This window comes from Methylobacterium sp. Leaf91 (assembly GCF_001422815.1).
GTDB lineage: Bacteria > Pseudomonadota > Alphaproteobacteria > Rhizobiales > Beijerinckiaceae > Methylobacterium.
The window spans coordinates 7,501-63,216 of record NZ_LMMP01000052.1 but is presented as its reverse complement, the minus strand read 5'-3'; the positions used below and the strand labels follow the sequence as shown (position 1 = coordinate 63,216).

At 65.3% G+C, this 55,716-nt stretch carries 56 protein-coding genes and 1 other RNA gene (2 of these 57 cut by a window edge); 35 read left to right on the top strand and 22 right to left on the bottom strand.

Features of this window, described 5'->3' with window-relative positions; translation table 11 throughout:
• Positions 1-542, bottom strand: partial view of an alpha/beta hydrolase gene (locus tag ASF32_RS23405; RefSeq protein WP_056434394.1) — the 5' portion only. It extends 238 nt beyond the left edge of the window; only the first 542 of its 780 coding nucleotides appear in the window; its start codon is at positions 540-542; its stop codon lies beyond the left edge, outside the window.
• A 138-nt stretch (positions 543-680) separates the two neighbouring features.
• Between ASF32_RS23405 and ASF32_RS23400 the strand changes: the two genes are divergently transcribed.
• Both ASF32_RS23400 and infC read left to right on the top strand, forming a co-directional pair.
• On the top strand, positions 681-1,946 hold the full coding sequence (locus ASF32_RS23400) for a glycosyltransferase family 4 protein (protein ID WP_244478152.1): 1,266 nt from the start codon (positions 681-683) through the stop codon (positions 1,944-1,946).
• 189 nt (positions 1,947-2,135) lie between these two features.
• The gene (gene infC / locus ASF32_RS23395; protein WP_018042013.1) at positions 2,136-2,657 is read left to right on the top strand and encodes a translation initiation factor IF-3; all 522 of its coding nucleotides are present in this window, start codon (positions 2,136-2,138) and stop codon (positions 2,655-2,657) included.
• A 163-nt stretch (positions 2,658-2,820) separates the two neighbouring features.
• On the opposite strand, the gene ASF32_RS23390 is transcribed toward infC, so the two are convergent.
• Entirely contained in the window at positions 2,821-5,154 is a 2,334-nt protein-coding gene (locus tag ASF32_RS23390; protein ID WP_056434390.1) for a glycogen debranching N-terminal domain-containing protein, read from the bottom strand.
• A gap of 289 nt (positions 5,155-5,443) precedes the next feature.
• Positions 5,444-6,577, bottom strand: coding sequence for a glycosyltransferase family 4 protein (locus tag ASF32_RS23385; RefSeq protein WP_056434388.1), 1,134 nt, complete (start codon positions 6,575-6,577; stop codon positions 5,444-5,446).
• A 460-nt stretch (positions 6,578-7,037) separates the two neighbouring features.
• Here ASF32_RS23385 and ASF32_RS23380 point away from each other — a divergent pair, with 460 nt between their 5' ends.
• The 21 genes from ASF32_RS23380 to ASF32_RS23280 all read left to right on the top strand — a co-directional run bounded on the left by ASF32_RS23380 (position 7,038) and on the right by ASF32_RS23280 (position 29,526).
• The gene (locus tag ASF32_RS23380) at positions 7,038-7,403 is read left to right on the top strand and encodes an NADH-quinone oxidoreductase subunit A (RefSeq protein WP_056434386.1); all 366 of its coding nucleotides are present in this window, start codon (positions 7,038-7,040) and stop codon (positions 7,401-7,403) included.
• A 53-nt stretch (positions 7,404-7,456) separates the two neighbouring features.
• Positions 7,457-8,044, top strand: coding sequence for an NADH-quinone oxidoreductase subunit B (locus ASF32_RS23375; protein WP_019906836.1), 588 nt, complete (start codon positions 7,457-7,459; stop codon positions 8,042-8,044).
• Positions 8,045-8,053: 9 nt separating this feature from the next.
• Positions 8,054-8,698 carry an NADH-quinone oxidoreductase subunit C gene (locus tag ASF32_RS23370; RefSeq protein WP_056434384.1) on the top strand — a complete coding sequence of 215 codons (645 nt, stop codon included), beginning with the start codon at positions 8,054-8,056 and terminating at the stop codon, positions 8,696-8,698.
• Positions 8,699-8,714: 16 nt separating this feature from the next.
• The gene (locus ASF32_RS23365) at positions 8,715-9,905 is read left to right on the top strand and encodes an NADH-quinone oxidoreductase subunit D (protein WP_056434382.1); all 1,191 of its coding nucleotides are present in this window, start codon (positions 8,715-8,717) and stop codon (positions 9,903-9,905) included.
• A 22-nt stretch (positions 9,906-9,927) separates the two neighbouring features.
• A complete protein-coding gene (gene nuoE, locus ASF32_RS23360) occupies positions 9,928-10,989 on the top strand; it encodes an NADH-quinone oxidoreductase subunit NuoE (RefSeq protein WP_056434380.1) in 1,062 nt (353 codons plus the stop codon).
• Position 10,990: 1 nt separating this feature from the next.
• Positions 10,991-12,292, top strand: coding sequence for an NADH-quinone oxidoreductase subunit NuoF (gene nuoF / locus ASF32_RS23355; protein ID WP_056434378.1), 1,302 nt, complete (start codon positions 10,991-10,993; stop codon positions 12,290-12,292).
• Between the two features lie 43 nt (positions 12,293-12,335).
• Positions 12,336-14,417 carry an NADH-quinone oxidoreductase subunit NuoG gene (gene nuoG / locus ASF32_RS23350; RefSeq protein WP_056434376.1) on the top strand — a complete coding sequence of 694 codons (2,082 nt, stop codon included), beginning with the start codon at positions 12,336-12,338 and terminating at the stop codon, positions 14,415-14,417.
• Positions 14,418-14,429: 12 nt separating this feature from the next.
• A complete protein-coding gene (nuoH, locus tag ASF32_RS23345; protein WP_056434374.1) occupies positions 14,430-15,446 on the top strand; it encodes an NADH-quinone oxidoreductase subunit NuoH in 1,017 nt (338 codons plus the stop codon).
• 24 nt (positions 15,447-15,470) lie between these two features.
• Entirely contained in the window at positions 15,471-15,959 is a 489-nt protein-coding gene (gene nuoI / locus ASF32_RS23340; protein WP_056434372.1) for an NADH-quinone oxidoreductase subunit NuoI, read from the top strand.
• A 122-nt stretch (positions 15,960-16,081) separates the two neighbouring features.
• Complete coding sequence (locus ASF32_RS23335) at positions 16,082-16,702, top strand: NADH-quinone oxidoreductase subunit J (protein ID WP_056434370.1); 621 nt, start codon at positions 16,082-16,084, stop codon at positions 16,700-16,702.
• A gap of 28 nt (positions 16,703-16,730) precedes the next feature.
• Positions 16,731-17,036, top strand: coding sequence for an NADH-quinone oxidoreductase subunit NuoK (nuoK, locus tag ASF32_RS23330; RefSeq protein WP_056434368.1), 306 nt, complete (start codon positions 16,731-16,733; stop codon positions 17,034-17,036).
• A gap of 103 nt (positions 17,037-17,139) precedes the next feature.
• Positions 17,140-19,242, top strand: a complete 2,103-nt coding sequence (gene nuoL, locus ASF32_RS23325) for an NADH-quinone oxidoreductase subunit L (protein ID WP_056434366.1) — start codon at positions 17,140-17,142, stop codon at positions 19,240-19,242.
• A gap of 47 nt (positions 19,243-19,289) precedes the next feature.
• Entirely contained in the window at positions 19,290-20,810 is a 1,521-nt protein-coding gene (locus ASF32_RS23320; protein WP_056434364.1) for an NADH-quinone oxidoreductase subunit M, read from the top strand.
• Between the two features lie 13 nt (positions 20,811-20,823).
• Positions 20,824-22,266, top strand: coding sequence for an NADH-quinone oxidoreductase subunit NuoN (gene nuoN, locus ASF32_RS23315; RefSeq protein WP_056434362.1), 1,443 nt, complete (start codon positions 20,824-20,826; stop codon positions 22,264-22,266).
• Between the two features lie 4 nt (positions 22,267-22,270).
• A complete protein-coding gene (locus ASF32_RS23310) occupies positions 22,271-23,131 on the top strand; it encodes a biotin--[acetyl-CoA-carboxylase] ligase (protein ID WP_056434360.1) in 861 nt (286 codons plus the stop codon).
• 12 nt (positions 23,132-23,143) lie between these two features.
• On the top strand, positions 23,144-24,817 hold the full coding sequence (locus ASF32_RS23305) for a ribonuclease J (protein WP_056434357.1): 1,674 nt from the start codon (positions 23,144-23,146) through the stop codon (positions 24,815-24,817).
• A gap of 150 nt (positions 24,818-24,967) precedes the next feature.
• Positions 24,968-25,372, top strand: a complete 405-nt coding sequence (mce, locus tag ASF32_RS23300) for a methylmalonyl-CoA epimerase (RefSeq protein WP_056434356.1) — start codon at positions 24,968-24,970, stop codon at positions 25,370-25,372.
• Entirely contained in the window at positions 25,369-25,713 is a 345-nt protein-coding gene (locus ASF32_RS23295) for a DUF1467 family protein (protein WP_056434354.1), read from the top strand. The genes mce and ASF32_RS23295 overlap by 4 nt, the downstream gene beginning before the upstream one ends.
• Positions 25,714-26,157: 444 nt before the next feature.
• Positions 26,158-27,483, top strand: a complete 1,326-nt coding sequence (proS, locus tag ASF32_RS23290) for a proline--tRNA ligase (protein ID WP_056434352.1) — start codon at positions 26,158-26,160, stop codon at positions 27,481-27,483.
• A gap of 7 nt (positions 27,484-27,490) precedes the next feature.
• Positions 27,491-28,795, top strand: a complete 1,305-nt coding sequence (locus ASF32_RS23285) for a lipoprotein-releasing ABC transporter permease subunit (RefSeq protein ID WP_056434350.1) — start codon at positions 27,491-27,493, stop codon at positions 28,793-28,795.
• A gap of 17 nt (positions 28,796-28,812) precedes the next feature.
• Positions 28,813-29,526 (top strand): ABC transporter ATP-binding protein, encoded by a 714-nt coding sequence (locus tag ASF32_RS23280; protein WP_056434349.1) that lies wholly within the window; start codon positions 28,813-28,815, stop codon positions 29,524-29,526.
• A 41-nt stretch (positions 29,527-29,567) separates the two neighbouring features.
• Here ASF32_RS23280 and ASF32_RS23275 read toward each other — a convergent pair whose 3' ends face one another.
• The 9 genes from ASF32_RS23275 to ASF32_RS23235 all read right to left on the bottom strand — a co-directional run bounded on the left by ASF32_RS23275 (position 29,568) and on the right by ASF32_RS23235 (position 37,254).
• Positions 29,568-30,821, bottom strand: coding sequence for a nucleotide disphospho-sugar-binding domain-containing protein (locus ASF32_RS23275; protein WP_056434348.1), 1,254 nt, complete (start codon positions 30,819-30,821; stop codon positions 29,568-29,570).
• 462 nt (positions 30,822-31,283) lie between these two features.
• Positions 31,284-32,297: a peptidoglycan -binding protein gene (locus ASF32_RS23270; RefSeq protein ID WP_056434347.1), complete on the bottom strand. Its 1,014-nt coding sequence runs from the start codon at positions 32,295-32,297 to the stop codon at positions 31,284-31,286.
• Entirely contained in the window at positions 32,297-33,262 is a 966-nt protein-coding gene (locus ASF32_RS23265) for a MotA/TolQ/ExbB proton channel family protein (RefSeq protein ID WP_056434345.1), read from the bottom strand. The genes ASF32_RS23270 and ASF32_RS23265 overlap by 1 nt, the downstream gene beginning before the upstream one ends.
• 634 nt (positions 33,263-33,896) lie before the next feature.
• Positions 33,897-34,802 carry a C1 family peptidase gene (locus tag ASF32_RS23255; RefSeq protein WP_056434342.1) on the bottom strand — a complete coding sequence of 302 codons (906 nt, stop codon included), beginning with the start codon at positions 34,800-34,802 and terminating at the stop codon, positions 33,897-33,899.
• 129 nt (positions 34,803-34,931) lie between these two features.
• On the bottom strand, positions 34,932-35,753 hold the full coding sequence (locus tag ASF32_RS23250) for a TIGR00282 family metallophosphoesterase (RefSeq protein WP_056434340.1): 822 nt from the start codon (positions 35,751-35,753) through the stop codon (positions 34,932-34,934).
• 9 nt (positions 35,754-35,762) lie between these two features.
• Entirely contained in the window at positions 35,763-36,350 is a 588-nt protein-coding gene (locus tag ASF32_RS23245) for a 5-formyltetrahydrofolate cyclo-ligase (RefSeq protein WP_056434338.1), read from the bottom strand.
• Positions 36,340-36,497, bottom strand: a non-coding RNA gene (gene ssrS / locus ASF32_RS24940) — 6S RNA. The genes ASF32_RS23245 and ssrS overlap by 11 nt, the downstream gene beginning before the upstream one ends.
• A 69-nt stretch (positions 36,498-36,566) precedes the next feature.
• Positions 36,567-36,926 carry a cell division protein ZapA gene (locus ASF32_RS23240; RefSeq protein ID WP_056434337.1) on the bottom strand — a complete coding sequence of 120 codons (360 nt, stop codon included), beginning with the start codon at positions 36,924-36,926 and terminating at the stop codon, positions 36,567-36,569.
• 31 nt (positions 36,927-36,957) lie between these two features.
• On the bottom strand, positions 36,958-37,254 hold the full coding sequence (locus tag ASF32_RS23235; RefSeq protein ID WP_056434715.1) for a DUF4164 domain-containing protein: 297 nt from the start codon (positions 37,252-37,254) through the stop codon (positions 36,958-36,960).
• A 425-nt stretch (positions 37,255-37,679) separates the two neighbouring features.
• Between ASF32_RS23235 and gap the strand changes: the two genes are divergently transcribed.
• From gap to ASF32_RS23200, 7 genes are all read left to right on the top strand, one after another.
• Entirely contained in the window at positions 37,680-38,687 is a 1,008-nt protein-coding gene (gap, locus tag ASF32_RS23230) for a type I glyceraldehyde-3-phosphate dehydrogenase (RefSeq protein WP_056434335.1), read from the top strand.
• Positions 38,688-38,772: 85 nt separating this feature from the next.
• Positions 38,773-39,258, top strand: a complete 486-nt coding sequence (locus ASF32_RS23225; protein ID WP_056434333.1) for a hypothetical protein — start codon at positions 38,773-38,775, stop codon at positions 39,256-39,258.
• 29 nt (positions 39,259-39,287) lie between these two features.
• Positions 39,288-40,490, top strand: coding sequence for a phosphoglycerate kinase (locus tag ASF32_RS23220; RefSeq protein ID WP_056434330.1), 1,203 nt, complete (start codon positions 39,288-39,290; stop codon positions 40,488-40,490).
• A 290-nt stretch (positions 40,491-40,780) separates the two neighbouring features.
• The gene (fba, locus tag ASF32_RS23215) at positions 40,781-41,851 is read left to right on the top strand and encodes a class II fructose-bisphosphate aldolase (RefSeq protein ID WP_056434328.1); all 1,071 of its coding nucleotides are present in this window, start codon (positions 40,781-40,783) and stop codon (positions 41,849-41,851) included.
• 119 nt (positions 41,852-41,970) lie between these two features.
• Positions 41,971-42,630, top strand: a complete 660-nt coding sequence (locus tag ASF32_RS23210) for a thiamine phosphate synthase (protein ID WP_056434326.1) — start codon at positions 41,971-41,973, stop codon at positions 42,628-42,630.
• Positions 42,627-43,676, top strand: coding sequence for a tetratricopeptide repeat protein (locus tag ASF32_RS23205; protein WP_056434324.1), 1,050 nt, complete (start codon positions 42,627-42,629; stop codon positions 43,674-43,676). Before ASF32_RS23210 ends, ASF32_RS23205 begins: the two co-directional genes overlap by 4 nt.
• A 151-nt stretch (positions 43,677-43,827) precedes the next feature.
• On the top strand, positions 43,828-44,622 hold the full coding sequence (locus ASF32_RS23200) for an inositol monophosphatase family protein (protein ID WP_056434322.1): 795 nt from the start codon (positions 43,828-43,830) through the stop codon (positions 44,620-44,622).
• A 21-nt stretch (positions 44,623-44,643) separates the two neighbouring features.
• On the opposite strand, the gene ASF32_RS23195 is transcribed toward ASF32_RS23200, so the two are convergent.
• Together ASF32_RS23195 and ASF32_RS23190 are read right to left on the bottom strand one after the other, a co-directional pair.
• Positions 44,644-44,925, bottom strand: a complete 282-nt coding sequence (locus ASF32_RS23195; protein ID WP_056434320.1) for a type II toxin-antitoxin system RelE/ParE family toxin — start codon at positions 44,923-44,925, stop codon at positions 44,644-44,646.
• Positions 44,922-45,146, bottom strand: a complete 225-nt coding sequence (locus ASF32_RS23190; RefSeq protein WP_056434318.1) for a hypothetical protein — start codon at positions 45,144-45,146, stop codon at positions 44,922-44,924. The genes ASF32_RS23195 and ASF32_RS23190 overlap by 4 nt, the downstream gene beginning before the upstream one ends.
• 187 nt (positions 45,147-45,333) lie before the next feature.
• On the opposite strand from ASF32_RS23190, the gene ASF32_RS23185 reads away from it, so the two are divergent.
• Entirely contained in the window at positions 45,334-45,879 is a 546-nt protein-coding gene (locus ASF32_RS23185; protein WP_027170828.1) for an adenine phosphoribosyltransferase, read from the top strand.
• A gap of 149 nt (positions 45,880-46,028) precedes the next feature.
• Here ASF32_RS23185 and purQ read toward each other — a convergent pair whose 3' ends face one another.
• The 5 genes from purQ to ASF32_RS23160 all read right to left on the bottom strand — a co-directional run bounded on the left by purQ (position 46,029) and on the right by ASF32_RS23160 (position 49,482).
• Positions 46,029-46,709, bottom strand: a complete 681-nt coding sequence (gene purQ, locus ASF32_RS23180; RefSeq protein ID WP_056434317.1) for a phosphoribosylformylglycinamidine synthase subunit PurQ — start codon at positions 46,707-46,709, stop codon at positions 46,029-46,031.
• Positions 46,709-46,948, bottom strand: a complete 240-nt coding sequence (gene purS, locus ASF32_RS23175) for a phosphoribosylformylglycinamidine synthase subunit PurS (protein ID WP_056434316.1) — start codon at positions 46,946-46,948, stop codon at positions 46,709-46,711. Before purS ends, purQ begins: the two co-directional genes overlap by 1 nt.
• 151 nt (positions 46,949-47,099) lie before the next feature.
• Complete coding sequence (locus ASF32_RS23170) at positions 47,100-47,339, bottom strand: hypothetical protein (protein WP_056434314.1); 240 nt, start codon at positions 47,337-47,339, stop codon at positions 47,100-47,102.
• Positions 47,340-47,453: 114 nt separating this feature from the next.
• On the bottom strand, positions 47,454-48,056 hold the full coding sequence (locus tag ASF32_RS23165; protein ID WP_056434713.1) for an ActR/PrrA/RegA family redox response regulator transcription factor: 603 nt from the start codon (positions 48,054-48,056) through the stop codon (positions 47,454-47,456).
• 40 nt (positions 48,057-48,096) lie between these two features.
• Entirely contained in the window at positions 48,097-49,482 is a 1,386-nt protein-coding gene (locus ASF32_RS23160; RefSeq protein ID WP_056434312.1) for an ActS/PrrB/RegB family redox-sensitive histidine kinase, read from the bottom strand.
• 194 nt (positions 49,483-49,676) lie between these two features.
• On the opposite strand from ASF32_RS23160, the gene phaZ reads away from it, so the two are divergent.
• Together phaZ and ASF32_RS23150 are read left to right on the top strand one after the other, a co-directional pair.
• Positions 49,677-50,945, top strand: a complete 1,269-nt coding sequence (gene phaZ / locus ASF32_RS23155; RefSeq protein ID WP_056434310.1) for a polyhydroxyalkanoate depolymerase — start codon at positions 49,677-49,679, stop codon at positions 50,943-50,945.
• Positions 50,946-51,025: 80 nt separating this feature from the next.
• Positions 51,026-51,760, top strand: coding sequence for a SprT family zinc-dependent metalloprotease (locus ASF32_RS23150; RefSeq protein WP_056434307.1), 735 nt, complete (start codon positions 51,026-51,028; stop codon positions 51,758-51,760).
• 235 nt (positions 51,761-51,995) lie between these two features.
• Here the strand turns inward: ASF32_RS23150 and ASF32_RS23145 are convergent, their stop codons facing one another.
• Positions 51,996-52,403, bottom strand: coding sequence for a hypothetical protein (locus ASF32_RS23145; RefSeq protein ID WP_056434305.1), 408 nt, complete (start codon positions 52,401-52,403; stop codon positions 51,996-51,998).
• A gap of 296 nt (positions 52,404-52,699) precedes the next feature.
• Here ASF32_RS23145 and ASF32_RS23140 point away from each other — a divergent pair, with 296 nt between their 5' ends.
• Positions 52,700-53,158 (top strand): invasion associated locus B family protein, encoded by a 459-nt coding sequence (locus tag ASF32_RS23140; protein ID WP_056434711.1) that lies wholly within the window; start codon positions 52,700-52,702, stop codon positions 53,156-53,158.
• Between the two features lie 44 nt (positions 53,159-53,202).
• Positions 53,203-53,829, top strand: coding sequence for a hypothetical protein (locus ASF32_RS23135; protein ID WP_056434304.1), 627 nt, complete (start codon positions 53,203-53,205; stop codon positions 53,827-53,829).
• 91 nt (positions 53,830-53,920) lie between these two features.
• On the opposite strand, the gene purC is transcribed toward ASF32_RS23135, so the two are convergent.
• Together purC and nth are read right to left on the bottom strand one after the other, a co-directional pair.
• The gene (purC, locus tag ASF32_RS23130) at positions 53,921-54,715 is read right to left on the bottom strand and encodes a phosphoribosylaminoimidazolesuccinocarboxamide synthase (RefSeq protein WP_026175628.1); all 795 of its coding nucleotides are present in this window, start codon (positions 54,713-54,715) and stop codon (positions 53,921-53,923) included.
• 244 nt (positions 54,716-54,959) lie between these two features.
• A protein-coding gene (nth, locus tag ASF32_RS23125; RefSeq protein WP_082470545.1) for an endonuclease III crosses the window boundary here: on the bottom strand, positions 54,960-55,716 show its 3' portion. 26 nt of this gene lie beyond the right edge of the window; 757 of the gene's 783 nt are visible here — the last part of the coding sequence; its start codon lies off the right edge, out of view — the gene reads right to left on this strand; it ends in the stop codon at positions 54,960-54,962.

The window sequence follows — 55,716 nt, the reverse complement described above, 5'->3', positions numbered from 1 at the left end:
GACATGGTGGTGGGGACCGGGTCGGGTCCGTATTCCGTCGCCCGCCACCAGACGCCGTCCCGTTCCATCGTCGCGCGGATCTCCGGCGGGAAACGCTCCCACATCAGCGTCTCGGTGAAATCGACGGCCGGTGCGATCAACACCATTCCGGCCGGTGCGGCGTCGCCGCGCAATGCTCGGGCTCGCGCGACCAGACAGGCGATCCAGCCCCCCATCGACGAACCGATGAGGATCGGTGGCCTCGTCACGGTCGCGTCCAGCACCGCCATGGCGTCTTCCAGCCATGTGGAGATGGTCGAGGCGGCGAACTCGCCTTCCGATTCTCCATGTCCGGTATAGTCGAACCGGATGAGGGCACGGCCGTGGTCCCGCGCCCAAGCGTCGAGGACTGTCGCCTTGGTCGCCCCCATGTCAGATCGGAATCCCCCGAGCCAGACGAGCGGAGGCCCGTCCCCCTCGCGGATCCGTATCGCGATGCGGCGCGCGGCGTCTCCCTCTCCAACCGAGATGAAGATCGGGTTCTGGCGGGTCGCGAAATCCATGCTTCATCCGTAATCCGAAGAAAACGAGAATTGAATGCCTCGGAGTCGCTTTTCGTTTACCGAGACGTAAAGCGTGCCCCCGATGCTGGAGACCATGATCGAGACACGAGACGAATACCGGGCCTGCGCCGAAAACCAATGTCCGTCGTGTCTCCGGTTCCGAAAAGGATCACTGGAGTGAACGGCGGCGAGCGGTCGGGCGCAGGCTTTCCCGGTGACATCCAGCCTCTGGCGGGCGCAACGATCCTGCAGATCATTCCTGCCCTCGATGCCGGCGGCGCGGAGCGTACGACGGTGGATGTAGCAGCGGCATTGGCCGCCGTCGGGGCCCGTGCCCTGGTGGCGACGGAAGGCGGGCGGCTCGTCGGCGAGATGCAGGCCAAGGGTGGAACCTGGCTTCCCTTTCCGGCGGCCTCCAAGAATCCCCTCGCCATGGCCGTGAATATCGGTCGCCTCGCCAGCCTGTGCCGGCGCGAGGGGGTTCAGATCGTCCATGCCCGCTCACGTGCCCCCGCCTGGGTGGCGCTCGGGGCGGTACGACGGCTGAAGATCCCCTACGTGACCACCTATCACGGCAGTTATTCCGGCCGGACCGGGGTGAAGGTGCTCTACAATTCGGTCATGGCGCGGGGCGACGTGGTCATCGCCAATTCCCACTACACCGCCGACCTCATCCGGATGCTTCATCCCGAGCAGGCCGGTGACCGCGTGCGGGTCGTCCATCGCGGTACCGACCTCGCCCAGTTCTCGCCCGGCGCCGTGGCACCGGCGCGCGTCGAGGCCCTGCGCCGATCCTGGGGGGTCGCCCCGCACCAGCGCGTTGTTCTTCTCGCCGCCCGGCTGACGGCCTGGAAGGGCCAGCGCGTGCTGATCGAAGCGGCATCCGTCCTGCGGGACCGGGGTGTCGCCGATGTCGCCTTCATCCTGGCCGGAGACCCGCAGGGTCGCTCTGCCTACGAACGTGAGCTCGATGCGCTGATCGAGGCCCGCGGACTCCGCGATATCGTGCTGCGGGTCGGTCATTGCACCGACATGCCGGCCGCCTTCCGGGCGGCCTCGGTGGTGGCCGTCCCCTCCGTGGAGCCCGAGGCATTCGGGCGTTCGGCCGTGGAGGCCCAGGCCCTCGGAACTCCAGTGGTGGTCTCGGATCTCGGCGCGGTGCCCGAAACGGTGCTTGCCCCGCCGGAAGTGCCCGCCGCGCAGCGCACCGGCTGGCGCGTGCCTCCAGGCGACGCACCGGCCCTGGCAGAGGCCTTGCTCGAGGCGCTGAATCTCGGGGCCAGTGCGCGGGACGCCATGACCCGCCGGGGACGTGCGCATGTGGAAGCGCATTTCTCCCTCGACGGCATGGTGGGCGCCACTTTGGACATCTATGCGGAGCTCCTTGCGGGCCGCGCGCGATGATGCCGTATCGACGGGTTCGTGAACCAAAGCGGTTCGAGCCTGTTGACACGGGACGCAGTTCGGACATGGTGTCCGCAACCGGATTGCCGGAGCGATTGGTGGCCAGGTCTAGCCCTCGGGGCGATGTCCGCAGGCTGCCGTTTCGTCGTTCACGAGGAGATTGAAGCCATTCGTAGACCAATGAGAGCCATGCCGGCCCCGCAGAAGGACGGGCCGCGCGCCAACAGGGACATCCGTGGCGTCCGCGAAGTGCAGCTCATCGATGATACCGGGCAGAACCGCGGTGTCGTCGCCTTCTTCGACGCGTTGGCCCTCGCCGAAGAGGCGGGCCTCGATCTCGTGGAGATCGCGCCGAACTCCGTTCCTCCCGTCTGTAAGCTGCTCGATTACGGCCGCTTCCGCTTCAACGAACAGAAGAAGCAGAACGAGGCCCGTAAGAAGCAGAAGACGGTCGAGGTCAAGGAGATCAAGCTCCGCCCCGGCATCGACAAGCACGATTACGACACCAAGATGAAGGCCGTCATCCGGTTCTTCGAGGAAGGCGACAAGGTGAAGGTCACCCTGCGCTTCCGCGGCCGTGAGATGGCTCACCAGGATATCGGCCTGCGCCTGCTGGAGCGGGTGAAGAACGAGACCCAGGAAATCGCCAAGGTGGAAAGCGAGCCGATGCTCGAAGGCCGCCAGATGATCATGATCCTGGCGCCGCGCTGAGACGCTTTCCGTCCCTTGACTGGACTTGAGAACATTGAAAGCCGCTTCCCGATCCGGGAAGCGGCTTTTTTATCGCCTCGTGGCCACTCACGGTATCCCGTGATTCGGCACGGCTTTGCATCCGCGGAGAGGGGAGGGGCGGCGTGTGAACCGCCCCCGAGGGTTACTTCACCACCGACACCTGCGCGTCGCCGACACGCCTGAGCACGTTGACCGTGACATCGCTTCCGTAGCGCTGGACACGCAGGTCGATCCGCGATTCGCCCAGCTTGAGGTTGAAGATCGAGACGCCTTCGAGGAAGTCCGGCAGGGTGGGGTTGCGGAGCCGGATGCGGTTGCGGTCGTGCTGGATCTCCAGGCCGATACAGGCGGAGAGGAAGGCGAAGGGTGCCGCCGCGGCCCAGGCCTGGGGCGAGCAGGCCACAGGGTAAGAGACCGGTCCGCGCTGGTTGCGCCGCATGAAGCCGCAGAACAGCTCCGGCAGGCGCTTCTGGTCCTGGTAGAGCGCAGTATCGAACATGCCCTGGAAGATGCGCGACGCTTCGGGCTTCAAGTCGTAGCGAGCGAGGCCCATCGCCACCATGGCGTTGTCGTGCGGCCAGATCGAGCCGTTATGATACGACATCGGATTATAGCGGGCCTCACCACGCGCGATGGTCCGCACGCCCCAACCGTTGAACCCGTCCTTCGACAGAAGATTGCCGGCAACACTGGCGGCCCGCTCCGGCAGGGCGATGCCGGTGAAGAGGGCATGGCCGGCATTGGACGAGCGCACGGCGCATTGCTTCTTCGCTCCGTCTAGGGCCAGCGCGTAGGTGCCGATCTCCTCGCACCAGAATGCTTTGTCGAAATTCTCACGCAGGTGCCGGGCCTCGTCTCCGAGGCGGGTGGCGAGAGCGTCATGGCCGAGCAAGGTCGCGAGTTTGGCCATGCCGTTCTTGGCGGCATAGACGTAACCCTGGACCTCACACAGAGCGATCGGCCCCTTTGCGAGCTGTCCGTCGGTGTGGAAGATCGAATCGTGGCTGTCTTTCCAGCCCTGGTTCTCCAGGCCCTTGTCGGTGTCGCGGGCGTATTCGACGAAACCGTCGCCGTCCCGGTCGCCGTACTTGTTCATCCATTCGACGGCGAGTTCGAGGGCCGGCCAGATCCGCGCAATGGTCTCCCGGTCGCCGGTGACGGCATAATACTCATAGGCCAGCATGACGAAGAGCGGCGTGCCGTCGATCGTGCCGTAATAGTGGCGGAACGGCACTTCGCCGAGCATCGCCATCTCGCCGCGCCGGGTCTCGTGTAGCACCTTGCCCGGCTGGGCATCGGCGGCGGGGTCCACGGCCTTCGCCTGGGTCGAAGCCAAGTAGCGCAGGACGCCCTTGGCGAAATTCGGGTCGATCCAGAGGGCCATCATCGCGGTGATGATGCCGTCGCGGCCGAACACGGTGGAGTACCAGGGGATGCCGGCGAAGGGGTAGATTCCCTCGGGCGTGCGGCTCGCCAGCATGTAGAGGTCCGCGGTGGCGCGGCAGGCCGCTTCGTTGAACTGGTCGTTCGACGAGATGATCGTGGTGATCCCGGCGGTGAGCTGGCGCAGGTCCCGGCGCGCGTCGCGATAGGCGCGGGCGAAGATCACACCTTCGCCGAGACCCTTCGGGTGACGTGCTCCGGCTCCGCTGCCCGCCGCCTGCGACAGACCGGCGGCTGCATCCTCGCCCACCTTTTCGGCGGCCGGGGCACTGGTGAAGGCGCGGTGCGATTCACAGACCACGCGGATGAACAGCGACGTCCGGCCGCCAGGGGGCAGCGAGACTTCGAACTCGGCCCGGCCCGGCTCGATATGTTTCGGCTTCGGCCCGAAATGCAGGCTCGTGGTGCGGACCACCTCGTCGAGACCGACATAGCGGAACTGGACCTCGGTCTCGCTCGCCACCTGGACGCTACGCTTGCCCCGGATGGGACGGTCCATTCCGCGCACCTCGAACAGGTCGCGGTAATCGGCGTCGAAGGTGATGCCGATCTTCAGCTTCCAATGCCGAGAATCGTAATTGCGCAGGCCGATCCGGTCGTAGCAGGCCCCCTTGAACAGGAACTTGGTACGCTCGATCGCGATCAACTCGCGCGGGATCGTGGTCTCGTCGTGCGCGTCGATGCGGATGTCGGGCGTCGTCATGTCGACGCTCAGCGCACCGTTATCGTCCTGCATCACCGAGGAGAGGAGGAGTGGCCGCTGCTCCTCGATGGTGAAGCCGAGGCGCGAGAGGTAGCGGGTATCCTGGAAATACAGGCCTTCTGGCCCAGGCAGCACGCCGATATCGCCGTAGCTGTCGAGGACGGCGAAGGCCTCTCCGTACTTCAGCGAGCGCAAGGGACGCTCCACCAGCGAGGTCTGCGCCTCGATATGATATTGCGGCAGCACCGCGTCGGCATCCTGGAAGCCTTGCCCCAGGCCATTCGCGCTGGAACCGTCCTGTGTCGTCGCCGTGGAAGTGTTCGCCGCCATGCCTGAACGTCTCCGGGAAGTGGGCTGCCGGACCTGCAGCATCGAGGCGAAGCCATACCCGGCCCGATGCCGCAGATCATTGTTTAAGTTCGGACTCGCATGAAACGCGGCCATGCGTTTCGGCCCGATACGCTCGATCGTAGCCCGCGAATCAAAAGGCCGCCGATCGCGACCAGGCGACTCGGCGGCCTTCTGGAACCGGTCTCGGCGGATCCGCTCGAAGCGGCACCGATACGCGGAAGGTTAGCAAGGCTGATGCCCGATGGCATCAGCCTTTCGCTAGAGATTTTCAGGCGGGCATCGCCGCGGCTGAGAGCGAGGGGCGGGCCGAACCGTTCAAGTCGCCATAATGCGGAGTGAAGGCGCCCGCATGCGGCATCGTGATCACGTTGGGCTGACCCGCGATCAACTGCTCGTAGACCGCCACGTACTTCTTCACCATGCACTCGGCGGTGAACTGGGTCTCGAAGTGGCGACGGACACCGGCGCGGCTCATGGTCTTCACCTTGTGCACGGCCGCGATGGCATCATCCATCGTGTCGCAAAGGACACCGCTGACGCCGTCGGCGATGACTTCGGGAACCGAGCCGTTGCGGAACGCGATGACCGGAGTGCCGGCCGACATCGCCTCGATCATGACGAGGCCGAAAGGCTCCGGCCAGTCGATCGGGAAGGCCAGCGCCAGCGCGTTGCCGAGGAAGTCCTTCTTCTGTTCTTCGTTGATCTCGCCGATGAACTCGACGAGCGGGTGATGGATCATCGGCTCGATGACCTCATCCCAGTAATCCTGGTCTGCCTTATCGACCTTCGCGGCGATCTTGAGCTTCACGCCGGACTGGATCGCCATCTGAATCGCGCGGTCGGGGCGCTTCTCCGGAGAGATGCGACCGAGGAAGGCGAGATAGCCACCTTTGGCGTCCGGGTAATACGGGCAGTTCTCGGCCGGCAGGCCGTGATGGATCGTCGACTGCCAGTTCGAGTTGGAAGGCATCGGTTCACGCTGATTGTCGGAAATCGACACCAGCGGCATGCCCGTGAAGGTACGGTAGACCGGCATGAAATCAGGCACGTCGAGGCGGCCATGCATGGTCGTCACGCACTTATGGTAAAGATCTTCGAACATCGGATACTGAAGCAGATCGATGTGAAAGTGCAGCACGTCGAATTCGTGGGCCCGCTTGTGCACGTTGTGCAGCATGGCGAGATGGCTCGCGGTATGGTCCCGGTAGCCGAGAAGGCGAAGGCCCTCCGGCGTGCAGGCCGCCAGCTTGGCCGACGTCTCGGAATCACCGCTGGCGAACAGCGTGACGTCATGGCCCTGGCGGACGAGTTCTTCCGTGATCCACGATACGACGCGCTCGGTGCCGCCATAGAACTTGGGAGGCACGGCCTCCGAGAGCGGAGCAATCTGGGCAATGCGCACGAAACGTCTCCTGTAAGGTCGAATGTTGCGACGACCTAACGCCAACCGGCCTGAGTGGGACATGAACGGAACTCACGGCCAAGGTTATGGTTCCGAGCGCTTGCCAAGCGCCATGTTTACCTTTGCGTTAACCTTGGATGTCCCCGGTATCCTCGTTTCCACCCGGCCCATCGACCCGGTCCGGCGAGGCGCGGTGCCATGCAGGAAGCCGGCCAGAACTCCCGGTCGGTAGGCCCGGTGAGGCCCATCTTGGCGGGGCCTGCGCGGATCGGTCGTGTTGAAGGATGCGATCCTTGGCATACCTCCGTGTCATGCCTGGATTTGTGCGACGCAGGACGCCCTTGTTTCGCTCAAGGGGGTCGTCTAAGCCTCGCGCCTGCGCAGTCTGGCATTGGAGCAATTCCATACCATCCCGGCGCTCGCGAGGCGTTTCGCACGCCACGAACACGAGAGGTGTCGCATGACAGGCCTGTTGGCGGATTATCTGCCCCTCATCGTCTTCATCGGCGTGTCGCTCTTCATTGCGGTGGCGTTGCTCGTGGCGCCCTTTCTCGTGGCCTATAATAGCCCCGATCCGGAGAAGCTTTCGGCCTACGAGTGTGGCTTCAATGCCTTCGATGACGCCCGCATGAAGTTCGATGTGCGGTTCTACCTCGTTGCTATTCTTTTCATCATCTTCGACTTGGAAGTGGCATTCTTGTTCCCCTGGGCGATCACCTTCGGTGAGCTCGGCTGGTTCGGGATGTGGTCGATGATGGCCTTCCTCGGCGTGCTCACGGTCGGGTTCGTCTACGAGTGGCGCAAGGGCGCCCTCGAATGGGACTAACTATCCCGTCGACCTGACAATCGCATTGCCCGAAGCCTGATCCCGAGAAACCGATGGCCTTCAGCCCCGATATCACCCGGATCCCTGCCGTTGCACCGGCACCGAAAGGGATCATCGACCCGAATACCGGTCGCCCTATCGGCGCCGACGATCCGACCTTTCTGTCGATCAACAGCGAACTCGCCGACCGTGGTTTCCTGATCACCTCGACGGACGACCTCATCAATTGGGCCAGGACCGGCTCGTTGATGTGGATGACATTCGGCCTCGCCTGTTGCGCCGTCGAGATGATGCAGATGTCGATGCCGCGGTATGATTGTGAGCGCTTCGGCTTCGCTCCGCGCGGTTCGCCCCGGCAATCCGACGTGATGATCGTCGCCGGCACGCTGACCAACAAGATGGCTCCGGCCCTGCGCAAGGTCTACGACCAGATGCCCGAGCCCCGCTACGTGATCTCCATGGGCTCCTGCGCCAATGGCGGCGGCTACTATCACTATTCCTATTCGGTGGTGCGCGGCTGCGACCGGGTGGTGCCGGTGGACATCTACGTGCCTGGCTGCCCGCCCACGGCGGAGGCGCTACTCTACGGAGTGCTTCTGCTCCAGAAGAAGATCCGCCGTACCGGCACGATCGAGCGCTGAGGATCCGCGATGAGCAACGGCATCTCGATCCTCGCGCATACGGCCGCCCCCGCCGACGGTTCGCTCCAGGCGCTCAGCGACCATGTGGGCGCGGCCCTCGGGCCGGCCATCGTCTCGCGCGCCATCGCCTTCGGTGAGCTGACGTTGAACGTTCAGGCGAGCGATATCGTCTATGCGCTCACCTATCTGCGCGATGACCCGACCTGCGCGTTCCGCTGCTTCATCGATATCTGCGGCGTTGATTATCCCAACCGGGCCAAGCGCTTCGACGTGGTCTACCACCTGCTCTCACTGCGCCATAACAGCCGCATCCGGGTGAAGGTGCAGGCCGACGACCAGACCGCCGTACCCTCCGTCATCGAGGTGTTCCCGGCGGCAAACTGGTTCGAGCGCGAAGCCTACGACCTGTATGGAATCCTGTTTTCGGGACATCCGGACCTGCGCCGGTTGCTCACTGATTACGGTTTCGAGGGCCACCCCCTGCGCAAGGACTTCCCGCTCACCGGCTTCGTCGAGGTCCGCTACGACCAGGACGAGGCCCGTGTCGTGTACGAGCCGGTGAAGCTGACCCAGGAATTCCGGAACTTCGACTTCCTCTCGCCGTGGGAGGGCACCGAATACGTGCTCCCGGGCGATGAGAAAAAGTCGGCTTGAGCAGCGGAGCGAGGCCATGACCGAGCACAATATCCGCAATTTCGCGATCAATTTCGGGCCGCAGCACCCGGCGGCACACGGCGTTCTGCGTCTCGTGCTGGAACTCGACGGCGAAATCGTCGAACGCGTCGACCCGCATATCGGCCTGCTCCATCGCGGCACCGAGAAGCTGATCGAGCACAAGACCTACCTGCAGGCGACGCCGTATTTCGACCGGCTCGACTATGTCTCGCCGATGAACCAGGAGCATGCCTTCTGTCTCGGCATCGAGAAGTTGCTCGGGCTCCAGGTGCCGCGCCGGGCTCAGCTGATCCGCACGCTGTTCTGCGAGATCGGTCGCATCCTGTCTCATCTCCTCAACGTCACCACGCAGGCCATGGATGTGGGCGCACTGACGCCGCCGCTCTGGGGCTTCGAGGAGCGTGAGAAGCTGATGATCTTCTACGAGCGCGCGTCGGGTGCTCGTCTCCATGCCAATTACTTCCGGCCCGGCGGCGTGCACCAGGACCTGCCGCCCGCGCTGATCGACGATATCGAAGCCTTCATCGACCCGTTCCTGCAGGTGGTCGACGATCTCGACGACCTCGTCATGTCGAACCGCATCTTCAAGCAGCGCAACGTCGATATCGGCATCGTCACTGTGGACGAGGCCATGGCCTGGGGGTTCTCGGGCGTGATGGTGCGCGGCTCCGGCATCCCGTGGGACCTGCGTAAGTCGCAACCCTATGAATGCTACGAGGAGATGGAATTCGACGTCCCCGTGGGAAGGAACGGCGACACCTACGATCGGCAGGTCATCCGCATGGAAGAAATGCGGGAATCGGCCAAGATCATGCGCCAGTGCTGCATCAAGCTGCGCGAGCCGGCGGGAATGGGGGCGATCGCCGCCACGGACGGTAAATTTGCACCGCCGCCGCGCCGGGAAATGAAGCGCTCGATGGAAGCGCTGATCCATCATTTCAAACTCTACACCGAGGGCTTCCACGTGCCGGCCGGCGAAGTCTACGCCGCCGTCGAAGCGCCCAAGGGCGAGTTCGGCGTCTATCTCGTGGCCGACGGCACCAACAAGCCCTACCGCTGCAAGATCCGCGCTCCGGGTTTCGCCCATCTCCAGGCCATGGACTGGATGTGCCGCGGCCACATGCTGGCCGACGTGTCCTGCGTGCTCGGCACGCTCGACATCGTGTTCGGCGAGGTGGACCGGTGACGGTATTCGAGGTTTCGCACTAATGGCCAATCGCAGACTCGCCCCCGCTTCCGAGCAGCCGGCCAGCTTCGCTTTCTCGCCCGAGAACGCCGAATGGGCCAAAGGACAGATCGAGAAGTATCCCGAAGGCCGTCAGGCCTCCGCGGTGATCCCGCTGCTGTGGAAGGCGCAGGAGCAGAATGGCGGCTGGCTTCCGCAGAAGGCCATCGAGGCGGTGGCCGCCGAACTCGGCATGCCGCATATCCGCGTGCTCGAAGTCGCGACTTTCTACACGATGTTCGCCCTTGAGCCGGTGGGCCGGTTCTGGATCCAGCTCTGCGGCACGGTGCCGTGCGATTCCTGCGGTGCGCGCGAATTGAAGGGCTATCTGCAGGAGCGCCTCGGCGCACCCGGCCACGTCAGCGCAGACGGGAATTTCTCCTGGCTCGAAGTCGAGTGTCTCGGCGCCTGCTGCAACGCGCCCATGGCCCAGATCAATCAGGATTACTACGAAGACCTGACGCCCGAGCTCCTCGGCAAACTGATGGACGACCTCGCGGCTGGACGCCCGGTCAAGATCGGTTCGCAGGTCGGGCGCACGTCATCCGAGCCGATGGGCGGGGCCGACACGCTGAGCGACGAGACCTTGTTCGACGGGTCGCGCGTGGGCGCATGGCGGAAGCGGTTCGAAGATCAGGCCGCGAAATCCGACGATGCAGTTGGCAAGTCCGAAGCTGTCTCGTCCGAGCAGCGCGCGGCGTCGGACCCGAAGCCGGCCAAGCCCGATTCGGGCCGCGCCGTGGAGGAGCCGCCGACCGACGCCCCAGCTCAGCTTAACGCATCCGGCGAGACGCCGGTGAAGCCGGGCGACAAGGCCGATGCGGCCGACCCGAAGGAATCGACGGCCCAGCCGAACAAGCCGGCTCCGTCCGCGCCCGAGACGATCGCCGAGGCCGAGGCCGCTGGAGCCGAGGCGGGGACGCAATCCGATCTGCCACGCGATGAACCGCCGCCGCAGCCGGTCGCCTCCGGCGCGAGCGCGGACGAATCGTCACCGAAACCGACCGAACCGAAGACGCCGTCCGCCAACGCGAAGGAGATCTGACATGCTCTCCGATCAGGATCGCATCTTCACCAATCTGTACGGTCTGCATTCGCCCGGTCTGGAAGAGGCCAGGAAGCGCGGCGCGTGGGACGGCACCAAGTTCCTGCTGGAAATGGGCCGCGACTGGATCATCGACGAGATGAAGGCGTCCGGGCTGCGCGGGCGCGGCGGTGCCGGCTTCCCGACGGGCCTGAAATGGTCCTTCATGCCCAAGAAGTCAGATGGGCGTCCGCACTACCTCGTGGTCAATGCCGACGAATCCGAGCCGGGGACCTGCAAGGACCGGGAGATCATGCGGCACGATCCGCATCTCCTGATCGAGGGCTGCATGCTGGCCTCGTTCTCGATGGCCGCCCATGCCTGCTACATCTACATCCGTGGCGAGTACGTTGCCGAGAAGCACGCCTTGCAGAAGGCGGTCGACGAAGCTTACGCCGCTCGTCTCGTCGGCAAGGACAATGTCCACGGCTACCCGTTCGACATCTACGTCCATCACGGTGCCGGCGCCTACATTTGCGGCGAGGAAACCGCCCTGCTGGAAAGCCTCGAAGGCAAGAAGGGCATGCCGCGGCTGAAGCCGCCCTTCCCCGCCAATATGGGCCTCTATGGTTGCCCGACGACCGTGAATAACGTCGAGTCGATCGCGGTGGCGGGGACCATCCTGCGCCGGGGCGGGGCCTGGTTCGCCGGGTTGGGGGGCAAGAACAACACCGGCACCAAGCTGTTCTGCGTCTCCGGCCACGTCAACAAGCCGTGCAACGTCGAGGAAGAACTCGGCATCACCTTCCGCGAGCTGATCGACAAGCATTGCGGTGGCATGCGCGGCGGCTGGGACAACCTGCTCTGCTCCATCCCCGGCGGCTCTTCAGTGCCCCTGGTGCCGGCTGAGCAGATCATCGACGCCAAGATGGACTTCGACACCCTGAAGAATCTCGGCTCCGGTCTCGGCACGGCGGCGGTCATCGTCCTCGACCGTTCCACCGACATCGTGTCGGCGATTGCCCGCATCGCCTATTTCTACAAGCACGAATCCTGCGGCCAGTGCACGCCTTGCCGCGAGGGCACGGGCTGGATGTGGCGTGTGATGCTGCGCATGGCCGAAGGCCGCGCCCAGCGTCGCGAGATCGACATGCTCCTAGACGTGACGAAGCAGATCGAGGGCCACACGATCTGCGCGCTCGGCGACGCGGCGGCCTGGCCGATCCAGGGCCTCATCCGCCATTTCCGTCCCGAGATCGAGAAGCGCATCGACCGCTACAGCGCCAACCCGCACAGCGATCCTGTGCGGATCGCCGCGGAGTGATCGACATGTCGTTCGGACCGAAATTCGTTACCGAGAAGCACGCATGACCAAGCTCATCGTCGACGGCACCGAGGTCGATGTTCCGGCCGAGTACACCCTGCTCCAGGCCTGCGAAGTCGCGGGCGCGGAGATCCCGCGCTTCTGCTTCCACGAACGGCTGTCCATCGCGGGCAATTGCCGGATGTGTCTCGTCGAGCTGAAGGGGGCGCCTAAGCCCGTCGCCTCATGCGCCTATGCGGTGAAGGATTGCCGACCCGGACCCAACGGCGAGCCGCCAGAGATCCTGACGCGGTCCGGAACCACGAAAAAGGCCCGCGAGGGGGTGATGGAGTTCCTCCTCATCAATCACCCGCTCGATTGTCCGATCTGCGACCAGGGCGGCCATTGTGACCTGCAGGATCAGGCGATGGCCTACGGCGTGGATTCGACCCGTTACGGCGAGAACAAGCGCGCCGTCGAAGAGAAATATATCGGCCCGCTGGTGCGGACCGCCATGAACCGCTGCATCCATTGCACCCGCTGCGTCCGCTTTCTCGCGGAAGTGGCCGGCGTGCCGGATCTCGGCGCCATCGGGCGTGGCGAGGACATGGAGATCACGAGCTATCTCGAGAGTGCCATGGGCTCCGAGCTTCAGGGCAACGTCGCCGATCTCTGCCCCGTGGGCGCCCTCGTCCACAAGCCACAGAGCTACGAGGTGCGGCCCTGGGAGCTGTCGAAGACCGAATCCATCGACGTGATGGACGCAGTCGGCTGCGCCATCCGTGTGGACGCCCGTGGCCGTGAGGTCATGCAGATCGAGCCTCGGGTGAACGAAGACATCAACGAGGAGTGGATCTCCGACAAGACCCGCCATGCGGTGGACGGGCTTCGGGCGCAGCGTCTCGACCGGCCGTACCTGCGTGAGAACGGCCGCCTGCGCCCCGCCTCCTGGGGCGAGGCGTTCGCCGCCATCGCCGCCCGGATGAAGAGCGCCGACCCGAAGCGTGTTGGCGCCATCGTCGGTGACCTTACCGCCGTGGAGGAGATCTATGCCCTGAAGACCCTGATGGGGTCGCTCGGCGTGACCAATCTCGATTGCCGTCAGGCCGGCGAGGCGATCGACCCGGCTTGGGGGCGCGCCGCCTACACGTTCAATCCCACCATTCCGGGTATTGAGGAGGCGGATGCGATCCTGCTCGTCGGGACGAACCCGCGCCTGGAAGCCTCGCTTCTCAACGTTCGTATCCGCAAGCGTTGGCGCATGGCGCCTCTGGCGGTGGGCCTGATCGGCGAGGCGGCGGATCTTACCTATCCCCATACCTATCTCGGCGCCGGCCCCGAAACCCTGGCCGATATTGCCGCCGGAAAGCATAGCTTCGCCGAGGTGCTGAAGAGCGCAAGCCGACCCCTCGTGATCGTGGGAACCGGTGCGCTGACCCGGCCCGACGGCGCTGCCATCCTCTCGTCGGCGGCGGCGCTCGCCAAGGATATCGGTGCGGTCACCGCCGAGTGGAACGGCTTTGCCGTACTCCAGACCGCGGCGGCCCGCGTCGGCGCGCTCGATCTCGGCTTCGTGCCGGGGGAGGGGAGCCTCGGATTCGGGCGGATGGGGGAGCCGGGCGCCCTCGACGTGCTGTTCAACCTCGGTGCCGACGAGGTCGAGATCGGCGCAGGCGCGTTCGTGATCTACCAGGGCACCCATGGCGATCGCGGCGCGACCCGCGCGGACGTGATCCTGCCGGGCGCGGCCTATACCGAGAAGAACGCCACTTTCGTCAATCTCGAAGGCCGTGTTCAGACGACCAACCGCGCCGGTTTCCCGCCGGGAGACGCCCGCGAGGATTGGGCGATCCTGCGGGCGCTCTCCGATGTCCTCGGCAAGCGCCTTCCCTTCGATTCGCTCGGGGCCCTGCGTCGCGACCTCTATGCGGCGTACCCGCATCTCGCTGCCCTCGACGCGATAACCACGAGCGACGTGGCCGCCACCGTCGACACGCTTGCGGGGCTCGGAGGCGAGCCGGGCCGTCCGGCCTTCGTGTCCGCGGTTCCGGATTTCTACCTCACCAACGCTATCGCCCGCGCTTCGCGGGTCTTAGCCGAATGTTCGAGCCTCGCGCAGACGCGCGGTCTCGAAGCGGCGGAATAAGGGCTGCCGACCATGCTGGAAATCGTCGGCACCGTCCTACTGCTGATCCTGAAGAGCTTCGTGCTCCTCGCCTTGCTGCTGGTGTTCATTGCCTATGCGCTGCTGGCCGATCGTAAGATCTGGGCGGCGGTGCAGCTGCGGCGCGGCCCCAACGTCGTCGGACCATGGGGCCTGTTCCAGTCCTTCGCCGATCTGCTGAAGTTCGTGCTGAAAGAGCCGGTGATTCCGGCAGGCGCCAATAAGGGCCTGTTCTTGCTGGCACCGCTTGTCTTCGCCACCTTGGCTCTCGCCGCCTGGGCGGTGATCCCGCTGGCGGAAGGCTGGGCCATCGCCGACCTCAATGTCGGCATTACCTACATTTTCGCGATCTCGTCACTCGGCGTCTACGGCGTGCTGATGGGCGGCTGGGCCTCGAACTCGAAATACGCATTCCTCGGCGCGCTCCGCTCTGCAGCGCAGATGATCTCGTACGAGGTCTCCCTCGGATTCGTCATCATTTGCGTCCTCCTTTGCGCCGGGTCGCTCAACCTCTCGCGCATCGTGATGGCGCAGGACACCTCGCTGGGCATCCTCGGCTGGTACTGGCTCTGGCTGTTTCCGATGTTCGTGGTGTTCTTCGTCTCGGCGCTCGCCGAGACCAACCGCCCGCCCTTCGATCTGCCGGAGGCCGAATCGGAGCTCGTGGCGGGCTACATGGTCGAGTATTCCTCGACGCCCTACCTGCTGTTCATGCTCGGCGAGTACGTGGCGATCATGACCATGTGCGCGTTGGGAACGGTGCTGTTCCTCGGCGGCTGGCTCTCGCCGATTCCCTTCGCGCCCTTCACCTGGGTGCCGGGCCTGATCTGGTTCGCCCTGAAGGCCAGCTTCCTCTTCTTCATGATCGCCATGGTGAAGGCCATGGTGCCGCGCTACCGCTACGACCAGCTCATGCGCCTCGGCTGGAAGGTGTTCCTTCCGCTTTCCCTCGTCTCGGTCGTGGTCGTCGCCTTCGTCCTCAAGCTGACCGGCCTTGCGCCGGGCGTCTGACAACCCCTCACGGAGATCCGAGCCATGAAGCTCGATCAGGTCGCAAAGGGTCTGCTGCTGAAGGAGTTCGTGTCGGGGTTCGCCCTCGCCATGCGCTACTTCTTCAAGCCCAAGGCCACGATCAACTACCCCTTCGAGATGGGGCATCGCGGGCCGCGCTTTCGCGGCGAGCACGCGCTGCGCCGCTATCCGAACGGTGAGGAACGCTGCATCGCCTGCAAGCTGTGCGAGGCGATCTGTCCCGCGCAGGCCATCACCATCGAGGCTGGCCCGCGCCGCAACGACGGCACGCGCCGCACCACACGCTACGACCTCGACATGGTGAAATGCATCTATTGCGGCATGTGCCAGGAGGCCTGTCCGGTGGATGCCATCGTGGAGGGGCCGAACTTCGAGTTCTCCGTGGAGACCCGCGAGGAGCTTCTCTACGACAAGGAGAAGCTTCTCCTGAACGGTGACCGTTGGGAGCGTGAGATCGCGCGCAATCTCGCAGTGGACGCACCATACCGGTGATGACACGCCGCTCCGGCGGTTGTGCGCCGCAGGGGTGGGTTCTATAGACGGGCGGCCTGCACGGGCTGGTTTGAATTTAGGCAGAAGGGGCCGTCCTCGGGACGGCTGATCTCCATAATCGCATGAGTGCAGCCGCAGCCTTCTTCTACCTGTTCGCCGGTGTCGCGATCGCGTCCGCGTTCATGGTCATCACCTCGCGCAACCCTGTCGCGTCGGTGCTCTTCCTCATCCTCGCCTTCGTCAACGCGGCCGGCTTGTTCGTGCTGATGGGGGCCGAGTTCCTGGCGATGATCCTGGTGGTCGTCTATGTCGGCGCCGTCGCCGTACTGTTCCTCTTCGTCGTGATGATGCTCGACGTCGATTTCGCGCAGCTGCGCCAGGGCTTCCAGCAGTACCTGCCGATTGGCGCGCTAATCGGCGCGATCTTCCTCATCGAGCTCCTGCTGGTGGTCGGCTCCTGGACGATCGATCCCGGCCTGATGCAGGCGCCGCTCGGTCCTCTCGCCAGTGTCGAGGGTGTCACCAACACCCAGATGCTTGGGCGCGTGCTGTACACCGATTACGTTTTCTTCTTCCAGCTGGCCGGTCTGATCCTGCTGGTGGCGATGATCGGGGCCATCGTGCTCACTTTGCGTGACCGGCCCGGCGTGAAGCGCCAGAACATCGCCGTGCAGAATGCGCGGACGCAAGGGATGGCGGTGGAAACCCGCAAGGTGCCGTCTCGCCAGGGCGTCGAGGTCTGATGTCGGCTCAACACAAGGATCAGCGCTCATGATCGGCTTGAGCCATTACCTGACGGTGGCGGCGATCCTGTTCACGCTCGGCGTGCTCGGCATCTTCGTGAACCGAAAGAACATCATCGTCATCCTGATGTCGGTCGAGCTCATCCTACTTGCGGTGAACATCAACCTCGTCGCGTTCTCCACCCATCTCAACGACATCACTGGCCAGATCTTCGCCCTGTTCGTGCTCACGGTGGCGGCGGCGGAGGCAGCCATCGGGCTCGCTATCCTCGTCGTGTTCTTCCGAAACCGCGGCTCCATCGCGGTGGAGGACGTGAACATGATGAAGGGCTGAGCTTCACCCAAGCCGAGCCGCGCGGCTTACCGCGCGATCCCATTGACGAGAATGGAGCGAGGCCGGGTATCCGGCACGCTTCCGGAGGCCGGGCCAGCCAGCGATGTATCACGCGATCGTCTTCTTCCCGCTCATCGGCGCCCTGCTCGCCGGCCTGTTCGGCCGGCAGCTCGGCCCTCGCATGTGCGAGTACATCACCACTGGCTTCCTGGCCTTCTCAGCGCTCCTGTCCTGGGGCGCGTTCTTCGAGGTTCCGGGCTCCGATCATGCCACCCGCGTGCAGGTGGCGACGTGGTTCACCGCCGGTGACCTCGTGGTCGATTGGGCCTTCCGCATCGACACGCTGACCGTTGTGATGCTGGTGGTGGTGACGACGGTCTCCACTCTCGTCCACCTCTACTCGGTGGGCTACATGGAAGAGGATCCGCACCGGCCGCGCTTCTTCGCCTATCTGTCGCTGTTCACCTTCGCCATGCTGATGCTGGTGACGGCCGACAACCTCGTGCAGATGTTCTTCGGCTGGGAGGGCGTCGGCCTCGCCTCCTACCTGCTGATCGGGTTCTGGTACGAGAAGCCTTCGGCCAACGCGGCGGCGATGAAGGCCTTCATCGTCAACCGGGTCGGCGATTTCGGCTTTTCGCTCGGCATCTTCCTCGTCTTCGTCCTGTTCGGTTCGGTGGCCTTCGACGGCATCCTGCCGCGCGCCGCGGAGCTCAAGGACGCCACGTTCCACTTCCTCGGCTATGACTGGAACGCCATGACCCTGGCGTGCCTGCTCCTGTTCATGGGCGCCATGGGCAAGTCGGCGCAGTTCCTGCTCCATACCTGGCTGCCGGATGCCATGGAGGGACCGACACCGGTCTCCGCCCTGATCCACGCCGCCACCATGGTGACGGCGGGCGTCTTCATGGTGGCGCGCCTGTCGCCCCTGTTCGAAGTGGCGCCGAACGCCCTCATTGTCGTCACCATCATCGGCGGTATCACCGCGTTCTTCGCGGCCACGATCGGCATGGTGCAGAACGACATCAAGCGGGTCATCGCCTACTCGACCTGCTCGCAGCTCGGCTACATGTTCGTGGCGCTGGGCGTCGGCGCCTATTCGGCCGCCGTGTTCCACCTCTTCACCCACGCTTTCTTCAAGGCGCTTCTGTTCCTCGGCGCCGGCTCGGTCATCCACGCGATGCATCACGAGCAGGACATGCGGAACATGGGGGCGCTCCGCCGCTACATCCCCTTCACCTCCGCGATGATGACCATCGGCACCCTAGCGCTGATCGGCTTCCCTTTCACTGCCGGCTACTATTCGAAGGACGCGATCATCGAAGCGGCCTATGCCTCGACGCGGCCCGGCCACACGCTCGCCTTCCTGTGCACGGTCGTCGCTGCATTGATGACCTCGTTCTATTCCTGGCGCCTGTTCTTCATGACGTTCGAGGGGCCGGCCCGCTGGGCGGGCCACGGCGCCGCGCACCATGACGATCATCACGCTGCACCTGCTTTGGCTCACGCCGCCTCTGCTGCCGCCGACGGCGCACCGGGACACCACGAGGGTGTCGCGCACGACGACAAGGGCCATGACGTAGAGCCGGCGTCTCACAGCGCCATCGAGCATCACGACCATGCGCACACGCCGCATGAGAGCCCGCTGGTTATGACGATTCCCCTGGCTATCCTGGCCTTCGGTGCCCTGTTCGCCGGTCTGCTGTTCAAGAACCGCTTCATCGGCGAGGGCATGGAATCGTTCTGGGGGCACGCCCTCGGTCATGGCCCCGACAACCACATCATGCACGACATCCATTCGGTGCCGGCTCTTGTGGCCTACTCGCCCTTCATCATGCTGGTGATCGGCTTCCTGTTGGCCTTCTGGATGTATATCCGCCGGCCCGAACTGCCGGGCCGGCTCGCCGCCCAGCAACCGAGCCTGTACCAGTTCCTGCTCAACAAGTGGTATTTCGACGAACTCTACGACCGGATCTTCGTGCGCCCGGCCAAGAACTTCGGCAAGTTCCTCTGGAAGGAGGGCGACGGCCGGGTCATCGACGGGCTAGGCCCCGACGGCATCGCCACCCGCGTGCTCGACGTCACCCGCGGGGTCGTCCGACTGCAGACCGGTTACGTCTATCATTACGCCTTCGTCATGCTCATCGGCGTCGCCGCCATTGTCAGCTGGTACATGCTCACCGGCCTGCCCAAGGTCGGACACTGATGTCTCGCGCAATGACGGCCGCCAACCCGTATCGGAGTGCCCGCTAGATGTTCGGCCTCGGCATTCTTTCCGGCCTGCTGATCGTGCCGCTCTGCGGCGCGGCCTTCGTCCTGACCCTCGGCAACGAATCCGAGAGCGTGAAGCGCAATGCCCGCTGGGCCGCGCTCGCGACCACCATCGTCACCTTCCTCCTCAGCCTCGTCGCCTGGGGCCGGTTCGACCCATCGACATCGAGCTTCCAGCTTGTCGAGACCCATGGCTGGCTCGCCGAGACGATCAAATTCAAACTCGGTGTCGACGGATTCTCGATGCCGTTGATCCTGCTCACCACGTTCCTGATGCCGTTCTGCATCGGTGCGTCGTGGCTCTCGGTGAACACGCGGGTGAAGGAGTATTTCGTCGCGTTCCTCGTCCTCGAGACGACGATGATCGGCGTGTTCTGCTCCCTCGACCTCGTGCTGTTCTACCTATTCTTCGAAGCCGGCCTGATCCCGATGTTCCTCATCATCGGCATCTGGGGCGGCAAGCGCCGGATCTACGCGAGCTTCAAGTTCTTCCTCTACACCTTGCTCGGCTCGGTGCTGATGCTCCTCGCCATCATGGCGATGTACTGGCAAGCCGGCACCACCGACATCCCGACCCTGCTGCAAACCCGCTTCCCGGTAGGCATGCAATACTGGCTGTGGCTCGCCTTCTTCGCCTCCTTCGCGGTGAAGATGCCGATGTGGCCGGTCCATACCTGGCTGCCCGATGCCCACGTGGAGGCGCCCACCGCCGGTTCGGTGATCCTGGCCGGCATCCTGCTCAAGATGGGCGGCTACGGCTTCATCCGAATCTCGCTACCGATGTTCCCGGATGCCAGCGCCTATTTCGCTCCGATGGTCTTCGCCCTCTCGGTCATCGCGATCATCTTCACGTCGCTGATCGCGCTGATGCAGACCGACATCAAGAAGCTCATCGCCTATTCGTCTGTGGCGCATATGGGCTTCGTGACGCTGGGCCTGTTCACCCTCAATGAGCAGGGCATCCAGGGCGCCCTGTTCTTGATGATCTCACACGGCATCGTCTCGGGCGCGCTCTTCGTCTGCGTCGGCGTGGTCTACGACCGGATGCACACCCGCGAGATCGCGGCCTATGGCGGTCTCGTGAAGCGCATGCCGCTCTATGCGGCAGCGATGATGGTGTTCACCATGGCCAATGTCGGCCTGCCCGGCACGTCGGGCTTCGTCGGCGAGTTCCTGGCCATGATGGGGGCCTTCAAGGCCAACCCGACGGTCGCGTTCTTCTCGGTCTTCGGCATCATTCTTTCGGCCGGCTATGCCCTCTGGCTTTATTCCAGGGTGATCTATGGCAAGCTCGAGAAGCCCAACCTGCAGGGCATCCTCGATCTCGACCTGCGGGAGAAGCTTATCCTCGCGCCTCTCGTCGCCCTGACGATCTATTACGGCGTGCATCCCGCGCCCATCCTCGACACCTTCGCCCCCTCCACGGAGGCGCTGATGCAGAGCATGAAATCCGCGCTCTCGAACACGCAGACCGCGGCGGTTCTTCCGCCCGTGGCGCGCTGAAGGTCGACGTAAGATGACCGCTATCCAGGCTGTCCTGCCCTCTCTCTCGCCGGTAATGCCCGAGCTGATCCTCGCGATCGGCGTGCTCGGACTGATTCTCTACGGCGCCTTCCGGGGTGAGCGCTCGGTGGAGAGCATCAATGTCGGCGCGCTCATCCTGTTGATTCTCGCCTTCTTCGTGGTCGTGTCGCAGTCGGGTGCCAAGATCACGACCCTCAACGGGTCGTTCATCATCGACAACTTCTCGAAGGTGATGAAGGCGCTGATTCTGCTCGGCTCGGCCGCCACGATCCTGCTCTCGCGCGACTATTTTCAGCGCGAACGCATCGACCGGTTCGAGTTCCCGATCCTGATCGTGCTCTGCACCATCGGCATGATGGTGATGGCCTCCGCCAACGATTTGATCGCCCTCTATCTCGGCCTCGAACTGCAGTCGCTTGCTGCTTACGTGATCGCCGCCTTCCACCGGGACAACCTGAAATCCACCGAGGCCGGGCTGAAGTATTTCGTCCTTGGAGCCTTGTCTTCCGGCATGCTGCTCTATGGCTCGTCACTGGTCTACGGCTTCACCGGCACCGTCTCCTTCCCCGGCATCGTCTCGGCACTGAACGACAATGCCGGTTTCGGCATCGTGCTGGGCATCGTGTTCGTCGCTGCGGGCGTCGCCTTCAAGATGTCTGCCGTGCCGTTCCACATGTGGACACCGGACGTCTACGAAGGGTCGCCCACTCCTGTGACGGCGTTCTTCGCCTCCGCGCCGAAGATGGCCGCCGTCGCCATGACCGTGCGGGTTTTCATCGGCGCCTTCCCGGACGTGACCGCGATCTGGCAGCAGATCATCGTTTTCGTCGCCATCGCTTCGATGACGCTCGGTTCTTTCGCGGCCATCGGCCAGCGCTCGATCAAGCGCCTGATGGCCTATTCCTCCATCGGCAATATCGGTTACGCCCTCATCGGTCTCGCCGCTGCCTCGGAGGAGGGGATCCGAGGCGTGGTGATCTACATGATCATCTATCTTGCCATGACGCTCGGCGCCTTCGCCGTGCTTCTCTCGCTGCGTCGCGGCGGCCAGATGTACGAGACGGTCGACGATCTTTCCGGTCTTTCCCGGACACATCCGGTCATGGCCTTCTGCCTCGCCGCGATGATGTTCTCACTCGCCGGCATCCCGCCGCTCGCCGGCTTCTTCGGCAAGTTCTATGTCTTCGCCGCCGCCATCAAGGCCGATCTCGTGGGCCTCGCGGTGATCGGCGTCGTGACCTCGGTGGTCGGCGCGTTCTATTACCTGCGTCTGGTCAAGGTGATGTATTTTGACGAGCCGCAAGCTCCCTACGAAGTGATGCCGCCCGGCCTGCGCATCGTGCTCGGTCTCTCGAGCGCCGTCGTGGTCCTGTTCTTCCTTGTGCCCTCTCCCCTTGTCAGCGCGGCAGGTGCCGCGGCCAAGTCGCTGTTCTAGGATTTTGTCTCTCGAAAGGCCGGATTATCGGCTCGGCCCGGCTGCGAGAGCAGCCGGGCATCGGCTTCACGTTTACGAGAGCCTCGGCTCCACCAACACTCGGGCGATGGAGCTGTCACGCGAGGGTGAAAGGGGCCCCCTGTGGGTTGTCGCGCTCCGGCAGGAAGCGGGGCGTGGCCGCAGGGGGAGCGCATGGACGTCGTTGCCGGGCAACCTCAGTGCCAGCTTGCTCTGGCCGGTTTCGGACGTCGATCCGGAACAGGTTCCGAGCTTGGGCTTCGTAGCGGGTGTCGCGTTGATTTCCGCCTTGAAGAGAACGATCGGGCCACGCCACCTCGAGGCGGCCGGCATGGCACCTCAGGATGGGATCGAGGATCGGACGTCCGGTCGGGCAAGCCCCTTCCGCCTCAAATGGCCCAATGACGTGCTGGCATCGGGTGCCAAGCTCGCGGGCCTTCTCCTGGAGGCGGAAACTCATCCGGGCGGGCGTCGCTCGGCGGTGATCGGGTTCGGCGTCAACGTCGCCGCGTCACCGCAGGACTTGCCTTATCCCGCGACAAGCCTCAGTCAGATAAAGCACGAACCGCGCGCCGAGGATCTGTTCGACCATCTGTCGGATGAGATCGTCGTTGCAGCGCGACGCTGGAATCGAGGCCGCGGGTTTTCATCGATCCGTGAGCTTTGGCTCGATGACGCCGCCGGGATCGGCGCACCGGTCTCGGTGCGAACGGGCGGCGAGATCGTGCAAGGAATTTTCGAGACGATCGACGAGGCGGGGCGGCTCGTCGTCCGATCGGATGATGGGACGCGACGGACCGTGACGGCGGGCGAGGTGCATTTGGGTTCGGCCGCGACGGCGGCTTGAGGTTGAACAGTGATGACGACAGGGCAAGACGAACTCGTCTTCGTGCCGCTCGGCGGCGTGGGCGAGATCGGCATGAACGCGGCGCTCTACGGCTTCGGGCCGGAAAAGCGCCGGAAATGGATCATGGTCGATTGCGGAATGGGCTTTGCCGGGGAAGAGGGCTTCCCGGGCATCGACCTGATGTTTCCCGATCTCAGCTTCATCGAGGAGCGCAAGGACGATCTCCTCGCCATCTTCATTACCCACGCGCACGAGGATCATATCGGCGCGATCGGTGAATTGTGGCCCAAGTTGAAGGCTCCGGTCTACGCCACCCGCTTCGCCAAGAACCTGCTCGAGGCGCGTCGCCTGAGTGAGCCAGGCGCCCCGAAGGTGATCCTGCGCGAGATCGCCGCGCACAAGCCGGTGACCGTCGGTCCGTTCGAGATCGAATATGTTCCGGTCTCGCATTCGATCCCGGAATCGAACGCTGTCGCGATCCGCACGGCGCATGGCCTCGTCCTGCATACGGGCGATTGGAAGCTCGACGCCACGCCGATCCTCGGCGACGTCACCTCGGAAGCCTCGTTCCGCAAGCTGGGCGACGAGGGCATCATCGCCATGATCAGCGATTCGACCAACGTCGTGCGCGAGGGCCGCAGCCCGAGCGAGGCCGAGGTCGCCGCCACCCTGCGTGAGCTCATCGCAGAGGCGCCTCACCGGGTCGCCGTCACCACCTTCGCCTCCAACGTCGCCCGCATGCGGGCGGTGGCGGAAGCCGCGCGTGATTGCGGCCGCGAGGTCGTCGCCGTCGGCAGGGCCATGGACCGGGTGATCGGTGTCGCCCGCGAATGCGGCTTCCTCGACGGCCTGCCGGATTTCCGCTCGGCCGACAGCTACGGCTACCTGCCGCGCGACAAGGTGGTCTGCCTGCTCACCGGGTCGCAGGGCGAGGAGCGCGCTGCGCTCGCCCGCGTCTCCCGCGACGACCATCCCGACGTGACGCTGGCCGCCGGCGACCGCGTGATCTTCTCGTCTCGCGCCATTCCGGGCAACGAGCGGGCGGTGGGCGCAATCATCAACGATCTGGTCAATGCCGGCATCGAGGTGGTGACCGACCGGACGAAGCTCGTCCACGTCTCGGGCCATCCCCGCCGCGACGAAATGGCTGAGATGTATGCCTGGACCCGGCCGAGGACGGCGATTCCCGTCCACGGCGAGGCGCTCCATCTCGACGAGCATGCCCGCTTCGCCCTGGCCCAGGGTGTCGGCAACGTGGTCAAGGCCCGCAACGGCAGTGTCGTGCGCCTCGCCCCCGGCACGCCGGAGATCACCGACCACGTGAAAGCCGGGCGTCTGTTCAAGGATGGCAACATCCTGATCGATGCGAAGGATCGCGCGATCCCCGAGCGGCGCAAGCTGTCTCAGGCCGGTGTCGTCTCGGTCGCCATCGCCATCGACGTCCAGGGTGAGGTTCTCGGTGAGCCGGCCATCGACATCATGGGCCTGCCCAATCGCGGCAAGAACGGCCAGCCGATGCTCGACGTCGCCGTCGAAGCCGTGTCGCGGACCCTCAGCGGCCTGTCGAAGCAGAAGCGTAAGGATGCCGAAGCGGTCGAGAAGGCCGTCGATCGTGCGATCCGCTCGGCCGTGAACGAAGCCTGGGGCAAGAAGCCCGCCTGCCACGTGCAGGTCGTGGAGGTGTGATGCCGCCTCCCTCCCCCTTGTGGGGAGGGAATGAGGGTAGGGGTGGTTCAGGACAGGGCGCAACCTCTTCGGAGCCACCCCCACCCCTAACCCCTCCCCGCAAGGGGGAGGGGAATGCGCGCACAGATGACGCACAGAAGGGAGCAGACCATGATCGGACGCCTGAACCACGTGGCCATCGCCGTGCGCGACCTCGACGCGGCCTGTGCCATCTATCGTGACACCCTCGGCGCCACGCTCACCGAGCCCCTGCCGCAGCCGGAGCACGGCGTCACGGTGGTTTTCGTGAACCTGCCAAACAGCAAGGTCGAGTTGATGTCGCCGTTGGGCGAGGGTTCGCCCATCGAGAGCTTCGTGGAACGCAACCCCAATGGCGGCGTGCACCATGTCTGCTACGAGGTCGACGACATCATCGCCGCCCGTGACAAACTGAAGGCTCAGGGTGCCCGCGTCCTCGGTACCGGCGAACCGAAGATCGGCGCTCACGGCAAGCCGGTGCTGTTCCTCCACCCCAAGGATTTCCTCGGCACCCTGGTTGAACTGGAGCAGGTGTGAGCGGCGTGAGCGCCCTCGTTCAGACTGTCTCGGCCACGATCTGGCGGACGCTGGCCACCATGATCGTCATCGTCTCGGCGGTGGCGATCCTCTCCGTCGTGTTGTTCAAGCTGACGGTGTTCGGAGCCTTTGCCCTCTATTTCGTGGTCTGGTGGACGCTGCTCTTCGTCATCCTGCCCATCCGCAATCAGGTCGAGACGGACCCGTCGCTGATCGTGCCGGGACAGGACCCGGGGGCGCCCGCGGCGCCGCGGCTGCGCGAGAAGGCGATTTGGACGACGCTCCTCGCCAGCGTCGTGTTTCTCGTCGTCATCCCGATCTTCGAGTTGTCGGGGCTCTAGCGCCGCGATCCGGCGAGGTGTCGGATCGTCCTGCGTCCACACCCGGAGAGCCACGTCGGCCATAAAAAAAGCAAGGCTCGCGCCTTGCTTTTTGAGACGACAGATGACGTGTCAGCCTATTTTATCTCACGCATTTCTGACGGCGTGGCGGCTGAAATTTCCTCCCGAGACTCGGACCTCGCGCTGCCTCTCCGGGCGTCGCGACCATCACGGTGGCGCTTATAGGAACTGGATTGCGCATTGTCACGTCTCCGGAGATGGTTCCTGGCGTTTTTTTGCAAGAGTTGAGCGTTTTTCGCTCTCGTTTCGCGGAATGCCCGAGTTTCGGACCACCCGGCGTTTTTCTCGACGCCGCAGGACGCTTGTATTTTCCCAACGCAATGTGTTGTGTGCCCCGCAACGATGCGCGGTACGATCGCGCTCCAAAACGATCCAGGGCCCCCGATGCGTCTCTCCCGCTATTTCCTGCCGACCCTGCGCGAGACGCCCAAGGAGGCGGAGATCGTCTCCCACCGCCTGATGCTGCGGGCCGGCCTGATCCGTCAGGAAGCGGCGGGCATCTATGCCTGGCTGCCCTTGGGGCTGCGCGTGCTCAACAGGGTCTGCGCGGTGGTCCGCGAGGAGCAGGATCGGTCCGGCGCCATCGAACTGCTGATGCCGTCGATCCAGTCGGCGGAGTTGTGGAAGGAATCCGGCCGCTACGAGGCTTACGGCAAGGAGATGCTACGCATTTCCGACCGACATGACCGCGAGATGCTGTTTGGCCCCACGGCCGAGGAGGTCATCACCGAGATCTTCCGCGGCAGCGTTCGCTCCTACAAGGACCTGCCGAAGAACCTCTACCAGATCTCGTGGAAGTTCCGGGACGAAGTACGCCCGCGCTTCGGCACCATGCGCTCGCGCGAATTCCTGATGAAGGACGCCTATTCGTTCGATCTCGACCAGGCCAACGCCCGGCACGCCTACAACAAGATGTTCGTCGCCTACCTGCGCACTTTCGCCGGCCTCGGTCTCAAGGCGATCCCCATGCGCGCCGATACCGGACCGATCGGCGGCGATCTCAGCCACGAATTCATCATCCTGGCCCAGACCGGCGAGAGCGAGGTGTTCTGCGACCGGCAGTATCTCGATTTCGACGTCCCGCCGGTGACTACGGATTTCGATGATGTCGCCGGCCTCCAGGGCACTGTCGACCGCTGGACCTCGCTCTACGCCGCCACCTCCGAGATGCATGAGCCGGCGGCCTTCGCCGAGGTCGGCGAGGACAAGCAGATGGCCGCGCGCGGCATCGAGGTCGGGCACATCTTCTATTTCGGCACCAAGTATTCCGAGGCCATGGGCGCGAAGGTGACCGGACCGGACGGCGTCGACCGCCCCGTTCATATGGGTTCCTACGGCATCGGCCCGAGCCGGCTGGTGGCCGCGATCATCGAGGCCTCGCATGACGAGGCCGGCATCATCTGGCCGGATTCCGTGGCGCCCTTCGACGTCGCTCTCATCAACCTGAAATCCGGAGACGCGGCGACCGATGCCGCTTGCGCCGAAATCCAGACCAACCTCGAGGCCAGCGGCCTGACGGTGCTCTACGACGACCGCGACGAGCGTCCGGGCGCGAAATTCGCCACCGCCGATCTGATCGGCCTGCCCTGGCAGGTCGTGGTGGGCCCGCGCGGCCTTGCCGAGGGCAAGGTCGAGATCAAGCGCCGCGCCGGGGGCGAGCGTGAGAGCGTGGCACCGATCGACCTGATTTCGCGCCTGAAGCGGAACTGAGGCCGGCATGGCTCTGGCAGAGACGGTGAAGGAACGGCTGGCGGGTCTCTCCGGCCTGTTCAAGCGCGGCAGCACGCCGCCCTTCGCGGCCTTCGAATGGATCATTGCCGGGCGCTACATGCGGGCCCGGCGGCGCGGCGGCGGCGTCTCCGTCGTGGCCTTCTTCTCGGTCCTGGGCATCGCCCTCGGCGTCGCCACCCTCATCATCGTCCTCTCGGTGATGAATGGGTTCCGCACCGAACTGCTCTCCAAGATCGTCGGTATCAACGGCCACGTCTTCGTCACGCCGATCGACAAGCTGTTCACCGATTACGTCGACCTTTCCGACAGGCTCTCCAAAGTGGCCGGCGTCCGCTCGGCGATCCCGCTGGTGGAAGGGCAGGCCTTCGCGTCCTCGCCTTATGGCGGCAGTGGCGTGCTGGTCCGGGGTATCCGCGGCGAGGACATCGGGTCCATCGGGTCCATCGCCAAGACCATCCGGGGCGGCACCCTCGACGGATTCGACGACGGAACCGGGGTCGCCATCGGCCGAAGGCTCGCCGAGTCCCTCGGCGTCCAGGCCGGCGACCAGATCACCCTATCCACCCCGAAGGGGGCGACGACACCGTTCGGCACCGCGCCGCGCACCAAGGCCTATACGGTGAAGGCGATCTTCGAGATCGGCATGACCGAGTTCGACGCCACCTTCGTGTTCATGCCGCTGGCCGAATCCCAGGCCTTCTTCAACCGTGACAGCGATGTCAGCCTCATCGAGGTCTATCTCGACAACGCCGATGCGGTGGCGCAATTGCGGCCCGACCTCGAAATGGCGGCCGAGCGGCCCGTGCTTCTCACCGACTGGCGCCAACGCAACCGAACCTTCTTCGGGGCGCTGGAGGTGGAGCGGAACGTGATGTTCCTCATCCTCAGCCTGATCGTTGTGGTGGCGACCCTCAACATCGTCTCCGGCCTGATCCTGCTGGTGCGTGACAAGTCCAGCGATATCGCGATCCTGCGGACGATGGGCGCCACGCCCGGCACGGTGATGCGGGTCTTCCTCATCAATGGGGCGCTGATCGGCGTCGTCGGGACGCTGAGCGGCCTCGCACTCGGTGTCCTCATCACCATCAACATCAAGCCGATCCAGCGGGTCCTGTTTCCCTCCGCCTGGGATCCAACCGTGCGGTTCCTCGCGGAGATTCCGGCCGAGATGAATTCCAGTGAGATCACCGTGGTGGTCCTCACCTCCATCGCCCTGTCGCTCGTGGCGACGCTCTATCCCTCCTGGCGCGCCGCCCGGCTCGATCCGGTCCAGGCCCTGCGTTACGGCTGAGGGGAGATTCAACCATCATGACCACCTCTGCCGACGAGGCCGGCGCGCCGCCGGTCCCGGCCCTGTTCTTCGCCAAAGTCGAACGCCGCTACGCGCAAGGAACGGGAGCCCTCGACATCCTGCGGGGGGCCGATCTCGCGATCTGGCCGGGCGAACTCGTGGCTCTGGTGGCACCCTCAGGGGCCGGAAAATCGACGCTTCTGCATCTCGCGGGCCTGCTGGAGCGACCCGATGGCGGCGAGGTCTATATCGGCGGCCAGCCCACGGCGGCGATGCCCGATGCCGAGCGCACGCGGTTCCGCCGCGAAGAGATGGGCTTCATCTATCAGTTCCACCATCTCCTGCCGGAATTCTCGGCCCTGGAGAACGTGGTGATGCCCCAGCTCATCCGTGGCCTCGGCGCCAAGGAGGCCAAGGCGCGCGCCACCGAACTTCTGAGCTTCCTCGGCCTGAAGGAGCGCCTTGTTCACCGCCCGGCCGAATTATCGGGCGGCGAGCAGCAGCGCGTCGCCATCGCTCGTGCGGTCGCCAACGGCCCGCGGCTGCTGTTGGCCGATGAGCCCACCGGTAATCTCGACCCGCACACGGCGGCGCATGTGTTCGGCATTCTTGTCTCGCTGGTGCGTGCCTCCGGCCTCGCGGCCCTCGTCGCCACCCACAACATGGAACTCGCCGCCCGCATGGACCGGCGCGTCACCATCCGCGATGGCATGATCGAGCAGTTGGCCTGAAGCCCAATCTGCAGCTGCATTTGTATAATGGAGCTGCCCCTTCAGCGACGGCGGGGCGCCATTTGTTCGATCGCGTCGCAGGCGACCGACACGCCGTCCTGCCCGTTGAAGCGCAACCTCAGCTCCTGGCAGGCCTGGGCCACCTCTGGCGATGCGAGGAGGCGGCGGAGCCGGCGCGCGCCGCGCCCGGGCGTGAAACGCCGCCGGCTGAGGCTCGTGCCGGCACGAAGGTGTTTCACCCGCGCCGCCTCGTCGAAATGGTCGAACGCCACCGGGACGATCATCTGCGGCGTTCCGGCGGCCAAAGCCTGCGCCACGGTGCCGATGCCGCCATGATGGATCAGCGCCGCCGCGTGCGGCAGCAAAGCGCTGAGCGGCGCGTAGGGGACATGGATCACGGTTTCCGGGAGGATCTCGGGCACCTGTCCCTGTTCCGGTGCGAGGAACACCCCGCGCCGTCCCAGGCGCTGGCAGATCGCGAGGGCAATGCGGAAGAAGGCGGTCGCCTGGCGCATCGCCGATCCATAGGTGAAGACGAGCGGGGGATCACCCGCCTTCAAGAACCGTGAGAGATGGAGCCCGAGGCGATCCGTGTCGCCGAACCGGTCGGCGATGGGAAAGCCCACATGCACGGCCTGCTGCGGCCAATCCGGCTGAGCACGGGCGAACCAATCGGGAAACAGGAGCAGGATACGGGAAGGGCTATTCCACCAGTATCGCAGCCGTCGCACCGGGTTGAGGCCCAGTTCCTGCCGGAACGCGTTGATGGAGGGCAAAGCGGCCGGGCCGATCACGTATCTGTCTGCGCCCCGGCCGATCCAGTGCCGCAGCCGGGATGGCGCCCAAGAGGGGAGCGGTACGCCCGGTAAGATCGGGGAGGCGTAGCGGCTCTCCATCAACATGGGCATCGCGTGGATCGTGATGACGGGGAGGCGCAGCTTCTCCTGCGCTACCCGCGCCCCGAAGGCCAGGGTCGATGCGACGACGATCGAACGGCCCTTGCGCGCATTCTCGGCGATCCAGCGATAGGTCTGCTCCGTCGCTGCCGCCATGCTGCCGAACAACGCGGCCGCCCCCTGCCTCGGATGCCAGAGCCGGGGATCGGATACAATCCGACGGTAATCGTCAGAGTCACCCAGGGAGTGGAACGGCAGACCGATGCGCGTTGCGTGGTCGGCAAAGGGGGCAGGGGCCGCGAGGATGACATCGTGCCCGCGACGCAGGCATTCGGCACCGATGGCGAGAAACGGAAGAACGTCGCCATAAGAACCAAGGGCGATGAGATGTATTCGCATCCGGCCATTCACATTTGACAGAAAAATCAGCCGAAGATGAAGTAGCGCCAGAGATTTTTCGCGCTGATTGTTCTGTCAATTGCTTCGCCGGCCACGGAGTTGCCGTGCGATCGCTCTTGGTAAGATTTCGGACAGACTCGGAATCGTTCGCCAAGACTGCGCGGTCGAAACGATATCGGCGTCTGAGAGCGTGGTTCGACGACGCCGTTGGGAGAGCGAATCGCGTTAGGGAAGACGTCTGAGCTTTGTTAAGGGCCCGGTAACCCTGTTTCGAACCGCCTCGAATGCCCGCTTTACACAGAACAAAACAAGAACAAAGATCGTCGCGTCAACGAGAGGCGATCACAATGCTCAAGCGGATGATCCTGACCGGCGCGGTGGAATTCATGGCCTTCGGGTTGCTCTCCGGCGCGTTCGTCGTCTGGGCGGTGGCGCTGGCGCCCCTGCGGTAGGGGCCCTGCCTTAACGTTCGGTGAGCTTCAGCTCGATGCGGCGGTTGCGGGCGTAGACGTCGTCGCTGGTGCCGGCCTCGATGGGTTGGAATTCACCGAAAGCAGCGGCGAGCAGACGTTGGGGCGGGATGCCCTTGCCGGCCATGTACTGCACCACCGCGATGGCGCGCGCCGCCGAGAGCGACCAGTTCGACGGGAATTGCGAACTGGCGATGGGACGGGCATCGGTATGCCCGTCGATACGCAGGACCCAAGGAATGTCCGCCGGGATCTGCTTCGACAGATCGAGGATGGCCGTGGCGATCCGGTCGAGTTCGGGCGCCGCCTCGGGCTTCAGGCTCGCCGAGCCCGCCGGGAACAGCACCTCAGATTGCAGGACGAAACGGTCGCCGACCACGCGGATATCGCTGCGGTTGCCGAGAATCTGGCGCAGGCGGCCGAAGAAGTCCGAGCGATAGCGTGCGAGTTCCTGCACCTTCTGGGCGAGGGCCACGTTGAGGCGGCTGCCGAGATCGGCGATGCGGGCCTGGCTCTCGCGGTCGCGGCTTTCGCTCGCGGCCAGCGCATCCTCGAGGGCGGCGAGCTGGCGGCGCATGGCGCCGATCTGTTCGTTGAGGAGATCGATCTGCGACGCGGCGCGTGCATTGGTGGCACGTTCGGCCACCAGCTGCTTGTCGACTTCGCCCTGGCGGCCGTCACTGCTCGCAGCAGCGCCCGCCTGTTCCTTCAGCTTGTCGCGCTCGGCCTCGGTGCCGAGAAGCGTCGTGCGCAGGTTCGAGGCCTTCTCCTCCTGCGCCCGCCGATTGGAGCGTTCCAGGGCGAGAAGATCGGTGAGATCCGCGATCTGCCGGTTGAGCCGGTTCAGCACCGAATCGCGGCCGGTGATCTCCTGGGACAGGAAGAACTGTCCGACCACGAAGATCGTCAGCAGGAAGACGACGGCGAGCAGCAGCGTCGCCAGGGCGTCGACATAGCCCGGCCAGACGTTGAGGCTCCGGTCCCGGCGCGTGCGCAGCGAAGCCATCAAGCCTTCTCGCGGCCGAGCCGGTCGAGCACCTGCTTGAGTTCACGTTCCCGCGTCGCCTGCGCCTCGACCCAGTCGCGGATCATCTGCTGCTCGGCCCGCATGTGCTGGACGAGACCCTGGATACCCTCGGCGAGGTTGGTCATCGCCTGAGTCGCCACGCGGCCGTTGGCGCCCTCCGAGATGATGGCCGACAGCCTGTCCACAGCCTCGGTCAGTTCGCGGGCCGAGGCCGGCTCTTGCGCTGTCACGGGACGCGCCACCGCGGCCTGCTCCTCGCCGGAGACCAGCCAATCCTCCAGCTCGTTGTGGAAGCGGGCATGGGCCTGGCCTGCCTGTAGGTCGAGGAAGCCGGTGATGAGCGAGCTCGCGAGGCCGAACAGCGAGGCCGAGAAGGCGAGGCCGATGCCGGAAAGCGGTTTGGCGAGGCCGCTCTTCAATTCGTCGAACATCGCGCTGGCTTCGCCGCCGCCGCGCATGCTCTGGATCACGCCGCCCACCGCGCCCAGCGTGTCGATGAGCCCCCAGAATGTGCCGAGCAGTCCGAGTAGGATGAGAAGCCCGGCGACGTAGCGCAGGATCTCGCGCCCCTCGTCGAGGCGGGCGGCCACGGTGTCGAGATAGGAGCGGACGCCGGCCTGAGTCGTCCCCTCACGGCGCGCCAGGATCGCCGGGGAGAGCGGCGCCAGCAGCGAGGGCGGCTTGGCCGATCCCTCACCGGCTGCGACCGCGTTGACGTAGGCGACCTCGCGGAAGAGGCGGATCACCTGGCCGAAGGCGAGCAGAATGGCGATGAGGAGGACGCCGAGGATCAGCCCGTTCAACCCGGCATTGGCCAGGAAAGCCGGCGTGATCTGCCGGAACAAGACGAAGGCGAGGAACCCGACAAGGGTCAGGAAGACCAGCATCCGGACCAAGTAGATGCCCGGGCGGCTCAGGGGGGCAGTCGCGGAGCGGGTCGCCATGGGTTGTCTGGGACTCTGAGGACGCCGGTCTCAGACCATGCGTCGAGCTGCGGAAACGGAAAGCACTGCGCGTACGCTCGAGCTGAAGTGGACACACATTCGATGCATAGCCGTCCGCGATCAAGCGGCACGACTTCCTCGGATCGATCAAACGGCGTCTATGCACGGAATAGCGTGTGCGGCACGCGGGGGCGATCATTGCGGATCGCGACAGGCGTCCCATGGCCCATACCGATTGGAAGGCCGGCTGCTACGCACACCGAATCGGTACCTCAATGATGCGGTACGGGGTCGAATCCCAGGGTCGTTTTTGGACGAGGCGGACAGTCGTGTCCCCGGGCTGCTCCAGGCGAACGCGAAAGACCTTGTCTCGCGTAGCCCCGACTCCTTCAGCCGCCGGACCCAGGGCCTCGCTCACGATCGTGGCGGCTTGGTGTGCGACCTCGGCATACCAGAGGAACCCCCCGATTCCTTCGCCCGGAGCGGATACCTCGATCGTCTCGCCAGAACAGGCCTTTATGGGGCCGCGACGCTCAAGCTCCATTGAGGTTCACTCCAGTACGATCCTTTATCGCGTACCGGCGCGCCCACAGACAAGTCCTTCGGTCGAGCCGGAGGCCTCATCCCCCGGTCTTCATGCTGAGACTTTCGAACGGCGCCGAGGGGGTGTCGATGCCAGAATGTCAGTTTTGAGAAGAGCAATCTCCGGATCATAGAATAGCACTTCGGAATCGATGCCGCATTCACCAAAACCAATACGGAAGAATCCCTGTTCGCCCCAGCCAGTTCCCCAGCTGTTCTTCGCGATCCAGCATTGGTGAATGTCATCGTAGCCGATGATGCAGACGGCATGCCATCCGAGGAAGTCGCCGGTGACATGGGTATAGATGCCGCTGCGATAGGTGTAGAAATCCTGGTAGACGCGGAAACCTCCGATGACAGGTCCCTTCTGCAGCGCTTGCTTGCGAGCGATCTGAGATGCCGCTGTCTGATAGCGCGGCACGGTCACAACGGGTCGAATGTTGCGGCACGGCTGGTCGCCCGCCACGTAGGGAAAATCGACTTCCAGACCGATCCCGGGCTTCTTCGCGAAGGCGAGGGCCTTGGTGTAGAACCATCCCACGCCACAGGAGTTCGGCGCGCCGCAATAGAACAAGTGTGCTTCGGACAGATCAATGGCACCGTCGGGACGACCGGTTCCAATCAGCATTCGGCTCTCGACGGAGGCGCATGTCGCGAAGGCGACGCAGGAGCCGCAGTGCGACTGGTCCCTAATGGGCGTGACGTAATTCTTCCCGCTTACGTTCCGCCAGTCGAGATGCGCCGGGGGAGGGGCGACAACTTTGAACAGCGCCGATTCGGCATTTCTCGTTTCGAGGACGTCTTGCTTCGCGCGCTCTGGATCGAAGGACAGGCCGAACCGTTCGGTCGCCGGGCCACTTGCGTCGTAGTACTCGCTGAGAGCTGTGGGACCCGAATCCCACTGGGCACCTGCCCGCTGGATCGCTGCATTGATGCGGAAAAAATCGGGTTCGGCCAAGTCTACAACCTCCAGGGGAGATCCGACGAATCTCTCCTGTAGGTTGTGTTTGGGGATGAGGTGATAGTCAAGGTTGTCTTTCAGGCGCAGGCCCTATCAGCGGGGCCGAGTTGCGCCTGCGCGCGTGGCTTAATCCCAGGCGCGAGGCCAGGTTTCTTCCAGATGAGGGCCCAGGCGTACTGCCGAGACCATGGTGGCGAGCCCCGTGGCATTGTCGGTCTCGACGGCGATCCCGCTTAATGTGCCCTTACCCTGCGCCGCTTCCAGGCGCGCGCCGGGGGTCTTCTGCAGGAAGCGCCGCAGGGGCTCATCCTTCTGCATGCCGAGGATCGAATCGTAATCGCCGCACATGCCCGCATCGGACAGGTAGGCGGTGCCGCCGGGGAGAATGCGGTGGTCGGCGGTGGGCGTGTGCGTATGGGTGCCGACGACGAGGCTGGCGCGGCCATCGAGGAAGTGGCCGAAAGCCTGCTTCTCGCTGGTGGCCTCGGCATGGACATCGACGATGACGGCGTCCGCCACCTCGCCGAGGGGGCAGGCCGAGAGTTCTCGCTCGGCGGAGGCGAAGGGATCGTCCAGCGCATCCATGTAGATGCGGCCCATGACGTTGAGAACGAGGACGCGGGCGCCGCCCCGCGTCTCCACCACGGTAGCGCCGCGTCCCGGCGTGCCAGGCGGATAGTTCGCCGGGCGGACGAGGCGCGTCTGCCGCTGGATGAAGACGAGGGCTTCGCGCTGGTCGAAGGAATGGTTGCCCAGCGTCACCGCATCGGCGCCCGCCTGGAGGAGTTCGTCGCAGATCGCCTCGGTGATGCCGAAGCCGCCGGCCGCGTTCTCGCCGTTGATGACCACACAATCGAGGCGCCAGCGCTCACGCAGCTTCGGCAGCCGGTCCATCACCGCATTGCGGCCGGGGCGGCCCACCACATCGCCGAGGAAGAGAAGTCGCATGCGTCGCTGTCAGTCCCGGACGAGCGGGACCGGTCCCGCTTCCGTAATGAGGTGGTCGAGGGGTTGGTCGTGCGGCTCGGAGGGCACGGTCTCCACCTCCTGCACGGAAAAGGCGATGCCGATCGTCAGGACGGGGCCGTTGCGGGAGAGCCGATCGATGGCCTGATCGTAATAGCCGCGTCCGTAGCCGATGCGGTGCCCGCGCCGGTCGAAGGCGGCGAGCGGAACGATGAGGGCGGTAGGATCGAGGGGGGGCAGGTCGTCGCGCGGTTCGCTGAGACCGAAGGAACCCGGAACCAGCGCCTCACCGGCGCGCCATTCGCGGAAGACGAGGCCCTCCGGCGTCACCTTCGGCAGGGCGACTCGCTGGCCGCGCGCGAACAGCATCCCAATGAGAGGTAGGGGATCGACTTCGCTGCGGATCGCCCAGAAGGCACCGACGATGGGAGCCTGGGCGAGGGGCTCGACCTGCATCACATTCTCGGCGATCCGTAATCCGCCGACCCGGCGGGTCTCGGGGGCGAGGCCATCGCGGCGGGCGAGGGCATCCTTGCGAAGGGCGGCCTTCAGGGCGGGGAAATCAGAGTGCGGAGCCACGTGAGCCGTTGGAGTTGCGATCCCGGGAAACCTACAGTGTAGGTGGGCGCCGTGTTGGCCAAGTCCAGGGACAGGGCCAGGGACAGCTCCCTGGGGAGTCGATAAGGCCCCGGGGAAAAGTACTCCTGACGAACCCCGCAGCACCGCATCACTCATGTAGCGTCGGCCGGCCGTGGGCGCCAGGGGGGAACGCGCGCAATCATGCGCCAGAGGCCCTCATCCCGCCGCCAGCGCGTGAGCCAGACGTTCGATCCGGTCCGCCGCACGGCCGAGCCCGTCCGCGATACGGGCCTCTTCTTCGGCACGGAGGGAATCCGCACTCTCGACGCGGTCCCGGAGGGCCGCCGTCTCTGTCTCGAGGTCTGCGAGACGACGCTTCAGTTCCGCCAATTCGTCCGCCTGAGTCAGGGCGGCCATGACGTGAAGACGCATGTCGCCGATCTCGCCGAAGGATTTCCGCATCCCGGTCACGCGGGTGTCGAGTTCCGCGGCCAGCGCCGAGAGATGCGCCTCTTCGCCTTCGGCGCAGGCCATCCGGTAGCTCTTGCCGTCGATGGTGACGCTGATCTGAGGCATGTCCGATAGGGTTGGTGTGAGAGAGGCGGGTTTAACGCGCGGCGCGGGGATGGGCCAGCACGCCCTCCACCGCTTCGATCGCCCGGCCGAGGCGGTGGCCGACATCGCTGGTCGTCGCCTCCACCGTGGCGAGGCGGGCGCTGGCAGCGTCGAGCTCCGCCGCGAGGCGCGCCCGGTCCTCCGCCATGATCGCGAGTTCCGTCTCAAGGTCGCCGGGCTCGCGCTCGGCTTCGAGGCGATGGGTCACCGACGCTTCCAGCCGGGTCAGGGCCGTCTCCAGCCGGGCAAGGGCGTGGTCGACGTTCGGCCGCTCGGGCGTCGGGATCATCGTTGTACCTTCCGCCGGGTCATGGATCTGCCCGTCCACTTGTTTCGGAAAATCGGATTTGTAGCCAAATCGCTACCGATACGCGCGCGAAATCGCTGCTTTGCCATCATATGCGGGGAAGGAGAACGAATCGATCAGGCAAAACCTTTGCCAGCGGTTTCCCTCATGTTAGAGACCGCGCGCTCCTCGAACCGACCGTCAGATTGGGAATTCGAGCCCGTGACCCGTTCAATACTCGTTCCCGCATCGGTCCATTCATGGGCGCATGAGGGGGCGAGGACGGGCGATGCGGTTCATCTGACGTTCAACGGTGCACATGACACAGCGACGCCGAATGGCGGCTCCGCCCCTCCGGCCCGCTGTCTCGCTCTTGCTGCTTACGGGTTCCGCGAGGTCGGCGCCCGGTACATAGAAGGATTCACGCCGTGTCGGTGAAGGTTGCCATCAACGGGTTCGGACGCATCGGCCGCAACATCCTGCGCGCCATCCACGAGGCCGGCCGCAAGGATATCGAAGTCGTCGCGATCAACGATCTCGGCCCCGTCGAGACCAATGCCCACCTGCTGCGCTTCGACTCCATCCACGGCCGTTTCAACGCCAAGGTCGAAGTGGATGGCGAGTTCATCGTCGTCGACGGTCAGCGCATCAAGGTCACGGCCGTGCGCAACCCGGCCGAGCTGCCGCACCGCGAGCTCGGCGTCGACATCGCGCTGGAATGCACCGGCATCTTCACCTCGAAGGACAAGGCCAAGGCCCATCTCGATGCCGGCGCCAAGCGCGTCATCGTCTCGGCCCCCGCCGACGGTGCCGACCTGACCGTGGTCTACGGCGTCAACCACGACAAGCTGACAGCCGACCACCTCGTCATCTCGAACGCCTCCTGCACCACCAACTGCCTCGTGCCGGTGGCGAAGGTGCTCAACGATCTCGTCGGGATCGAGCGCGGCTTCATGACGACGATCCATTCCTACACCAACGATCAGCCCTCCCTCGACCAGATGCACAAGGACCTGTACCGGGCCCGTGCCGCCGCGCTGTCGATGATCCCGACTTCCACGGGGGCCGCCAAGGCCGTCGGCCTCGTCCTGCCGGAGCTGAAGGGCAAGCTCGACGGAACCTCGATCCGCGTGCCGACCCCCAACGTTTCGGCGGTCGACCTCGTGTTCACCGCCAAGCGCCAGACCTCCGTCGAGGAGATCAACAACGCGATCCGCGCCGCAGCCGATGGTCCGTTGAAGGGCGTGCTGGCCTATACCGACCAGCCCAACGTCTCCATCGACTTCAACCACGATCCTCACTCGTCCACGTTCCACCTCGACCAGACCAAGGTGATGGACGGCACGTTCGTGCGTATCCTGTCCTGGTACGACAACGAGTGGGGCTTCTCGAACCGCATGGCCGACACGGCCGTGGCGATGGGCAAGCTGCTCTGAGAGCGGCGCTCCGGGGCGGCCTTCGGGCCGCCCGACAAGCCTCGCCAACGATATCCTGTGATCGACCAGCAACGGTGCGTCTGAAATGACCGAGCCTTCGCCGACCCCGTCCACCGGAAACACCTTCATCCCGGGCGCCAAGCCGCCCGAGAATAATCCGCCCCCGTCGACGGCTGTCGTGCCCGAGACCCAGGCCATCGCCAACCAGAAGGCGACGCCGCCCGCCATCGTCGGCAACGCCGAGCCTGTGTCCTCCTCGCCCGGCAGCGATCAACTCGCGCGGATCGAGGACAAGTGCGCGCGGATCGAAGACAAGTATGCCCGCTCGGAGGCTCTGCTCTCCCGCGTGGAGGAGAAGATCGAAGGTGCGACCACTCGCATGAGCGAGGCGGCGCGCCAATCCGATTTGGCCGCCCTGCGAAGCGAAGTCCGCGCCGTCGCCGACAGGACCCGCCGGCTGCCCGGTTCCGGCGCGCTGGTGCTGACTGCGGTCATCACGGCCGTGCTCACCGTGGCGTTGACCATCGCCGCACAGCGCTTCCATCTCGACGGGCTTCTCCCTCCGCGCTGATAGTTTCCTCAACGACATTGAAGGCCAGGATGACCGCTTTCCGCACCCTCGACGATGCCGGCTCTCTTCAGGGCAAGCGCGTACTGCTCCGCGTCGACCTGAACGTGCCGATGGAGGGGGAGCGCGTCACCGACGCGACCCGCATCGAAAGGATCGTCCCGACGATCCGGGAGATCGCCGATGGCAGCGGGCGCGTGGTGCTCCTGGCGCATTTCGGTCGCCCGAAGGGTAAGCCGGTCGAGCGTGATTCGCTCAGGCAGGTGGTCTCCGCGCTATCCCAGCATCTCGGCCGCCCGGTCGCCTTTGCGGAGGATTGCATCGGGGAGACGGCGTCGTCGGCCGTGTCGGCACTGAAGGATGGCGACGTCCTCCTCCTGGAGAACACCCGCTTCCACACCGGCGAAGAGAAGAACGAGGCCGGTTTCGTGGCGGCGCTCGCCGCCAACGGCGACGTCTTCGTCAACGAGGCCTTCTCGGCCGCGCATCGCGCCCATGCCTCGACCGAGGGCCTCGCCCATGTACTGCCGGCCTATGCCGGCCGGCTGATGCAGGCGGAGCTCGACGCTCTGACCAAGGGGCTCGAGTCGCCGACACGGCCGGTCATCGCTCTGGTCGGCGGCGCCAAGGTGTCGTCGAAGATCGATCTCCTGCAGAACCTCGTCGCCAAGGTGGACATGCTCGTCATCGGCGGCGGCATGGCCAACACCTTCCTGCACGCCCAAGGGAAAGCCGTCGGCAAGTCCTTGTGTGAAAAGGATCTCGCCGAGACGGCGCTCCGCATCCTTGACGCCGCTGCAGCCGCCAAGTGCCGCATCATCCTGCCCGTCGACGCGGTGGTCGCGACCGAGTTCAAGGCCAACGCGGCGCATGAGACCGTGGGTGTCGACGCCGTGTCGGAGACCGGCATGATCCTCGATGCCGGCCCGGCCTCGGTCGCCGAGATCGACGCCGCCATCGACGAGGCTGCGACCCTGGTCTGGAACGGCCCTCTCGGCGCCTTCGAACTGACGCCCTTCGACGCCGCGACGGTGGCGGCGGCGCGCCACGCGGCCGAGCGTACCAAGGCGGGCAAGCTCGTCTCGGTGGCGGGCGGCGGCGATACGGTGGCCGCCCTCAACCATGCCGGCGTCGCCGACGATTTCTCCTACGTATCCACCGCCGGTGGCGCGTTCCTCGAATGGCTGGAAGGCAAGGTCCTGCCCGGCGTCGAGGCCCTGCGCGTCAAGGGGTGATCGGTTCCATCTCAGGTCCCATCACCTCGCGCTGAGGCGTCCGCGGCATCGGGCCTCGAAGGAGGGCTCCGGCATCCGCCGGGCGAACCAGAGGGTTCCTTCGAGGCCTGCGCTCCGCTTCGGCACCTGAGGATGAGGTGTTTGGGTGGGATTTTGGGATGACGACACAGCGTTCTGTCGCCGAAGGCTTCGGGATGGAGTTGCGACGGACCCGGTAAGGTTCGACAAGGCAGGCATATTTCAGTGGATGGCGGCCCATCGCGTGGGCCCCATCGTTTGAGGAGACACCAATGGCACGCATCACCCTGAGGCAGCTCCTGGATCACGCCGCCGAATACGAATACGGCGTGCCGGCTTTCAACCTGAACAACATGGAGCAGGGCCTCGCCATCATGGCAGCGGCGGATGCCACCGATTCGCCGGTGATCCTGCAGGCGAGCAGGGGCGCGCGCGCCTATGCCAACGACGTGGTTCTCGCCAAGCTCATCGACGGCCTCGTGGAGATCTATCCCCACATCCCCGTCTGCATGCATCTCGACCACGGCAACAACGAAGCCACCTGCGCCACCGCCATCCAGTACGGCTTCACCTCGGTGATGATGGACGGCTCCCTGAAGGCCGACGGCAAGACCCCCGCCGACTACGCCTACAATGTCGAGATCACCGGCAACGTCACCCGCATGGCCCATTGGGCCGGCGTCTCGGTGGAGGGCGAGCTCGGCGTGCTAGGTTCGCTGGAGAGCGGCCAGGGCGAGGCCGAGGACGGCCACGGCGCCGAGGGCGTGCTGAGCCACGACCAGCTCCTCACCGACCCGGAAGAGGCGGTGAAGTTCGTCACCGCCACCAAGGTCGACGCGCTCGCCGTCGCCATGGGCACGAGCCACGGTGCCTATAAGTTCACCCGCCAGCCCGATGGCGACGTGCTGGCCATGAACGTGATTGAGGAGATCCACCGCCGCCTGCCGACGACCCACCTCGTCATGCACGGCTCCTCCTCGGTGCCGCAGGACCTGCAGGACATCATCAATTCCTACGGCGGCCAGATGAAGCCGACCTGGGGCGTGCCGGTGGCCGAGATCCAGCGCGGCATCAAGCACGGCGTGCGCAAGATCAACATCGACACCGATAACCGCATGGCCATGACCGGTCAGATCCGGAAGGTGCTCACCGAGAACCCGGCCGAGTTCGACCCGCGCAAGTATCTGAAGCCCGCCATGGACGCGATGACGAAGCTCTGCCGCCAGCGTTTCGAGGAGTTCGGCACCGCCGGCCAGGGCTCGAAGATCCGCCCGATCTCGGTTTCCGAGATGGCCAAGCGTTATGCCAACGGCTCGCTCGACCCGAAGATCGGCGCCGCCTGAGTCCCTGTTTCATGCTTTCGGATCGCATCCGGAACCATGCCGTGACGCGGTGATCTCGCATCGCCTGTCCCCGAGACGCGGAGCCCGCGTCTCGGGATGATGCTGTTAGGACGAGAAGAATGGCCGAACCCCGCACCCGCCTCGCCCTGCTGTCTCCCCATCGGGTGGATACCGACCGGGCCGATGCCCTCGCCGAAGCGCTGACCGCCGCCTGTGCGGCCGGAGACGTGGCGGCGGTGCTCCTGCGGCTCGCCCCGGCCGACGAGCGCAGCCTCGTGAACCTCGTCAAGCGGCTCGCTCCGGCGGCGCAGTCGACTGGCGCCGCCCTGGTCATCACGGTCTCCGACTTCGCCGGCGATGTCGTCAGCGTGGCCGCGCGGGGCGGGGCGGACGGCGTTCACCTCGACAAGGCGCGGGATGGTGCCCTGCAGGATCTGCGCGAACGCCTCAGCGACGGTCGCATCCTCGGGGCCGGCGGGCATGAGCAGAAGCATGCGGCCATGGAGGCTGGCGAGGCCGGTGTCGATTACGTGATGTTCGGGGGGATCTACTCGGACGGGATCGCGCCCGATGCCGATACCGTGCGTGAGCGCGCGCAATGGTGGGTCGAGATCTTCGAGACACCGTGCATCGCCGTTGCCCATGACCTCGCACAGGTGGAGGGGCTGCTGGCGACGGGAGCGGAATTCCTCGGGCTCGAGAGCCATCTGTGGATGGGAGAAGGGGCCGATATCCGCGCCATCCAGGCACAGGTCGCAGCTTCGGAGGCTGATACGTGAGGGCGCTTCGCAAGCTCGCCCTCGCTCTCGCCCTGGCCGAGGCTTGGTCGTCCGCCGCCTCGGCAGAAGCGCCGAAGGTGATGCCGACCGATCCGGCCGTGCCGCAATCCCTGACATCTCGTCCCAAGGAAACTCTGAAGGGGCAGTTGCGGGACCTCCCGACCCCGTATTCCATCGGCGCGGCTGGCGCCGTGCCACCCCGCTCGAAGACGGAGCCGGATATCGCGTTCGGCGCTTACCAGCGCGGGCAATATACCACCGCCTTCCGCGAGGCGACGAAGCGGATCGCCGCCGACAATAAGGACGCCGCGGCGATGACGCTGCTCGGCGAACTCTACAACCAGGGCCTTGGGGTCAAGCAGGACCCGGTGAAGGCGGCGGAATGGTATCGCCTCGCCGCCAATCAGGGCGACACCCACGCCATGGCCTCTCTCGGCCTGATGTCGATCGATGGCCGTGGCGGCACGAAAGATCCGAAAGCCGGGCGACGCTGGCTCGAACAGGCCTCCCTCAAGGGCGACACCACGGCCGCCTACAACCTCGCCCTGATCCTGATCGGGACGGGAACCGAGCCGGACGAGGCCAAGGCCGCCGACTTGTTCCGAAAGGCGGCCGAGGGCGAGATCGGCCCTGCCCAGCACGATCTCGGTGTGCTCTACCTCCAGGGGAGGGGGGTGCCAAAGGATCCCAAACAGGCGGCCGAGTGGTTCCGACGCGCGGCCGATAACGGCGATCTCGCCGGCGAGGTCGAGTTCGCGATCCTGCTGTTCAACGGCATCGGCGTCGAGAAGGACGAGGCCCGCGCGGCCCGCTACTTCCTCCACGCCGCGTCGCGCGGCAACGCCATCGCGCAGAATCGCGTGGCCATCCTCTATGCCCTGGGACGGGGTATCCAGAAGAACCCTGTCGAGGCGGCTGCCTGGAATCTCGCCGCCGCAGCCCAGGGGCGCTCCGACCCGAAGCTGGACGAGACCCTTGCCGGCCTCACCGCCGAAGAGCGAAGCCGGGCCGAGCGACTGGCTGAGGCGCGGATGAAGGTGGAGTAAGCCCGCACAACGCGGGCAAGTGGCAATTCGGCATCCATGGGAGCCTGCGCGCGTTTCTCCTCTGCCCCGCATCGGCCAGGGGTGAGACGCGCCGCAAACATGCTATGGCCGCGCAAGACCGTTCTTTGAATCGACCCGGACCTTTGCATCGATGATCAGCTCACCCCTCATGACCGTCATGGTCGACGCCGTCCGCAAGGCCGCCCGCGGCCTCAAGCGCGACTATGGCGAGATCGAGAACCTCCAGGTTTCGCGCAAGGGCCCCGGCAACTTCGTCTCCGCCGCCGACCGCAAGGCTGAAGAGGTGCTGCGCGATGCCCTGATGAAGGCGCGTCCCGGCTATGGCCTGATTCTCGAGGAATCGGGAAACATCGAAGGGCAGGACAAGAGCCACACCTGGCATGTCGACCCGCTCGATGGCACCACCAACTTCCTCCACGGCATCCCCCATTTCGCGATCTCGGTGGGTCTCGAACGCGAGGGCCAGATCGTCGCCGGCGTCATCTACGATCCGGCCAAGGACGAGCTGTTCGTGGCCGAACGCGGGAAGGGCGCCTATCTCAACAACCGCCGCCTGCGCGTCTCCGGCCGGACGGACATGGCCGACGCCCTCGTGGCCTATGGTTCGCCTTATCTCGGACGCGGCGACCACCCGAAGCTCCTGCGCGAGGTCGCGGCCGTGATGGCGGTGACCGGCGGCGCCCGCCGCTTCGGCTCGGCTGCTCTCGATCTCGCCTACGTCGCCTGCGGTCGCTCGGACCTTTACTGGGAGCGTGACCTGCAGACCTGGGACATCGCGGCCGGCATCATCCTGGTGCGCGAGGCCGGTGGCTTCGTCACCAGCGCGGATGGCGGCGCAGAGCCTCTTGCCGCCCGCTCGGTGGCCGCCGGCAACGAGAGCCTGCACGGCGACCTCGTGAAGATCCTGCGTCGCGCCAACGCGTGAAGGTGCGAAGCCGGGCCTTGGTCATGTGCTCGGGCGCCGGGCTCCGTGTCTGACTGTCAGGATGACGACCGCGTCCGCGCGCTCGTCGACCGTGTAGTAGATAAGATCGGGCAAGCGAGGCACTGCGAACCGGCGCACGCGCTTCGGCAGACGCCGCCTCACCTCCGGATAGCGGCCGACGAGGTCGAACGCATCTTCGATGGCCCTACCGACGCTTCGCGCGGCAGCGGGATGCCGTTCATGGATATAATCCGCGATCTCTCGCAGCCTCCGCGTGGCCGTTGCGGAGACGAGGAGCTTCACCGTTCGAAGCTCCGAAAAGCCGCTGAGACTTCTTCGGCCGAGGCGTATTCACCGCGGCCGACCTCCGCCATGGCGTCCAGCACGTCTTGGAGATGGTCCGGGTCGATATCGTCCGCGCCGCCGATCTCCGTCATGCTGATGATGGCCTGTGCAATCGTGTCCTGATCTGCAGGCGGCATCCGCCGGACTGCTTCGACCGCCTTCTCCAGTAAATCCGTCATGTTTCACCTCGCTGGCGCATCATAGTCAGTTCCAACTGTCCACGAGAAGGGGGCGAGGGCCGGGAACACTGACCGCGATGGCGCCATGCGGCGCCGGGATCGGCGACCGGACGGGTATGCCCCTCTGGTCCCGGGGCACCGCATCTGATCTAAGCCGCGACAGAATTTGCTGAAGAGAGCCACCCGAATGGAAGCCCGCCGCCACTCCGCGCTGAAGGATTCGATCCGCTCGATCCCGGATTACCCGAAGCCCGGCATCGTCTTTCGCGACATCACCACGCTGCTGAGCGACCCGCGTGCATTCCGCCGGGCCGTGGATTCGCTCGTCCACCCTTTCGCGGGCGGGCGGATCGATCAGGTGGCGGGAATCGAGGCGCGGGGCTTCATCCTCGGCGGCGCGGTGGCGCATCAGCTCTCATCGGGCTTCGTGCCGATCCGCAAGAAGGGCAAGCTGCCCCACAAGACCGTCTCCATCGCCTACGCCCTGGAATACGGCACCGACGAGATGGAAATCCACGTGGACGCCATCAAGCCGGGCGACAAGGTGCTGCTGGTCGACGACCTCATCGCCACCGGCGGTACGGCCTGCGCGGCGGTGAACCTGCTGCGCCAGATCGGCGCCGAGGTGGTGGCTGCCTGCTTCGTCATCGACCTACCCGAGATCGGCGGAGCGCAAAAGCTGCGCGACCTCGACGTTCCGGTGCGGACGCTGATGGAATTCGACGGGCATTGAATGCGCGACGCTTCCTTCTCTTCTGTGCGGGAGAAGGTGGCCCGCGCCGGCGGGTCGGATCAGGGAAGTGCCATCTTCGGAAGAAGTCTTCCCCTCTCCTGCCTGCTTCGCAGGCACCCTCTCCCGCAAAGGGGAGAGGGGCTCTCGCACTAAGCCGCGAGGCTCTCGAACAACCCGCGCCCGTCGACCCCGCCGATGAGACCTTCGACGAAGTTCTCCGGGTGGGGCATCATCCCGAGCACGTTGAGCTTTTCGCTGTAGATGCCGGCGATGGAGTTCAGCGAGCCATTGCGGTTGGCATCCACGGTCAGCTCGCCAGCCGCATCGGCATAACGGAAGGCCACGCGGCCTTCGCCTTCGAGCCGGGAGATGGTCTCGGGATCCGCGAAGTAATTACCCTCGCCATGCGCCACGCAGACGTCGATCACCTGTCCCTTGGCATAGGCCGAGGTGAAGCGGGTATCGGCGCGCTCCACCCGCAGCATCTGGCGATGGCAGATGAAGCGCCGGTCGACGTTGCGCATGAGCACGCCGGGCAGCAGGCCCGATTCGCACAAGATCTGGAAGCCGTTGCAGATGCCGAGCACCAGCCCGCCGCGCGCGGCATGGTCACGAACGGCGTCCATGGCGGCTGCGCGGCCAGCAATGGCGCCACAGCGGAGATAGTCGCCGTAAGAGAAGCCGCCGGGCAGGACCGCGAGATCGGTTCCGGCGGGAAGCGCCGTATCGGTGTGCCAGACCTTGACCACCTCCGCGCCGGCGAGGCGCAGGGCGCGGGCGACGTCACCGTCGCGGTTGGAGCCGGGAAAGACGACGATCGCGGCGCGCATCAGACGATCTCGATCTCGTAATTCTCGACGACCGTGTTCGCCAGCAGCTTTTCGCAGGCGCTCTTCAGAATCGCTTCGGCGCTGGCAGGATCGGTGTCGGCGATCTCGACATCGAACACCTTGCCCTGGCGGACACCTTCGATCCCTGAAATGCCGAAGGACGAGAGCGCGGCTTCGATCGCCTTGCCCTGAGGGTCGAGCACGCCGGTCTTCAGGGTGACGATGATGCGGGCTTTCATGGGTTCGGACTCGATGCTGTGGCTCGGCCCGTCAGGCGATAGTCGGGAAATGCCGACCATGCAACGCGGCGGGGCCATCGTAGCGGTGGTGCGCAGTCCAGCCCGAGACGCAGAGCGGACCCGAGTTCGAGATACGACGCGTATCGCCCGATCAGCGGCGTGCTGCGGGCGCGGCGTTGCGAATCGGTTCGATGCTCACCGCCCGGCGCCAGAGCTGCAGCATGATCCAGGCGGCGATCGAACTGAACAGGACCATCAGCACATGGCCAACGGTGTCGCCGAGATCGAACAGACCGGCCAATGCCCAACCGGCAGCGATAGCCACTGCGAAAACTTCGGTGCCCACCAGCACCATCATGCTGACGATCGTGATCAGGTTGCGCGTGTTCACGGGGATACGTCTCCGTCGGCCCCGGTGCAGCGATTGCGGCGGGAGACCGGTGCTTTACAGCGCCGGTCCGGTTCCACGCAACATCACGCCACCGAGCCCGTCGTCGGGGTTGGATCAGCGCGGCGCGCGCTTGGCCAGGATGCGCTGCAGCGTGCGACGATGCATGTTGAGCCGGCGGGCAGTCTCGGAGACGTTTCGGCCGCACAACTCGTAGACGCGCTGGATATGCTCCCAGCGCACGCGATCGGCCGACATCGGGTTTTCCGGCGGGTCGGCCCGCTCGCCCGGCTGGGCCATCAGCGTACCATGGATTTCATCCGCATCGGCCGGCTTGGCGAGATAGTCGAACGCGCCGAGTTTCACCGCCGTTACGGCGGTGGCGATGTTGCCGTAGCCGGTCAGGATGACGCCCCGCGCTTCGGGGCGCTTCTCCTTCAGCCGCGCGATCACGTCGAGGCCGTTGCCGTCGCCGAGCCGCATGTCGATGACCGCGAATGCGGGTGCGCGGTTCTCGACGAGTGAGACGCCTTCGGCGACGCTTTCGGCCACCTGCACGTCGTAGCCCCGCGCTTCCATAGCCCGCGCCAGGCGGGTCGAGAACGGCCGATCGTCATCCACGATCAGCAGCGAACGGTCGGAAAAAGCCGCCAGCGGATCGGATTCCGAAGTCTGCAGCACATCGGCGGCAGGCGCCGGACTTCCACTCTGCGTCAGCATCTGACGCTCCTCCATTTTCCAAGATCGAATTGTTAGCAACTTATATAGGGGCCGTACTGCGTTCCGTCAGGGGCACCTGAGCGCTCATTTCGGTACCGCGCCTCGGAATCGTGTCACGCTCGAAGATGTGGCGCGCCCAGGATACGCGGACTACGGCTCCGGTTGCTTGGTGCCCGGATACGTTTGAGAGCGTAAGCTGTGCGCCGGAGCGTTCGATCAGTGTCTTTGCAATGAACAATCCAAGGCCGAGGCCGGCGCCGACGCTGTTCCCGCCACGCGTTTTGTCGGGGCTGCGGGTGGTGACATAGGGCTCGCCCGCCCTCAGCAGGATCTCGCTCGAGAAGCCCGGGCCGTCGTCGCTGATCTCCAGGGAGACCCTGTCGAGGGTCCAGCGCGCTTCGATGACGACGCGGCTGGTGGCGAAGTCCACGGCGTTGTCGACGATGTTGGCGAGCCCGAACAGGACCCCCGGATTACGCCGGCAGGCAGGTTCGACCCCGTCGCCCCGGCTGGTGACGTCGAGCGCGATGCCCATGGCGCGCTGGGGCGCCACCAGTTCCTCCACGAGATGGCTCAGCGTGACGGTCTGGAGGATGCCGGCTTCGTCGCCATCGAGGGATGTCAGTTTCGACAGGATACCGCGGCAGCGGTCCACCTGATCGCGCAGGAGGTTGAGGTCGTCCTTCACTGCGGGGGACGCCGTGGGGGCGAGCTGGCGCGTGAGTTCCTTGGTGACGAGCATGATCGTGCCGAGTGGCGTGCCGAGTTCATGCGCGGCCGCTGCCGCCAACCCGTCGAGCTGCGACAGGTGCTGTTCCCGCGCCAGCACGAGTTCCGTGGCCGCGAGGGCCTGCGCGAGCTGCCGCGTCTCGTCGGCGACCTTCCAGGCATAGACGCCGGTGAAGGCGGTGCCGAGGAGGATCGCCGTCCAAACCCCCGAGACGTAGAGGAAGGGGAGTTCGAGCCGCCCGTCCGCGAACCACGGCAATGGCCGGTGGATCAGCGCCAGCATGGTGGCGAGACCCACTGCGAGAAGTCCGAGCGCCAGGGTCCGCTCCGGCGGAAGGGCCGTCGCCGAGATCAGGACCGGGGCGAGGAAGAGCAGCGAGAACGGGTTCTGCAAGCCGCCGGTGAGGAACAGGAGGGCGGCGAGCTGAATGATGTCGAAGGCGAGGAGCAGGGCCGCCGAATCGTCGCTCAGGCGGTAGCTCGCGGGAAACCGGATCCTCAGGGCGAGGTTCAGCCAGGACGACGCCGCGATGACGAGGAAGCACCAGCCGAAAGGCAGAGGCAGGCCGAGGCCGAACTGCGCCCCGACCACGGCCGCACTCTGCCCGGTGATCGCGAGCCAGCGCAGGCGCACGAAAGTGTCGAGACGGAGATGCCGGGCATCGCGAACGAAGCCGTTGGTGCTCATGTCGATCATGTCTGCTCAACGATAGTGCTCGGCTGGCGGGAATCCATGGCTCGCCCTCCGATTGCACCCGTCCCTGCGCAATCATGCCCCGCGCGGTCTCACCTCGCACACGCGTCGATCCGAACGTTTCCCGGCGCGCGGCGTTCTCTAGCGCGCCCGGTCGCGAGGGACGACGCGACGCGGGACGACGAGGAGGGGCGGATATGAGCTTGGCCTACACTTGGTATGAGTTCGGGCGGATGATGACGGCGCCGGCCCGTCTCACCGCGGACATGGTCAAGCACAGCCTGCAGAATCCCGCCAACCCGCTCGCCTACTCGCCCTACGCGAAGTCCATGGCCGCCGCTTGCGAGATGTTCGAGCGCGGAACCCGCCGTTATGCCAAGCCGGCCTTCGGCCTCACCGGAACCTGGATCGACGGCGCCAGCGTGCCGGTGAGCGAACGGGTGGTGTGGGAAAAGCCGTTCTGCCGGGTCCTGACCTTCGACCGCTCGTTCGCGCGCGGTCCCTCCGAGCCGCAGCCCAAGCTCCTGATCGTGGCACCGATGTCCGGGCACTACGCCACGCTCCTGCGCGGAACCGTGGAGGCGATGCTCCCCAACCATCAGGTCTTCATCACAGATTGGACGGATGCGCGCCTCGTGCCGATCACCAGCGGGCGGTTCGATCTCGACACGTATATCGACTACCTGAAGGAGATCTTCGTCGCTCTCGGGCCGGACCTTCACGTCATGGCCGTCTGTCAGCCGGCGGTGCCGGTGCTCGCTGCCGTGGCACTGATGGAGGCGCAGGGCATCACGCCGGTGCCGCGCTCAATGACCCTGATGGGCGGCCCCATCGATACCCGCCGGTCGCCCACCGCCGTCAATGGCCTGGCGCAGGAGCGCGGCACGGAATGGTTCGAGCGCAACTGCATCACCATCGTGCCGCTAACGTATCCGGGCGCCTTGCGGAGCGTCTATCCCGGCTTCTTCCAGCTCGGCGGCTTCATGGCGATGAACCTCGATCGCCACGTCAACGCCCATACCGAGATGTTCGACCATCTCGTGACCGGCGACGGCGATTCCGCCGAGAAACATCGAGAATTCTACGACGAGTATCTCGCGGTGATGGATCTCACGGCCGAGTTCTACCTGCAGACGGTCAAGACCGTCTTCGTGGACCACGCCCTGCCCAAGGGTGAGATGCTCCATCGCGGCGAGCGAGTGGACCTTGCTGCCATCCGGACCTGCGCGATCCTCGCCATTGAGGGCGAGAATGACGATATTTCCGGCGTCGGGCAGACCAAGGCCTCCCTCGACCTGACTCCGAACCTGCCGCCCGAGCGCAAGGCTTATCACCTGCAGGAACGCGTGGGGCATTACGGGGTGTTCAATGGCTCGCGCTATCGCACCATCATCGCGCCGAGGATCGCTTCCTTCATCCGCGACATGCAGGCCCTTCCGGCCATCGAAGAACGCCCGGCAGCGTGATGCGGGCGGGGCGCGCGAAAGTTCTGGACGTGAACCACGCACAGATGGCGGTGGCGGGAGGCTGCCGTTAAGCTGACCCGATGAGAGTCGCCCTGCTGCGCGGGTCCGATCCCGACCATATCGACATCCTCCACGAGGGCGTTAAGTTCCGTGTCGTCCTGCGCCGCCGCCCGACGGCGCGCAGGCTGACATTGCGCGTCTCGAGCGCCACCGGCGAGGTGGTGATGACCTTGCCGGCGCGGACCTCCTTGGCCGTGGCCCGCACTTTCGCGGTGAGCCATGGCGGCTGGATCGCCATGCGGCTCGCCAAGGTTCCGGATCGGGTGGCGTTCGAGGCGGGGGCCGAGCTTCCCTTGCGCGGCGTGCCTCATCGCATTCTCCATCGCAGCGAGCGCAGCGGGGTAACGCTCGTGACGGAGGCGGAGAACGGACCTGCGCTCTCCGTGGCGTGCGAAGCTCCTCACCTGCCGCGCCGTGTCAGGGATTTTCTCGAACGGGAGGTGCGCAAGGATCTAGCGCGGTCGGTCTCCCACTATACCGAAAAGCTCGGGCAGGGGCCGAAACGGATCACCGTCCGCGACACCCGCTCGCGCTGGGGATCCTGCACCGCGCGCGGCGAGCTGAACTTCTCATGGCGCCTGATCCTGGCGCCACCCCTGGTGCTCGATTACCTCGTGGCGCACGAGATGGCCCACCTGCGCGAGATGAACCATTCCTCACGCTTCTGGTCCCTGGTGGGATCCCTGTGCCCACATGTGGAAGAGGCCGAGCGCTGGCTCAAGCGCAACGGCGCCAGCCTCCATCGCTACGGCTGAGGCGCAACTCAGTTCGAAGCAGCTCCGCATCCGCACGCCAACGCCTCGCCTCGCCGAGGCCCTGGGGGTGTCGCAGGTTCTCTTGAGCAGACCAGGACTTGAGCAGACCAGGAAACGATCTTTGCGAGACCCTCGGGAGCGCTCTTCGCCGACGTGGATGCCGGTTCGGCGAAAAGGTGTTCGGTACAACAAAGGTCCCGCGATGTGTCCCGACCCAGCGTGATCGGGCGCCGCTCTACCCGCGAGCGCGCAAGATCCGGCGTCGCTCGACCTGCTCGACCGGCCAGGTCGGGCGGGCGTCGACATCGCCCGGTCGCATGGTGCGAGGGGCGACGCTGTCGCAGACCTCACGCTGGCGCAGGATCGTCGGGTTGCCGAACTCGTCGAGGCGGCGGACATATCCACCATCACGGCAGAAACCGGCGATCTCGGCCGAATTGCTGTTCACGCGGCCGCCCGGCATGCGCCGGATCGGCCGATGCTCGACCACGAGCGGACCGTCGCGGTTGAGGGACCGCTCGACATAGGTGGTCTCGTCCACCGGCAGCGACTGAGCCGCGGCGGAAGTAATGCCGGCGAAAGAGCCGCCGGCCAGACAGGCACTGGAAAGGATCAGGAACGCGGCGGTAGCAGGATATCGCATGGGCTCGGTCCGTTGGAACTGGTGGCTTTACCCTCGGAACTAGGGCGTGTTCCCGCGAAACGATAGTCCGTGTTCGTAAACTAGTGGTCACGCTTGACACAGAATAGCCGCGCATGGTCGGAACACCGCTGGTTTCATCCGGTGCCCCTGGCCAGAAGGGGTGAGGCGAGAGGGATCGGCGCGTGGGTTTTCGAGGAATGCTGAGGCGCGCAAGGCGGGTCGCCAAAGGGCGGGCGACCGATGCGGGGCGTCTCGCACGGATCGGCCTCTTTTGCCTGGCTGGATTGGCCGGTGCGATGCTGGCGGGGAGCGACCGCGCCGAGGCGCAGGGCATGGTCCGCAACACATTCGGTGATTGGCAGCTTCGCTGCGAGACGCCGGCGGGGGCGAAGGCCGAGCAATGCGCCCTGGTCCAATATCTGGCGGCTGAGGACAGGCCGAACCTGACCCTCGTCGTCATCGTCCTCAAGACAGCGGACAATCGCGGGTACCTGCTGCGCGTGGTGGCACCGCTCGGCGTGCTGCTGCCCTCGGGCCTCGGGCTGAAGATCGACAAGACCGATGTCGGGCGGGCCGGGTTCGTGCGCTGCCTCACCACTGGCTGCGTCGCCGAGGTGGTCATGGACGAGAACCTCATCAAGCAGTTCAGCGCCGGGGTGCAGGCCACGTTCATCGTGTTCCAGACCCCGGAGGAGGGGGTCGGCATCCCCCTTTCGATGAAGGGCTTCGGCGACGGGTTCACCAGCTTGAAATAGGTCTGTTCCGGCGCCCCGCGCCGGCAATTCAGCGGGATCTGAGGATGCGGACACGCGCGAAAACGGTAGGCATCGCCCTGATGGCGGTCCTCCTGCCCTGGTCAGCCAAGGCCGAGGACGGCAACTGGTTCACCAATATGCTGAAATACGGTGGGACCACAGTCCCGCCGTCGCAGCCGGCCGACCTCGGCGAGGTCTATTGCCCCACGGTCGATGTCGCGGAAAACGGTGCCGCTCTGCGCAGCTATGGCGGCCGGGCCGACGACAATGCGGGCCTGCGCAGCCAGATCACCTTGGGACGACTCGCCCGCGAATGCGTGCGGCTGGCCGATGGCTCAGTGAGCGTGAAGGTCGGTGTCGAGGGGCAGGTCCTCCTCGGACCGGCTGGCCGACCGGGGCGGTTCGAGGCCCCGGTCTATTTTACCATCAAGGCCGGGGACCAGATCATAGCGACCAGGGCGCGCAAGGTGTCGGTGTCGATCGGGCCGAATGAGGCGCAGGGGCTGTTCACGGTGATCGAGGAAAATCTCGTGGTCCCGCGCCCCTTGAGCGAGAGCTACGACATCGGCGTCTCACTTCACGGTGCGCCGGGCAAGGCCGCGGTAAAGCGCAAGCGCAAAGCCACGCCGGCTGCCGCCCAGGCCGAGACCAGTCCCGAAGCGGCGCAGTAGCTTTCGGCCACGAGCTTCAATCGATCGCGCATGGAAAAAGGGGCCACCGCTCGCGCGGGGCCCCTTTTTCATACCGTTCCGGTAGAGGCTTCTACTGAACCAGGCGTGGACCGCCCGACTGAACCTTCTCGTTCTCGGACATGATGCCGAGACGCTTGGCCACTTCCGTGTAAGCCTCGATCAGGCCGCCGAGATCCTTGCGGAACCGGTCCTTGTCGAGCTTGTCCTGGCTCTTGATGTCCCACAGCCGGCACGAATCCGGGGAGATCTCGTCGGCCACGACGATGCGCATCAGGTCGCCTTCCCAGAGGCGGCCGGTCTCGATCTTGAAGTCCACGAGGCGGATGCCGACGCCGAGGAAGAGGCCCGACAGGAAGTCGTTGACGCGGATGGCCAGGGCCATGATGTCGTCGATCTCCTGGGGCGTCGCCCAGCCGAATGCGGTGATGTGCTCTTCCGACACCATCGGGTCGTTGAGCGCGTCGTTCTTGTAGTAGAACTCGATGATCGAACGCGGCAGCTGCGTCCCTTCCTCGAGGCCGAGGCGGGTGGCGAGCGAGCCGGCGGCGACGTTGCGCACCACGACTTCGAGCGGAATGATCTCGACTTCGCGGATCAGCTGCTCGCGCATGTTGAGCCGGCGGATGAAGTGGGTCGGCACGCCGATATCGTTGAGGTGCTGGAAAACGAACTCGGAAATCCGGTTGTTCAGCACGCCCTTGCCGTCGATGACCTCGTGCTTCTGCGCGTTGAAGGCGGTGGCATCATCCTTGAAATGCTGGATGAGCGTTCCCGGCTCGGGTCCTTCGTACAGGACCTTCGCCTTGCCCTCGTAGATGCGACGGCGGCGGTTCATAGGCGTATACCGTGGTTTGAGGAAGTCCATGGCCGTGACTCCTTCGGACAGTCGATGTGCGGAATCCGCGGCGTGGCGGTCTCGATTGAGACCGGGCCGCGAGAACACATCGTTTGTCGAAAGCCTCGACGACCGTGGCGCAAACTACCCGAAGCGGGTTTGCAGTACAACGCGTCCGCCCGCAGCCCGGCCCTGCAGGGCGAGCCGGATGTGTATGGCGGTGGGCGACCACGCAGTCCCGCGAATCCCACGGCCGATGGATGAGCCAAACCCCTCAGGCGACGACGGTCTTGCTGGGATAGCGACAGAGGTCGGCGATGAGGCAGGTCGGGCATTCGGGGCGCCGCGCCTTGCAGACGTAACGTCCGAACAGGATCAGCCAATGATGCGCGTTCAGGCGGAACGGCTCCGGCACGATCGCTTCCAACCCTGCCTGGACCTTGTCGGTCGTCGGCGCGACGACGAGGGGAATGCGATTCGAGACCCGGAAGATGTGGGTGTCGACGGCGATGGTAGGCACTCCGAAGGCGACGTTCATCACCACGCTTGCGGTCTTGGTGCCGACACCCGGCAGGATTTCGAGATGCTCTCGCGAAGCCGGGACCTGCCCGTCATGCTGGTCCACCAGGATGCGGGACAGTGCGATGACGTTCTTCGCCTTGGTGTTGAACAGTCCGATCGTGCGGATGAACGCGCGAACGCGCTCTTCCCCCAATTCCAGCATCGCGGCCGGCGTGTCGGCAATGGCGAAGAGGGGTGCGGTGGCGAGGTTCACGCTTTTGTCCGTGGCCTGGGCCGACAGCACCACCGCGACCAGAAGCGTGAACGGGTTGAGATATTCCAGCTCTGCCCTCGGTTCCGGATTGGCGGCGCGCAGCCGCGCGAAAATCTCGGTGACTGTCGCGGCATCGACAGGGGAGGGGGCTGTCTCAACTTTCGCGATGAGCGGCTCGGTGATGGTCGCGGCGATCTTCTTCCTTGTCCGAGGAGCTCCCGGAGCGGGTGATGTCGTCGCGGTCGCGGACTTCTTT

Coding starts and splice junctions, on each gene's coding strand:
- ASF32_RS23220 (WP_056434330.1), top strand. CDS start 39,288: ATGACCGCTTTCCGCACCCTCGACGATGCCGGCTCTCTTCAGGGCAAG.
- ASF32_RS23250 (WP_056434340.1), bottom strand. CDS start 35,753: ATGCGACTTCTCTTCCTCGGCGATGTGGTGGGCCGCCCCGGCCGCAAT.
- ASF32_RS23145 (WP_056434305.1), bottom strand. CDS start 52,403: ATGCGATATCCTGCTACCGCCGCGTTCCTGATCCTTTCCAGTGCCTGT.
- nuoG (WP_056434376.1), top strand. CDS start 12,336: ATGACCAAGCTCATCGTCGACGGCACCGAGGTCGATGTTCCGGCCGAG.
- ASF32_RS23285 (WP_056434350.1), top strand. CDS start 27,491: ATGGCTCTGGCAGAGACGGTGAAGGAACGGCTGGCGGGTCTCTCCGGC.
- ASF32_RS23210 (WP_056434326.1), top strand. CDS start 41,971: ATGGCCGAACCCCGCACCCGCCTCGCCCTGCTGTCTCCCCATCGGGTG.
- nuoE (WP_056434380.1), top strand. CDS start 9,928: ATGGCCAATCGCAGACTCGCCCCCGCTTCCGAGCAGCCGGCCAGCTTC.
- ASF32_RS23140 (WP_056434711.1), top strand. CDS start 52,700: ATGCTGGCGGGGAGCGACCGCGCCGAGGCGCAGGGCATGGTCCGCAAC.
- ASF32_RS23270 (WP_056434347.1), bottom strand. CDS start 32,297: ATGGCTTCGCTGCGCACGCGCCGGGACCGGAGCCTCAACGTCTGGCCG.
- ASF32_RS23375 (WP_019906836.1), top strand. CDS start 7,457: ATGGCCTTCAGCCCCGATATCACCCGGATCCCTGCCGTTGCACCGGCA.
- nuoK (WP_056434368.1), top strand. CDS start 16,731: ATGATCGGCTTGAGCCATTACCTGACGGTGGCGGCGATCCTGTTCACG.
- fba (WP_056434328.1), top strand. CDS start 40,781: ATGGCACGCATCACCCTGAGGCAGCTCCTGGATCACGCCGCCGAATAC.
- ASF32_RS23185 (WP_027170828.1), top strand. CDS start 45,334: ATGGAAGCCCGCCGCCACTCCGCGCTGAAGGATTCGATCCGCTCGATC.
- proS (WP_056434352.1), top strand. CDS start 26,158: ATGCGTCTCTCCCGCTATTTCCTGCCGACCCTGCGCGAGACGCCCAAG.
- ASF32_RS23135 (WP_056434304.1), top strand. CDS start 53,203: ATGCGGACACGCGCGAAAACGGTAGGCATCGCCCTGATGGCGGTCCTC.
- ASF32_RS23320 (WP_056434364.1), top strand. CDS start 19,290: ATGTTCGGCCTCGGCATTCTTTCCGGCCTGCTGATCGTGCCGCTCTGC.
- ASF32_RS23380 (WP_056434386.1), top strand. CDS start 7,038: ATGACAGGCCTGTTGGCGGATTATCTGCCCCTCATCGTCTTCATCGGC.
- infC (WP_018042013.1), top strand. CDS start 2,136: ATGCCGGCCCCGCAGAAGGACGGGCCGCGCGCCAACAGGGACATCCGT.
- ASF32_RS23265 (WP_056434345.1), bottom strand. CDS start 33,262: ATGGCGACCCGCTCCGCGACTGCCCCCCTGAGCCGCCCGGGCATCTAC.
- nuoH (WP_056434374.1), top strand. CDS start 14,430: ATGCTGGAAATCGTCGGCACCGTCCTACTGCTGATCCTGAAGAGCTTC.
- ASF32_RS23160 (WP_056434312.1), bottom strand. CDS start 49,482: ATGATCGACATGAGCACCAACGGCTTCGTTCGCGATGCCCGGCATCTC.
- ASF32_RS23150 (WP_056434307.1), top strand. CDS start 51,026: ATGAGAGTCGCCCTGCTGCGCGGGTCCGATCCCGACCATATCGACATC.
- purQ (WP_056434317.1), bottom strand. CDS start 46,709: ATGCGCGCCGCGATCGTCGTCTTTCCCGGCTCCAACCGCGACGGTGAC.
- ASF32_RS23275 (WP_056434348.1), bottom strand. CDS start 30,821: ATGCGAATACATCTCATCGCCCTTGGTTCTTATGGCGACGTTCTTCCG.
- nuoN (WP_056434362.1), top strand. CDS start 20,824: ATGACCGCTATCCAGGCTGTCCTGCCCTCTCTCTCGCCGGTAATGCCC.
- ASF32_RS23235 (WP_056434715.1), bottom strand. CDS start 37,254: ATGATCCCGACGCCCGAGCGGCCGAACGTCGACCACGCCCTTGCCCGG.
- ASF32_RS23305 (WP_056434357.1), top strand. CDS start 23,144: ATGACGACAGGGCAAGACGAACTCGTCTTCGTGCCGCTCGGCGGCGTG.
- mce (WP_056434356.1), top strand. CDS start 24,968: ATGATCGGACGCCTGAACCACGTGGCCATCGCCGTGCGCGACCTCGAC.
- ASF32_RS23365 (WP_056434382.1), top strand. CDS start 8,715: ATGACCGAGCACAATATCCGCAATTTCGCGATCAATTTCGGGCCGCAG.
- nuoL (WP_056434366.1), top strand. CDS start 17,140: ATGTATCACGCGATCGTCTTCTTCCCGCTCATCGGCGCCCTGCTCGCC.
- purC (WP_026175628.1), bottom strand. CDS start 54,715: ATGGACTTCCTCAAACCACGGTATACGCCTATGAACCGCCGCCGTCGC.
- ASF32_RS23335 (WP_056434370.1), top strand. CDS start 16,082: ATGAGTGCAGCCGCAGCCTTCTTCTACCTGTTCGCCGGTGTCGCGATC.
- ASF32_RS23165 (WP_056434713.1), bottom strand. CDS start 48,056: ATGCTGACGCAGAGTGGAAGTCCGGCGCCTGCCGCCGATGTGCTGCAG.
- ASF32_RS23225 (WP_056434333.1), top strand. CDS start 38,773: ATGACCGAGCCTTCGCCGACCCCGTCCACCGGAAACACCTTCATCCCG.
- phaZ (WP_056434310.1), top strand. CDS start 49,677: ATGAGCTTGGCCTACACTTGGTATGAGTTCGGGCGGATGATGACGGCG.
- ASF32_RS23190 (WP_056434318.1), bottom strand. CDS start 45,146: ATGACGGATTTACTGGAGAAGGCGGTCGAAGCAGTCCGGCGGATGCCG.
- ASF32_RS23200 (WP_056434322.1), top strand. CDS start 43,828: ATGATCAGCTCACCCCTCATGACCGTCATGGTCGACGCCGTCCGCAAG.
- nuoF (WP_056434378.1), top strand. CDS start 10,991: ATGCTCTCCGATCAGGATCGCATCTTCACCAATCTGTACGGTCTGCAT.
- nuoI (WP_056434372.1), top strand. CDS start 15,471: ATGAAGCTCGATCAGGTCGCAAAGGGTCTGCTGCTGAAGGAGTTCGTG.
- ASF32_RS23280 (WP_056434349.1), top strand. CDS start 28,813: ATGACCACCTCTGCCGACGAGGCCGGCGCGCCGCCGGTCCCGGCCCTG.
- ASF32_RS23370 (WP_056434384.1), top strand. CDS start 8,054: ATGAGCAACGGCATCTCGATCCTCGCGCATACGGCCGCCCCCGCCGAC.
- purS (WP_056434316.1), bottom strand. CDS start 46,948: ATGAAAGCCCGCATCATCGTCACCCTGAAGACCGGCGTGCTCGACCCT.
- ASF32_RS23390 (WP_056434390.1), bottom strand. CDS start 5,154: ATGGCGGCGAACACTTCCACGGCGACGACACAGGACGGTTCCAGCGCG.
- ASF32_RS23400 (WP_244478152.1), top strand. CDS start 681: ATGTCCGTCGTGTCTCCGGTTCCGAAAAGGATCACTGGAGTGAACGGC.
- ASF32_RS23240 (WP_056434337.1), bottom strand. CDS start 36,926: ATGCCTCAGATCAGCGTCACCATCGACGGCAAGAGCTACCGGATGGCC.